We start from the raw sequence: 45324 nt of genomic DNA, 5'->3' as shown, positions 1-45324 counted from the left end.
ATCTCGAGAGCCGTTTGTTCGGGAGCGGGTTTCTTCAACATGTCCCAGTGAATCACAAACCCCTGGATGTGGCCAGGGGTTTGTCAGCAGTCTGAGTAATGCATCTGCATTACCTTTTTGCCATCCCCATTGCGAGGCGAGAGATGAGCGCTGTTGTCGACGAGCTTTCCAGACTGACCGAACGCTATCAGACCACCGTGCCGAGCGGCGTGCGCCGGCATCTCCGGCTCGGCAAGGGCGACCAGATCCGCTACAGCACCGACGCCAGCGGTCGCGTCTATATCGAGGCCGTGCGCGAGGAGGCCGATCCGGCGCTCGGGCCGTTCCTCGATCTGCTGGAAAAGGATCTTGCGGATCGTCCCGAGCGGCTGAGGGCCGTCGATGCGGCGCTGGTCGAGCGCATTGGCGCGCTTGTGGGCGGTGTCGACGTCGATCTCGACGCGCCGCTGTCGCCCGATGACGAGTAGCGCGCCGCTCACGGTCAATGGCTGGTCGATCTACGCCCATCCGCTGTTTCTCGACGCCGTCGCGGCGCTGATCGCCGAGGTCGAACAGAGGAAGGCGGGCGACCCCAAGGGCTATCGCGACAAGAACGGCGCCAAACGCCTCGCCGCCATCCTGAAACTGATCACCGAGGTCATTCCCGCCGATCCCGCCCATCCCGCCTTCCGCCGGGGCGATACGCTCGGCGCAGACCGCAAGCGCTGGTTCCGCGCCACATTCTTCCAGCAATATCGCCTGTTCTTCCGCTTCGACAGCGAAAGCCGCGTCATCGTGCTCGCCTGGGTCAATGACAACAGGACCCTCAAAGCCTATGGCTCGAAGACCGACGCTTATGCCGTGTTCCGCTCGAAGCTGGACAACGGCAATCCGCCTGATGATGTCGACGCCTTGATCAAGGCCGCGCGGGCGGCCAGCGGTTCGTTCGGGGCGATGATCGAGGCGGCGCGGGACGTGTGATTGACCAAACCGGAGTGACGCGCGCGCATCGCGTCGCCGACACGATCGCTTTGAAGCGACTTTACGCCGCCCGGCCCGCCTTGCAGAGATGCGCCCGCCGGCTTTCCGTCTTTACCAGCGCATGCGCGCCTTTGCTGAGGATGTCGACATTCCAATTTGCGGCGCACACTATTCCTTATCGGACTTGGACACCGCCGATGCGGAAACGCTACGAAGGCGAGAGCCAACCGAGAGACTTCGATGAAAAAACTGATAGCGACCGTTTTCACCGTGATGTTCTTCACGGCGCAGCCCTGCTGGGCGGACACCAAAATCATCTGCACGCTGGTCGTTTCGGCGCAGACGGGCAAAAGTCTTGTCGAGGACGGCGCCTGCGACGCGCGGATGTCGCCGGCATCGACATTCAAGATCGCCATCAGCCTGATGGGCTTCGACGCCGGCATTCTCCAGACTGCGCAACAGCCTGTCTGGCCGTTCAAGGAAGGCTATCTGGACGGGCGGCCGGAATGGCGGCGCTCGCAAACGCCGCAAAGCTGGATGCGCGAGTCCGTCATCTGGTATTCGCAGCAGATAACCCTCAGGCTGGGCGCGGAAAAATTCGACGCCTATGTCCGCGCCTTCGAATACGGCAATCAGGATGCGTCCGGCCAGCCCGGCAAGCGTGACGGTCTCACCCATGCCTGGCTGAGTTCCTCTCTGCAGATCTCTCCCCGAGAGCAGGTCGGGTTCCTTGGAAAACTGCTGCGCCATGAGCTTCCGGTCAGTCAAGGAGCCGTATCGAACACCCGCGCTATCCTCGATCAGGGCCTCAAAGGCCAGTGGCGCGTGTTCGGCAAAACCGGCGCTGGCGGCGCAAGAGGAAAAGACGGCAAACTCAAGCCGCCCTTGTTCGGCTGGTTTGTCGGTTGGGCGGAAAAGGGAAATGAAACGGTCCTGTTCGCCCGGCTGATCGAGGATTCGGAACGCCAGCCGACGCCCTCGGGTTTCCGGGCGCGTGACGGATTGATGCAAGATCTGTTTTCAACCAACGGCGCTCTGGAATAGGGTCGGCGGGCGCGATCCTGCGCCCCCTGGGACGAAAGATGAATATCAAGCTGCTTCACGATTTCCTCTGCGTCGCCGACACCATGAATCTGACCGCGTCCGCCGAGGCGCGAAACACCACCCAGCCCAATCTCAGCAAGCGCATTCGGCAGCTGGAGGCGTGGCTGGGACGCGACCTGATCGATCGCCGCACCCGTCCATTCGCCCTGACCAAGGCGGGCGAAGACCTCGTGCCGATCGCAAGAAGCATCGTCACCCAGCTCGAGGACTACCGGGCGGCCGATACGCCGCACGGCGCCATGAGCAGGCTGGTCAGCATCGCCATGCCGCACAGCGCGACATTCAGCATTTTTCCGGCGTTCAAGCAGCGGATCGCCAGGCAGGTTCCAAAGGCCAGCTTCGCCACGCGTCTGGCCAATCATGATGTGGTGGCGCGGATGCTGGCGCGCTCCGAATGCGATCTCGCTCTGGCGGCCTTCCACCCCGCCACGCCGCAGGCGGAAGAATTTTCCGTCCTCAAATCCGCCGAAGTCGCCCGCGAGCGACTGGTCATCGTCGCGTCTCCGGACGCCCGCGACGAGCAGGCGCTGCCTTTGCACATTTCGCATCGCCAGACCTATATCGGCCAGATCTGGCAGAACTGCAAAATAGCCCTGCCGGTCACCCGGGAGATCGAGCATGGAATGGCGGCCGACATCAGGGCCTATTGCTTGAGCGGCGACGGACGCGGCGTGGCGCCGGAGACGCTGGTGGAGGCCGATATTGCCTCCGGCAAGCTGAAAATATGCGTTCCTGACGCCGATCTTGCCTATTCCTATTCGCTCTATTGCGCGCCCGAGGCCGGCGCCGAGGCGAGGACGATCTGGAAGGCTGCGCGGGCGGCGGGCGGGGCGCTGGGGGCGATGGTGGGGGCGGTGCGGGATGTGTGATGGGATTGATGCTCCTGTGGCCCGGCCATGACCGCGTTGTCACGTGTCCCTCTATGCGCAGGCCAGATTTCGTGTCGCTCTAATCCGGAAACATCGTCTCCCAAACAACCTCGATATCGCGATGGCCTTCGACGACCGCCACGACCTCGAGCAGCGCGTCGCGATATCGAAACAGGATCACATATCCTTTGAAAGCCATGCAGCGGACATCAGGATGCAATTCGGGTCGCGCGCGACCGATCATGCCCGGCTGGCTCGCCGCATGTCGGGATTTTCTGCGCAATTGCTCGATGAAATCACGGGAGACGTTGACGCTGCCGCTACGGGGCGCGCGAAAATCGAAAAGTGCGACGAGGTCTGCGGCGGCGCTCGGAAGATAGACCAGCCGCCGCAATCACATGCCTTCGCGCAACAGCGCTTCGGCTCGATCGGTCAAAAGAGCGTCCAGTTCCGGCTCGGACACCGCGCCGCCTTCGGCAATGGCGCCGGTCACCTTGGCCCTGAGCGCCTGCAGCCTGCCGTCCCGCTCCTCGATCAGCCGGAGACCTGCCGTCACCACGTCCTCGGCAGAGCGGAAGCGGCCGTCCTCGACCGCGTCCTCCACGAATTTCGTCCAGTGCTCGTCCAGAGAAATTCTCTTTATGGCGCTCTCCATCCGGGAAAATATAGTCGATCCCCTTCAGGCGCGCAATCAAGCCTTACAGCCGCCTTACGCCGTCGGGCGGTTTTGCGGCGGGTGGTGCAGGCAATGCGGGGTCATCCCTTTTCCGCTTGACTATGAAGATGTCCTCAAGCGCCCGGGTCTGCTTGGGCAATATCCGTGGATCAGCGCTGAGGACATCGACATCGTTCTCGATGCGGTTTTTGGATGCGCGACCCTCACCAGCCCGTGGTTCCGGTTTCGTCCTTTTCTCGATGACCCCAAGGATGATCTTTACGTCGAATGCGCGCTGGCGGCGGGCGCCGCCGTCATCGTCAGCCAGGACAAGCATTTCGACCATCCGAGTCTGCGCGCCTTCGGACTTGTCGCAATGAACGCGCGGGACTACCTTGTTCGACATCACGACAGGAGCAATCCCGAATGAACACCACCTATCCGCTGCCGCTCGACGAACGCCTGATGGAGGAGGCGAAGCGCGCCGCAAACGAAGACGGCGTCACGCTCGACGCGCTTTTGTCTGGCTTGATCTCCGACGGCATGGCGCGGCGCGATGCGCTGCAAGCGTTGAAAATGCGAGCCAGGCGAGGCGACCCCGCTCTGGCGCTCGCCATTCTCGACCGCGTCCCTGATGTCGCCCCAAACGAAAACGACGCGCTGATCGCGCGTCGCTGATTTCGTCACTTATGGGCGCGCCTTACGCCGCCCGGCCCCAGCCGAAGAAGGTCTTGCGGCGGGTGGTGCGGATGACGCGGGCCGGGAGAAGCCGCATGATTTCGGCGGCGAATTCGCGGGCGTTGGCCTGGGCGCGGTCGAGATTGGAGGTTTTCGCCGGGTCGAGATCGTAGATGGTCACGCCATGATCGAACATTTCGCGATAGGCGCCGCGTTCGACGATCGGCGTGGCCAGCACATTGACGTTGCGCTGGGCGAGCATGCCCTTGATGACCAGAAGCGAATGCGTGGTCACCATCGGGTTGACGCGCGAGAGCAGCACCGAATGCGGAATGTCGAAGCCGGTCTCTGTCTTGATCTGCTTGATCAGGTCGAGGATCTTCATCGCGCCCTTGGCGTCCATCGCCGAACCCTGCACCGGGATCAGCACATGATTGGCGAAGGCCAGCGCGGTGGCGGTCAGCTGGTTGCGCTCGCCGGCCAGATCGATGATGAAATATTCGTCGGACTCCATGTCCCGGATCTGACATTCCAGCGAGGCCGGCGTCACGCGGGTGACGAGCGACAGCAGGCCTGCAGGCCGGGCGACATTGTACCATTCCGAAAACCAGGCCTGGGCGTCGCTGTCGAACACGGTGACCTTGTGGCCGCAATGGGCGAGTTCGACCGCCAGCAGCACCGCCGCCGTTGTCTTGCCTGCTCCGCCTTTGGTGTTCGCGATTGTAATGACTGGCATATTAGAGACCCCTTAGAATGCGATGCCCATGCCCCCATGGTTTATAAATGGTTGCATTTCAGAGTTAACGAAGAGTTACCGCGAACGAATGGGAATTAAGCATTAACAAATGAGGGGCCGATAGCCCGGGGCAAGCGCAACTGTCGCTACGTCAGGCTTGCCGGTCCTTGGGGCGAAAAACCGCCTTGAGATCCTCCAGGATCGGCGCGATCGCCAGCGCCGCCACCAGCGCGGCCAGCGCATAGGCCGCCGTGAACCCTGTGGTCATGAAGGCTTTTGCGCCCAGCACGCCGCCTGCAAAGAACAGGCCGATCAGGCTGGCGAGCAGGCCGAGCTTGTCGCGGTCGGCCCGGACCGGCGGCAGCGTCGAGCCGGCTCCGTTTACGTAAAGCGCCTTGCCGATCTCGATGCCCATGTCGGTGACAAGGCCGGTGATATGGGTGGTGCGGATGCGCGCCTGCGACAATTTGGTGATGATGGCGTTCTGCAGGCCCATGATGAAGCACAGCAGCATCACGGTCAGGGGAACCAGCGCCCAGGCCCAGCTCTGCAGCCTCGGGCCGATCAGCGCAAACAGCGCCAGAAGCACGGCCTCCAGCATCAGCGGCAAGGCGTATTCGCTGCGCAGGCCGCGCCGCCGCGCCCAGTTCACCAGAATGGCCGATGTCGCCGCCCCCGCCACGAAAGCGAGAAACGCCGACAGACCGGCCCCGACCAACGCCGCCTGTCCCAGCGTCAGATGATCGGCCATGGCCGAGACGATGCCGGACATATGCGAAGTATATTGCCCCACCGCCATGAAGCCGCCGGCATTGGCGGCGCCAGCGGCGAAAGTCAGGCAATAGGCCAGATGCCGGTCGGCGCGGGCCGAACGTTGGGGAGCTGAGAGAGCGCGAAAGGCGGCGAGCATGGGGGCGGCGCGGTGTTGAGAACTGTCAAGACGAGGATAGGCCCCGGCCGCCGCCCGACGCAAGGAAAAACGCGTTACGCGAACGACCGGTCCGACACGACCCGGTTGCGGCCGCCGCTTTTGGCCAGATAGAGCATCTGGTCGGCGGCGTTGAGCGCGTTGGACAATGTCTCGCCCGGATCGAGTTCGGCGAGCCCGATCGAGATCGTCGCGGCGATCGGTTGTTCGGCCCCGTCGAAGCGGCTGGCGGCGAAATGGGTGCGCAGCGCCTCCGCCGAGGCTTCGGCGCCGATATCGGTCAGCTCGGTGGAAAGCACCACGAATTCCTCGCCGCCGAAGCGGGCGCAGAGCGAGCCGGTCAGTTCGGCATGGGCGCGGATCAGCCGGGCGGCGCCGACGAGCACCTTGTCGCCCGCTTCATGGCCGTGGGTGTCGTTGATCTGCTTGAAATGGTCGACATCGACGATGAACACCGAGCCGCGCCGGCCCGACGCCTTGAGCTCGCGAAGTTTCTGACCGGCATGGTCGAAAAAGGCGCGGCGGTTGTACAGTCCGGTCAGCGGATCATGCTCGGCGAGATGCCGCAGACGCTTGATCTGGCTGAGCGTCTCCACATGCGCGTCGAGCCGGCATTGCAGCTCTTCGGTCACGAAAGGACGGTAGAGGAAATCCGAGGCGCCGGCCTTCAGAAAGGCGGCGGCCAGCATGCGGTCGGACGAGGCGGAAACGCCGATCAGCCGGATGCGGTCGGAAGGATGCGTCTCGCGGATCTTGCGGATCAGCTCATAGCCGTTCATGCCCGGCATGTAATAATCGACGATCACCAGTTCGATGCCGCCAGCGTCGATGCGGCGCATGGCGTCTTCGGCGCAACTGGTCTGCAGGACGGTGAAATTCTGTCGCGTGAGGATTTCGCTCAGCTTGCTTCGGCCGGAGGCGCTGTCGTCGACCACCAGAACCGTGACATCGCGATTGGCGATGAACTTGGCGATGGCCGCCGTCACCAATTGCGCGGCATGCGCATTGTCCTTGACGAAATAATCGACGAGATGCTGGCGCGCGAAGCGGCTGCGCAGCTTGGGATCGAATGTGGCGGTCAGCAGGATGAACGGCGTCTCGGCCTTTTCCGCCAGCGGTGCGATTTCGCCGTCCGGCGCGTCGGGCAGGGTGCGGGCGGCAACCACCAGAGTGAAACGCCGCGCCGTCAGCGCCGCGCGCGCCTCCGCGAGCGAATGACAACTGACGACATCGACGCCGGCCTCGGCCTCGATGCGCGTCTTGAGCAGCAAATTGAGCGATTCCGAGCCCTCGACGAGCAATATGGTCGGGCGCGCGTCCGCCGACTTCCGAGAGGCCGGCCCCTGATTTGCAGACATCAACACGCACGCACTCCTGACACGGTTCGGGCGTCGATCTGAGCCCCCAAGATCTGAGTTACATCGGCTTTCGGTTAGAGATCGGTGAACAATCGCCCCGCAGATTTAATGTAAATTGCTCATACTCCCGAAAATGATCAGTGATTTTCGCGGCCTGCGCGTGGAAATCTCTCACCACCGCAAGGCGCGGGCGCCGATCAGGCTGCCCGCGAGCGTGACGATCAGGATCGACAGCATGTACCAGCAGGCCACGAAAAGCGGGCTGTCGTCGGGGCAGTGCCAGGCATAGATCGCCGCCGCCGCAGCCCCGGCGGCCAGGCCTGCGCCGGCGCCGGCGAGGGCTGGATGGTCCGGCGCGCCGCGCTTGAGCGCCAGCATCAGGCCGGCAAGCGGCAGGAGCGACAGGCTGGGGATGGCGGCCATGCAGAAGCGGGCGTGTTGGCCGAGCAGGCTTTGCGTCCAGGATGCGCGGGGCAGGGCGGCCAGTTCCGCAGCCACGCCGCCGAGAAGAACGAGAACGGCCAGGCCGAGCAGAAGCAGCGCAGGCCGGAGTGCTGCGCCGGGTTCGCCGACGCGGCGCGCGAGCAGGATGGCGGCGGCGGCCAGGAGCAGCGTCACCGTGATCTTGAAGGCGACGCGCGGCGTGGCGATCATCACGGCGATGTCGGGCCTTAGCCCGACCAAGACGATCAGCAGCAACAGCGACGCCAAGGCGCCAAGCGCCAGCCATCCGGCAAAAGCGGGGCCGAGCGGCTTGGCGGTTCCGGCGTCTTTCGCCATCAGGGCGATCAGGTCTTCGGTCTTCATTCCATCGTGCTCCGATAAAGGGCGGCCAGCGTTTTCAGCGCCCTGTGCAGGGCCACGCGCACCGCGCCCTCCGTCATGTTCAATCGCGCCGCCGTCTCGCGCACGTCCCGCCCTTCGAGCGAAATGGAGCGCACGATGTCGCGCTGCGGATCCTTGAGCCGGTCCAGGAGACGGCTGGCGTCGCCCAGATCCCGCTCGGTGTCTGCGCCGTCGAGGGCGGCGAGCGTTTCCGCCACATCCTCGATCGGGATATCGACGCGCCGGCCTCTTCGGCGCATGGCGTCGATCAGTCTGTTGCGCGTGATCGCCGCAAGCCACGGGCCGATCGGCCGGGCGGGATCCCACGAGCCGCGCTTGAGATGCACGCTGAGCAGCACCTCCTGCACGATGTCCTCCGCCAGGCTCTTGTCGGCGCCGAACATGTCGCAACGCCGGCGCGCCAGCGCCCTGAGATGCGGGGCGACATCGTTGAGAAAGGCGTGATAGGCCCGCTCGTCGCCCGAAAGCGCCGCGCGCATCCACGCCGCCCATTGCTGCTCCCGCGCCGAAATCGTCACGCTTCAATCCCCCTACGCATGCGCCAGCGCCTTTATTACAGTCGAACCATGAAAAAATTCAAATTTAGCCAGTTCATGATCACGCTTGCGTGTCGTTTGCGTGAAACCGAAATTTTCCGAAAAAAATTCGCGAGCGCTGTAACGAAGCCGCCCATGGCGCCGTACTCCCTCATGCAGGCCGATGATTGGCCGCCAAATCGGAGACAGATCGATGAACAAGACCATGCTGACTTTGACCCTCGCCGGCTCTCTCGCCTCCGCGCTCGCCGCCGCTGTTCCGGCCGCCGCCGCCGACACCGAAAAGTGCTACGGCGTTGCGCTGAAGGGTCAGAACGATTGCGCCGCCGGCAAGCATGACTGCGCCGGCCATTCCAAGGTCGATTACGACAAGGCCTCCTTCAAGCTGGTGCCTGCCGGCACCTGCGCCAAGATGGAGACGCCCAATGGCATGGGCTCGCTGACCCCGGCCTGATCCTGTTTCCGACACTCCGCTCACCGAAACCCACCTTAGCTTGACTGGGAGACCCACATGAACTTCGTCAACACCGCCGTCCTCGCCGCTTCCGTCGCCGCCGCTCTCACGGCCGCCGTCACCACTCCCGCCGCTGCCGCCGACAAGGAAAAATGCTACGGCGTCGCGCTCAAGGGCCAGAATGACTGCGCCGCCGGCGCCGGCACCACCTGCGCCGGAACCTCCAAGGTCGACTATCAGAAAAACGCCTGGAAACTGGTTCCGGCCGGCACCTGCGCCACGATGAAAACGCCTGACGGCATGGGCATGCTGGAGCAGGGCCCGGCGCCGATGTGATCGCGCTTTGACGGCGTGCGCGGCGACCCCCTCTGCCCTGCCGGGCATCTCCCCCTCAAGGGGGGAGATTGGCTGTGGCGAGGGCGTGCTCCGCCCCTCATCCCCCTGCCGGGACCTTCTCCCCGCGCATGCGGGGAGAAGGAGGATGGAGCGCCGACATTGCCACGATCGTCCTTCTCCCCGCAGGCGCGGGGAGAAGGTGGCGGCAGCCGGATGAGGGGCTGTGCACGCAGTCAACCCCTGGACTACACCCTCGACACCTCATAAGGAGACCCGATCATGCGACAGACGCTGCTTCCCGCCCGGCCGGGCGTCGGCTTCAAGCCGGAGCATTTTTCCGAGATCGACCGGGAGCGCCAGCCGCTCGGTTTCTTCGAGGTGCATGCGGAAAACTATATGGGCGCGGGCGGGCCGCCGCATGCGCGGTTGACGAAGCTCAGGCAGGATTACGCGCTGTCGGTGCATGGCGTCGGCCTGTCGATCGGCGGCGCTGACCCGCTCGACCGGGAGCATCTGGCGCGGCTTAAGACCGTCTGCGACCGCTACCAGCCGGAGAGCTTTTCCGAACATCTGGCCTGGTCGAGCCATGGCGAGAATTTCTACAACGATCTTCTGCCCTTGCCCTATAACCAGTCGACGCTCGACAGCGTCATCCGCCATGTCGACCAGGTGCAGGAGGTGCTCGGCCGGCGGATGCTGCTCGAAAATCCCGCCACTTATCTGTTGTTCGAAGCCAGCGACATCGAGGAAACCGAGTTTCTCAGTGAGATCGCCCGGCGCACCGGCTGCGGGCTGCTGCTCGACATCAACAATGTCTTTGTCGCCGCCGCCAATCACAATCTCGATCCGCGCGCCTATCTCGCCCGCTTTCCGCTCGCCCATGTCGGCGAGATCCATCTGTCGGGCCATTCCGAGACCGAGGACGAGCATGGCGCAGCCCTGCTGATCGACAGCCACGACACGCCGGTGAAAGATCCGGTCTGGACGCTCTACAGGGAAACCATCGCGAAGACCGGGCCGCTGCCGACGCTGATCGAATGGGACAATGACGTGCCTGATTGGGCGACCTTGCGCGCCGAAGCGATGGCCGCCGGCGCGATCCTCGACCGCGCCCGCGCTTTGGCCGCGTGAGGCGACGATGCAGATCCACCAACAATTCGCCGCAGCGCTGCTGACCCCCGAGGAAACGCCGCCCGAGGGCCTCACCGCCTGGAGCGGGCCGGTGGGCCGGCGCTTCCGCGTCTATCGCGACAATGTCGCAATCGGGCTCAGGAATGCGCTCGCCAGCCGTTTTCCGGTGGTCGAGAAACTGGTCGGCGACGCCTTCTTCGCCGCCATGGCCGAGATCTTCGTCGCTGCCCATCCGCCGCGCTCGCCGCTGCTGCTGAATTACGGCGACGAGCTGCCGGAGTTTCTTGAAGGTTCCGAACCGGTGGCGGAACTGCCTTATCTTGCCGACGTCGCGCGGCTGGAGATCGCCCGCTCGCGCGCCTATCACGCCGAGGACGCCGATCCCCTTGATCCGCAAACGCTCGCCGCTGTCCCGCCTGAACGGCTGGCGGAGATCCGCTTTCGCGCCCATCCGTCGCTCGCCGTGATCAGTTCCCCGCATCCGATTGGCGCGATCTGGGCGATGAATTCGGGCGAGGCCGAACCCGGCCCGATCGCCGATTGGCGAGCGGAGGAGGTGCTGGTCTGCCGCCCGCATATGCTGGTGGAAATCCGCGTGCTGCCGGCGGGCGGAGCGTTGTTTGTCGGCGCACTCGCCAAGGGCGCGACGCTTGGCGAGGCCTATGCGACGGCCGCTGCAAGCGTCGCCGATTTCGACCTGACCCTGCATCTGACCGGCCTGATCCAGGCCGGATGTTTCACCGCGCTCGAACCTTTGGAGCCTCTGTCATGAGCCTGACCGCATCCGCACTGTCTCTCTATGATCGCGCTTTGCGGCTGGCGGAGGCCGCGCCGCTCTGGCCGGTGTCGCTGATTGCGCGGCTGTCGATCGCCGCGGTGTTCTGGCAATCCGGCCAGACCAAGGTCGACGGCTTCATGGTCAATGACAGCGCCATCTTCCTGTTTGAAAACGAATACAAATTGCCGCTGCTCGATCCCTTGCTGGCCGCCCATCTGGCTGCTTTCGCCGAACACTTCTTTCCCATCCTGCTGGTGCTGGGGCTGGGCACGCGGTTTGCGGCGCTGGCGCTTCTCGGCATGACGCTGGTGATCCAGATCTTCGTCTATCCCGGCGCCTGGCCGACGCATGGAACCTGGGCCGCTTGCCTGCTGCTGATTGCGCTGCGCGGTCCGGGACCGGTGTCGCTCGATCACTGGCTGTTTGCCCGCCGGCGACCGGCTGCCGCGATGTGAGCGGGTTCAGGCGCGGCTGCTGGTCAGGATGAACCAGACGGCGACGCCGAACAGGCCGACAGACAGGATCTTGCGGGCGATCTCGGCCCGGCGCGGCTGCATCAGCAGCGGCGCGAGCGTGGCGGCGAGCAGCACGATACCCGCATGCACCGAGGTGGCCACCACGACATAGGCCGCTGTCAGCGTCCAGGTCTGGGCGGCGACGGCGTGATCGGGGGTGATGAAGCCCGGCAGAACGGCGATATAGAAGACGGCGGCCTTGGGATTGAGGAGATTGGCGATGAAGCCGCGCGCGAACGCCCGCCGCTCGCCGCCGCCGTCCTCCCTTTCGCCGCCGCGCCAGCCTTCCCAGGCGAGATAGACCAGAAACGCCGCGCCGGCCCAGCGCAGGATCTCGTAGGCCAGCCGCGAGGATTGCACGATTTCCGAGACGCCGAGCGCGCCAAGCGCGCCGAGAAGCGCAAGCCCGAGCCCGACGCCGGCCACCGCCATCAGCCCGCGCGCCCGTCCTTCCGCCAATGTCAGGATGGCGAGCCAGGTCATGTTCGGTCCGGGCGTCAGCTCGATCAGCAGGCTGGCGAGCAGGAAGGGCAAGAGGCCATGCGGCAGGTCCGGCAAGAGGCGCAACTCCTGAAACGACATCGGGGCCTCCCATAGGAAGGCCCCGACGCGGCAAATGCAATGTGCTGGATCAAATCAGGCTGAAGCCGCGCCCACCAGCGGCGTCAGGTCGACATCGTCGCGATAATCGTCGATCGTGGCGAGGATGAAGTCGCGCGCCGCGGAAGGCAGGTCGGCGCCGCGGCCGGCAAGGTCTGTCTTGAGGCGGACGGCGGCGGCGTTGTCGGCGGCGGCGAAGACGCGGGCGACCTTTTCGATGTCGGCGACGTCATAGCCGACGAAATCGGCGATGCGGGCGGCCAGCAGATCGAGATCGCCGAGCATGTCTTCTTCATAGCCGAGGAACAGCGGCTGCGCCAAACCTTCGCGGGCGCAGATCCGCCAGCTAACATAGAATTGCACCAGCCAGGGCGTCCAGCGATAGGCGAGCAGCGTCAGCCGCTCGTCGCGCGACAGCATGTGGAAGCCGGTCGGCAGGCCGTCGGTGAAATAGGCTGGATAAAGGCCGTTCTGGGCGGCGCGAGCGGCGAGCGCCGCGTCATCCAGCGCTATGATCGTATCGGCGATCGACCTGATGGTGACGATGGGCTGTATGCCATAGGTGGACATCAGCCTGGACATGAAGGGCGTGCAGCGCACCGCATGCGCCGCACAGTAGCCATGCATGTTCAGCCCGTTCTGGATCAGCGCCAGTTCGTCGAGTTCCTGCTCGCGCAGTTCCGCTCCCTGCAGCGTGGCGGCGGCGCCGTCGAGCGTGGTGGCGTAGAGGCAGGCCTCGGGGAGGCCCGCAGCGCGCACCAGCGCGCTCTGAATGAGATCGGCGCCGGAATGCGGCGCGCAGGCGATCAGCACATTGCTCTGCTTGGCCTTTTTGGCGGTGAGCTTGGCGCGCATGATGATTTCGGCGAAATCCTCGAGCGGCACGGCGAGATCATTGGCGGCCTGATCCGGCACTTTCGGCAGGAAGAACGGATTGGCCAGGCTCATGGCGGTGGCGACGGCGAGCGCCCGCTGCGGCGGAAAGCGCAGGATGAAGGCGTTGCCGACATCGAGCATTTCCCGGCCATCGGGATTGCGCGACATCCAGGTCATCATCGGCCGGATCTGGCCTTCGAGATCATTGGCGGCGTTTGCGTGCATGATGGGTCCTTAAATCGGATTGCGCTCAGCCGCCAATCAGCGGCGTGAGATCGACATCGTCGGCATAGGCGGAGGCGACCGCCAGAACATGGGCGCGCACCGCTTCGGGAAGATCGCGGCCGCGACCCGCGACACCCTTGTTGAGGCGCTTGGCGGAGGCGTCGGAACGATCCTCGAAGGCTGCGGCCAGCCTGAGCGCGGCGTCGCCGGAAGCGCCGACATAGTCGACGATGCGCGCGGCGAGCGCTGACTTTTCGCCGAGGAAATCGGCGTCATAGCTGATCCACAGCGGCTGTACGAAGCCCATCGCCTCGCATTGGCGCCAGCTGACATAGAATTGCGTCAGCCAGGGCGCCCAACGCCGCGCCAGCATCATCAGCCGCGCCTCGCGGTCCTTCAGATGATAGGATCGCGGCATGGCGTCGTTGAAATAATTGCTGACCGTGCCGGGCAGGCCCTTGCGCCATTCCACCACCATGTCGTCCATCGACACCAGCGTGTCGAAGATGTTGCGATAGGTGACGATCGGGCGGATGCGATAGATTTCGACCAGCCGGGCAAGATAGGGCGAGCAGCGGGCGTGGTGCTGGGTGACGTAACCGCGGCCATTGAGGCCGGCGCGCAGAAGCGCCAGTTCGTCCGGCTCCTGCTCGCGCAGATTGGCGCCCAGCGCCGAGCCCGACATCGGGTCGGTGGTGGCGGTGAACAGGCTGGCGGTCGGCAGATCGAGCGCCGCGCGCAGCGCGCCCTGAATGAACGTGGACGCCGATTTCGGCGCGCAGGCGAGCAGGATATTGCTCTTGCCGGCGCGATTGGCCGTCAGCTTGGCGCGCATCGCATATTCCGCCAGCGTGCCGATATGGACGGCGATGCGTGCGGCGGCCTCATCCGGCATCTCGGGCAGGTAGAAGGGATTGGCGTAGCTCATCAGGCCGGCCATTTCCACGCCGCGCTCCGGCGGCATGGAATAGACCAGGCTGTCGGCGACTTCCATCATCCGCTTGGGCTCGCCGATGCGGGCGATATCCGCCATTGTCTGGCGGATCCGCTGATCCACGTCTTCCTTGCGCGCCAGATTATCCATGCAGAATCCCCACTGAGCAAACCTTCGTCCCAGCCTATGGGGGCAAACTTTCGCGAAACTGTCGCTGGGGCTGGCGCGGCGGGCTCCGGGGACCGGCCTGCGAGGGTTTGCCATAGTTTTCCGCGCCTGTGCGGCATTGACGGCGCCGAAAGGGGCGACATAGTGTCGGCCCAAATCGCCGCGCCCAGCCGGGCCGCCATCGGGAGCAGCCGCCATGTCCTTGAAGTCAGTCCTCGCCGCCGTCAACATCGACAAGGACTTTTCCGACGCCGATGAAAAGGCCATTCTCGCCGTGATCCGCGAAGCCTATAAGGAATCCTCGATCGGCCGGGAGATGCTGGAGGACTGGGTGACCGGCGCGGGCCAGGAGATCACGGTGAATTATGAGAAGGGCGCTTTCTACGCCTATCTCAATTCCGGCGACATCTATATCGACCTCGACGAACTCGACAACGCCCATTACATCGACCGGCATGGCAATGCGGTGAAAGACACGCCGTTCACCGCCATCATCCATGAACTCGGCCATGCGCTCGAGGGCTATGAGGACAACTGGACGATCCGCAATCCGGCCGGCGACAACCAGGCTTTCGTCAACACGATCTACGCCCAGGCGGGCTATACCCGGCAACTTGCCTATATGGCCTATGACGCCTCGGGCGAGGTGATCCAGGCCGGCGTCAGCTATACCGACGGCAAGCGCATCGACAATGCCTGGGCGCATAAATGGAGCAGCCTGCCGGACAATTACGACACGACCAATGGCGGCAAGATCACCGAGGCTTACCGCGATCTCGTCATCGGCAGCAACGGCGCCAATGTGCTGAAGACAGGCGCGGGCGCTGACTTCATCTATGGCCTTGAGGGCGCGGACCGTCTGCTGGGCGGCGACGGCGGCGATGTGCTGGCCGGCGGGCAGGGCGCCGACAGGCTCTCGGGCGCCGGCGGCGTCGACTTTGCCAGCTACAAGCTGGCCGCCAAAGCCGTGACCGCCGATCTCTCCGACGCCTCCGACAATTCCGGCGAGGCCAAGGGCGACGTCTACAATGCGATCGAAGGCCTGATCGGCTCGGTTTTCGCCGATTTTCTCTCCGGCGACGACGGCCGCAATACACTCGAAGGCCGTAGCGGCGCCGACCGTCTCGACGGCGGCAAAGGCAACGACACGCTGATCGGCGGCGCCGGCCGCGACCGGGCGATCTTCTCCGGCGACCATGACGACTATGTGATCGACCTCGACACTCTCGTGATCTCCGGCGGCGGCGAGGGACGGGATACGCTCAAAGGCGTGGAACTGGCGGTGTTCGACGACGGCGTGGTGGATCTGGCGACGGGGGATTTTATGGTGTGAGGGGCAAAGGAGGTTTTGGAGTGATCGGACGGGTGATTTGTAAGTCCAGTTGCGTCTCCTACTGGGTGACGGTCGGAAAATCTTGAATCATGTGGATTACGGCTTTTGCAAGTCGCTCGTAAACCTTGTCAGCTTCCTCGATGTTGACCTTGATGCCGTACTCTTTTCCGTTTTGATCGTTCCGCATCCAGCGAGCGCCGCTCCAATGACCGTCGGATGCATTTAACTCAAAGATCGGTTTCGATAATTTTTGAGACACTGGAATAAGGCCGCTAAAATTCTGTACACCCGCCAGATGATATGGCTTGTCATAATCAGCAGCATCTAAGAAGATTTTTTCGTCGATTATCATGTCCTTGCTTTTAAGTATTGGGACAAGTCGATCTGAAACAATATATTTTATTCTGTCAAGCCATTCGGCGTATGCTTTTGACATTGTTTTTTGATCTGCTGGTTCTGACCCGTTATCAACGGTGTAGACGCGGTAATTTTGAGAAATATATCCAAGCATCTTCGGGTTGTTCACAGGAAGAGAATCTTGCCCTCCGTCTTTAAATTTAGCGATCTCGTCAACCCATCGTGGAAAAACATTGCTCAGTGAATCGATGGCCTGATAGCAATAGAAATCAGGGGAGACAGGGATGATAAAGTAATCAGAGCTCATAAGTACGCAGTGGTTGGTAGCCGATACGCTTGGGCTCATGTCAATTAGAACTATATCAATCGAGTTTTCTTTCGAAATCCGCCGAATTAATTCATTGAATGCGCTTACAAATCTGCGGAGGATGGGAATGGTCGAGCTGCTGGTGAGTGCCGTTGCTATCTGGGTGTCAATTTCAGAGAATCTTATGTTGCCAGCTAGTATAAACAAGTTTGGATTATTTGTTTTGGTAATCGGTGTTTTTTCACCTTGAGAAGACACAGTATCCCCATCAAGCGCAAAGACCGGTGCTAGACTACTGAATATATCAGTATTCTGTTTGTTGTGGTAAAAAGCAAAAAGTGAATCATAATCTTCAATGCCCAGAGTGAGGCCGGTTAGGTTACATTGCGGGTCTGCGTCCACAACAAGAACGCGTTTGCCCAAGCTAGCTAACTTCCAACCAAGATGAAAAGTTGTGGTTGTCTTGCTTACGCCGCCTTTGTGATTAAAGAGTGAAACTACTTTGGTCACCGGAATCTCCCCAAAAAAAATGACAGTGAACGAATCTTATAATAGCTATCCTGCCATGGAAGGCACCCAGATTGCTATATTGAGTTTTCAACATCATGAGTTGCGCGCAGCTGAATTCGTAGGCGCGCTTGCGTCACTCTGTTCATGTTCAATGTCGGGGCGAGCTAAAGATGGTCTAAGTAGTGAGCTTGCCGCGGTCACAGAGATGACTTGAGGATTTGGTTAGCTCTTGCTTTGCAGGCTCAATTTACACTCACTACCCGTCCGGATCCTGCATCGGCCAGTCCACTTCGTGCTCCTCGTAATCCTCCCAGTCGACATCCTCCTCGTTGATCGTGCGGTCGCGGACGGAGATGCCGGCGGCATGCACCGTGTCGGGGTCGCCGGAGATGAGGGGGTGCCACCAGGCGAGATCGCGGCCTTCCTTGACGATGCGGTAGCCGCAGGTGGGGGGCAGCCAGGTGAGGGTTTCGACTTCCTCGATGGTGAGCCGGATGCAATCGGGCACATGTTGCTGGCGATTGACGTAATCCATGCAGCGACAGCTATGCGGATCGAGCATCTTGCAGCGGATATTGGTGAAGACGATCTCGCCGGTGTCTTCGAACTCCACCTTGTTGAGACAGCAGCGGCCGCAGCCGTCGCACAGGCTTTCCCATTCCGTATCGGTCATTTGGCGCAGCGTCTTGGTCTTCCAAAATGGCGCCGTATTTTCCAGTTCTGTGTCGGTCATCGCGGTGGTATAGAGAAAGCCGCCCGGTTTAGAAATATCCTAAAGAACCAGAAGCCCGATTTTCCATTGCTTTGACGGACGCGTGAATTTCCATGGCCGACGACCCGCAGAAAGAACGAGAACCGCGCCTGAAGAAGCATATCCTGCTGCGCATCGACGCCTGGATCGATTCGACCTTGTGGAACGCCTCGTTCCATTTCGTCGACTGGTGGGAAGACGTCACGATTTTCTTCCGCAAATTCAAGGTGAAAGGCTGGAAACGGCTGCCGGTGGAACTGGCCGGCGAGGCGCTCACCTGGGGGGCGGTCGGCATGGTGGCGATGCTGGCGCTGGCCAAGCCCGCCTTCGAGATCGCCAAGAGCGACTGGCGCAAGAAGCAGGATTTCGCCGTCACCTTTCTCGATCGCTACGGCAATGTGATCGGCCATCGCGGCATTATCCATGAAGACTCGGTGCCGATCGACGAATTGCCGGACGCGCTGGTCAAAGCGGTGCTGGCGACCGAGGACCGGCGGTTTTTCGACCATTTCGGCATCGATTTTCTCGGCCTGATCCGCGCCATGAGCGAAAACGCCCGCGCCGGCGGCGTGGTGCAGGGCGGCTCGACGCTGACCCAGCAGCTGGCGAAAAACCTGTTTCTCTCCAACGAGCGGACCTTCGACCGCAAGATCAAGGAAGCCTTCCTGTCGCTGTGGCTCGAGGCCAATTATTCCAAGAAGGAAATCCTGTCGCTCTATCTCGACCGCGCTTATATGGGCGGCGGCACATTTGGCGCGGCGGCGGCGGCGCGCTTCTATTTCGGCAAGGAAATCACCGATTTGACGCTGGCCGAAAGCGCGATGCTGGCCGGCCTGTTCAAGGCGCCGGCCAAATATGCGCCGCATGTGAACCTGCCGGCCGCCCGCGCCCGCGCCAATGAAGTGCTGACCAATCTCGTCCAGGGCGGGCTGATGACCGAAGGCGAGGTGATCGAGGCGCGGCGCAACCCGGCGACGGTGGTGGATCGCGGCGCCCAGGAAGCGCCCGACTTCTTTCTGGACTGGGCCTATGAGGAAGTGCTGAAACAGGCGCGCGATTACACCGACCATTCGCTGGTGGTGCGCACCACCATCGACATGGGCCTGCAGCACGCCGCCGAACAGGCTGTCGAAACCGGGCTGCGCCAATATGGCGAGAGCTATCGCGTCAGCCAGGGCGCGCTGGTGATGATCGAAAATGGCGGCGCCGTGCGCGCCATGGTCGGCGGCCGCGATTATGGCGAGACGCAGTTCAACCGCGCCACCCGCGCGCTGCGCCAGCCGGGCTCGTCCTTCAAGATCTACACCTATTCGCTGGCCATGGAGAAGGGGCTGACGCCGACCACGGCGATCACCGATGCGCCGATCTGCTGGGGCAACTGGTGCCCAGGCAATTACGGCAATTCCTATGCCGGCCGCATCGATGTGCAGACGGCGATCGCCAAATCGATCAACACCATTCCGGTGCGCTTCGCCAAGGAGAAGTTCGGCAAGGACGGCATCCAGCAGATCATGGACGAGGCGAAGAAATTCGGCGTCGAAACCCCGATCCGCAAGGATGTGACCATTCCGCTCGGCAGTTCCGAAGTCACCGTGATGGATCAGGCCACGGCTTACGCGGTGTTTCCGACCGGCGGCTTCGAGTCGCGCCGCCATGGCGTCGAGCAGATCATGGATTACGACGGCAAGGTGCTCTACGACTTCAGCCGTGATGCGCCGCCGGCCAAACGCGTCCTGTCCGAAACCGCCGCCGCCTATATGAACCAGATGCTGACCCGCATCCCTTACGTCGGCACGGCGCGGAAGGCGGCCGTCGACGGCGTGCTGACCGCCGGCAAGACCGGCACGACGCAAGCCTATCGCGACGCCTGGTTCTGCGGCTATACCGGCAATTACGCCGCCGCCATCTGGTTCGGCAATGACGACTACACCTCCACCAACAACATGACCGGCGGCTCGCTGCCCGCCATGACCTTCAAGATGCTGATGGATTACGCCCATCAGGGCGTGGAGCTCCGCGCCATTCCCGGCGTCGAAAACCCGTTCCCCGAAGCCGAAAAGCGCGACCCGGCGGTGGTGGCCGAGGAAGCCCGCAAAAAGGCCGAAGACGCCGCCCAGGCCGGCCTGCCGGTGTTCGAGCGCCCGCGGTTGCTGTCGACGGCGACCAGCCGGTTGTTGAGGGAGTTGGGCGAGAAGATGAAGACGGCGCCGGAGTTGAAAGCGCCGGAGACGGTGGCGGAGGCGGGGTGAGGGGGAGCTTCTAGTTTTCGCCCTAAACGTCTCTGGAAGCGTCCTTTACAAGATCAATTTTAGCGTGTATTTTTGACGCTAGAGAGGTGACCCAGATGAGGCCGGAGCTCGGCAAGATTTGGTTTAAAATGTATGGACTTGCTCATGAGCGGAACGGGCAGGTGAGAGCTGATGTATTTGCAAAAAAGCTTGCTCTGTTAGCAAAGGGCCTGCGCGCTGCGGATCAATATGTCAATGGCGGCAAAAGCGTAAACTATTTGATTTCCGATTTGCAGTACGGAAGCGCCGTCGCTCATATAGTTGAAGTCGAATGTAATATTAATCGCCGCGCTCAGGAATCCAGTATCCGGGAATGGCATTCTGTTGTCAGAAATGTGAATCAAGGATGGGGAATTTCCAGAGAGCTTCCGAGAAGCTTGGTAAAAACTATAGCTGATTTGGGTAATGGATCCGGAAAGACGTTTTCGCATGCTGAGCTAGGAGCTAGCGACGATGCGCAAAATGTAATCCGTATTGATCAGTTTTTCGATAAAAAGGCTGATCGTGCCTTAGAAGATCTGAATCGAAATTCTGCGTCCGCGGGCATTTTTCGTGGAACTGCGCTTGGCACCTTTGATGGAACACTAAAAGAGGTCGATCTAAGAGGGACGGTCGCCAGCGCCAAACTCATCCTGAACCTAGGCGACAAAGAGATTGACTGCACTTGCAACTCCGTAACAGTCCAGAACCTCAAAGAGGCGCTTGATAATCGCGTTACTGTTTCTGCCTTAGCTTACTATAATGGCAATGATCGGCTTCCTGAGCAAATTGAGATAAAGAAGATCAAGCTGCTGGGTAGTGGCTCTGGTTTGCGGAGATGGCGTGGACAGTTCAATTTGAACTATGCTGGTGCGGAGGATGTATGGTAACCGCAGGGCAGAGTTATTTTTGGGATTCATGTGTTTTTATTGCCTTTCTCAATAATGATCGATCCTCGTATGATGTAGAAAGCCTTGAGGCGTTCCTCAAAGACTCTGAAGCGAGTGGAGGGCCCAGGATATTTACATCCAGTATAGCTTTGGCAGAAGTCTCACCTGGTAAGCTAAAGAATTCCGCCCATTCTTCATTTTCATCGTTCCTGAATGATTTCAGGAATTCTATTTCCGTCGTCGACACCTCGCCGTTTATAAATATTAACGCCGGCCTCCTTAAAGACGTAAGATATAAAAAGGGAGCTTCCGATAAGCGAATATTGACCACCGGCGATGCAATAATGTTGGCTACAGCTTTAGAGATTGAGGAAACATACGGAATAAAATTAGACGCCTTCCATACATATGATAATGGTCGCGGCAAAGGAAATCCGGAAGGTAGAGGCGTGCCTATCCTGGGATTCCATGAGTGGTTGGACGATGTTCCAGAAACAGATCTGATTAAACGGGTGGTTGCCTTAAATCGGGTAAAGCCAATTCATCCCGAGCCAAGTCTGATTTAACTGTAATGTACGCTTGGAATTCAGCAAGCATTTTGCCGATAATAAAGATCGCACCTTCTATGCTTGAAAAAGTCACATAAGAGAAAATAGGAAAAAAGTCCTTTACGGCGTGACGGTGATTTGGTAGGGTTATGACATGATCCGGTATTTGCGGCTCGGGACAGGCTCCTGGGGGCGGCGAGGGCCGGGAAATGGTGGATAGGACAAGGCGTGAGCGCGAGGCTCGCGCCTTTTTTGTTGGGAAAATATTCCATGATGGGTGATCTGGATGACGGGGTCGAGGGTTTTGAGGCGGAGTTTCTGATCGGGCGGGCGCTGTTGGGCGATCAGGATCCGGAGATGGCGCCGGAGATCAAGGCGGCTGGGGACGAGGCGCGGGAGCTCGCGCGGATGCTGTCGGAGATCGTGACCGAACTCGGCGAGGAGCTCAAAATGTTCCGCGCCATGCGGGCCCGCGCGCAACAGCTGATGGAGACCGAGGGCGAGGACCACAAGACCGCCAAGGCCGACGCCAAGGCGGCGAGCGAAGCGATCCAGCAGATTGTCCGCACCATCGAGAAGCTCGACAGCCTGCAACGGGCGCTCGCCGAAGAACGGGCGGCGCGCGAGGAGGCGAGTTTCGGCGCCGAGGCGCACAAGGCGCTGGCCGCGCGGGTGGAGCTGTTGATCGAGGCCCGCGCCCGCGAACTGGCGGCGGAGATGCGTAAGCGGCATGAGCCGGGCGAGGCGCGGGATGGGCCTGAGCGTGCGGGGATGGCTGACGACTCTCTGCGGGCCCGGGAAACCGCCGGCCCCGACCTGTGTGGCCGATCCGGGGAGCCAGACGGCGCGGCGGCGTCGCCGCGCGATGGCGGGCCTTGGGCTGCGGCGCCGGTCGAGGCGGCGCGATTGGCATGACGCCGGGTCGGGACCATCACGGACGGTTGGACCGGGGGGCCTCCCAGCGGACGCTGCGGCTGAAAAATGAAGCGATCGACGCAGAGGCCGGCCGAGCGCTCGATGATAATGCGAAGGTGCTCGAACGGGTGAAAGACGAGCTGATGGCGGCGAAGGGGTTGCACGCATCCATGGATCGTCTTCGGGATGTTGCACAAGGATTGCGTGAGGCCGCAGGCGGATCGGCCCGGGATGGATCGGTCCCGGTTCCACAGGCGGCGGATGGCGCTGGCGCCGCTGGCGCGGTGGCGACGAGCGAAACCGATGCGGAGATGGATGCCGGATGTCCGGTCACGGCAGGCGCAGGCCCCGAGCCGCATCCGGGCGCGCGACAGGACGACGGCGGGGCTGAGACGGGTCCGGCGGACGCCGGGTCCGACGCGGGCGCTGATGCGGATACGGCTTCGGATCGGGCTTTCGCCTACGGGGCTCCTGAGAGGGATGGCCATGCGGGCGGCGAGAGCATGGCCGCACACGCCGCCTTGCCGCCTTTGACCGCCGAGGGGCTTTTGGCTCTGCCGGTTCCGGCGCTGCTCAGGCTCGAAGCGCGGCATGCGCTGAGGCGCGACCAGCGGCCGCCTGGAGGCGATTGGCGGAGCTGGCTGATCCTCGGCGGGCGCGGCTCGGGCAAGACGCGGGCCGGGGCCGAATGGGTGCAGGCGCTGGCCACAGGCGATAGCCCGGTGCGGATTGCGCTGATCGGCGAAACGCTGGGCGACGCCCGCGAGGTGATGGTGGATGGCGCCTCCGGGATCTGGCGCATCGCCCGGGTCGACAGGCCGGCTTTCGAGGTCAGCCGACGGCGGCTGGTCTGGCCGAACGGCTCGACGGCGCAGCTGTTTTCCTCGGAAGATCCGGAAAGCCTGCGCGGGCCGCAATTTGATTTTGCCTGGGCCGACGAGATCGGCAAATGGAAACATGCCGAGGAAACCTGGGACATGCTGCAATTCGGCCTCCGGCTGGGCGCCTTGCCCCGGCAGGCGGCGACGACCACGCCGCGCGCGACGCCGCTCTTGAAGCGGCTGATCGCCGAACCCGGCGCGGTCCTCACCCGGCTTGCGACGCGCGACAATGCCGACAATCTCGCGCCGGGCTTCATCGCGGCGCTCGAGCAGCGCTATGGCGGCACGCGGCTGGGCCGGCAGGAACTCGACGGCGAGATGATCGAGGATCGCGACGACGCGCTGTGGAGCCGCGCGCTGATCGAACGGAGCCGCATCCGCGCGCCGGGGCCGATGCGCCGCATCGTGGTGGCGGTCGATCCGCCGGCGTCGGAAGTCGCGCGCGACAGTTGCTGCGGCGTCGTGGTCGCCGGGCTCGGAGAGGATGGCCGCGCGGTGGTGCTGGCCGATTGTTCGGTGGAGCGGGCCTCGCCGGCGCGCTGGGCGGACGCCGTGGCGCGCGCCTATCGACGCTTTCAGGCCGACCGGGTGATCGCGGAGATCAACCAGGGCGGCGACATGGTGACGGCGATCTTACGCGCCGCCGACGCCAATCTGCCTGTCACCACCGTCTCGGCCCGCCGCGGCAAACGGGCCCGCGCCGAACCGGTGGCGGCACTCTATGAGCAGGGCCGGGTTGCCCATGCCGGGGCTTTTCCGGCGCTCGAAGACCAGATGTGCGACTTCGGCCCCGACGGGCTGTCGACCGGCGCCTCTCCCGACCGGCTCGACGCGCTGGTCTGGGCGCTGACGGCGCTGATGCTGACGGGGGCGGGCGAGCCGAGGGTGCGGGGCGTGTGAGGTTTTCCGACCCGCAGGCCTGGAATTTTGAACACAGGAGCAAAACACGATGAGCATCAACAGGGCGTTCTTTTTCGAGGTCATCCGCGAAAGCCTGTTTCCGAACGGCTTGAAGCAGAGCCAGGTCGATGGCGCCGAGGCGATCCTCGACGCCTGGGAGAGCGACCATGCGGCCAAGGACGACCGCTGGCTGGCCTATATCCTCGCCACCGCCTATCACGAAAGCGCCCATACGCTGCAGGCGGTGCGCGAGACGCTGGCCAACACCGACGACCAGGCGATCAAGCGGCTGGAGACTGCCTGGAATGCGGGGAAATTGCCCTGGGTGAAGACGCCCTATTGGCGCAGGGACGCGGACGGCAAGAGCTGGTATGGCCGCGGGCTGGTGCAGCTGACGCATAAGCGCAACTATGAGGCGCTGGGAACGCGGCTCGGCGTCGATCTCGTCACTGACCCCGATGCGGCGCTCGATCTCGATATTGCGGTCAAAATCATCATCGCCGGCATGATCGAGGGCCTGTTCACGAAGCGCAAACTCAAGGACTTTTTCGACGGCGACAGCGACGACTGGGCCGGCGCCCGCCGCATCATCAACGGACTGGAAAGCGCCGACCGGTTGGCTGGCCATGGCCGGGCGTTTTACCGGGCAATATCCTATAAGTGATAGATTTTCACAGCGTCTGGACGTCTGAATAATGCGCGCGAATGCCGGCCAGCGCCTTGGCGTCGTCTGTTTCGATCCCGCACCAGCTGCTGTCGATAAAACGGATCGTCAGCCAGGGTGAGGCGGCTTGGCCTTCATAGGCGGCGAAGCCGCCCCAGATGATCTGGCGCGTGGATCTGGCGAGCGCGAGCAACTGTTCGCCCGCAATCGGCGCGCCGGATTGCGCCAGCGCTTCTAGGTCTCCGGCGCTGTCGCCGATCACGTCGAACCAGTCGTAAGGCGCGCTCGGCGCGCGAACTGGCGCGGCGATCCAGCTCGACATGCGCGTGCGCGGCCCCAAAAGCGCGATGAGATCGGCCAGCGTGACGGCGAGGACGCCGCCCGAAACGTCATGGATTGCAAGCGTGGTCATGACGAGGATTGAGCCGTTTTCTGTCCGCTGCGTCAACCGTCTTCTGACGGTTGCGGGCGGCGCGGGGGCCGTGCTAAGCGCGGCCAGCATCGCCGGAGGCCCGCATGATCCGCCATATCGTCTTCTTCTCCGCCCGTAACAGCGCCGATCTCGACCGCATCCGGGCGGGACTGTCCATCCTCACCGAGATCCCCGACAAGATCCTGCTCGAAATCGGGACCAACCTGAAGACCGACCAGCTGGGCGGCGAGGCGGACCTGATCGTCTATGGCGAATTCGAAAGCGAAGCCCAACTCGCCGCCTATAAGGCGCATCCCAACTATCAGCGCTCGATCGAGATCGTCAGGCCGCTCAGGGAGATGCGGATTGCGGCGGATTATCGGGTGGAGGAGGCGGTGAGGGGGAGTTTGGTGTGAGGGGGGCGGGTGCTTTGCGCCATTAGCGGTCAATGGAGGATAGCCTATTACCGTTGACACAAGAGCCTTTTTCGCTAGCAATCAGACAGTTGTTTGTTCATAGGTGCCGCGAATGGGAGCTTTCTTGAAGAGACTCACTGGGCTTGCTCTGTTTCTGCTGATCTCCTCTCCTGCTGGCGCTTTTAAGGATCCCGGACCTCCCCCTTGGTCCTGCCATGCATACCAGGCGTGCAACGGTGAAAAAAACTGCGTGGCGATCATCGGCGTTCCACTAGGGATCGGACTGCGGGCTGTCGAGGCCCACAAGAAGCGCTTCATCCTCGTCGGGTACGACGGCAAAGAACGAATTGCCATGGTCTACGATACGTTGGAAAAAGCTCGCCAATATATTGAAGCCGCTCGTAATGAAGAGAGGGTGTCGGTTGTATTGATATCCAACGATGAGGTTGCCGATGCCCACGGCTTCTGGGCTCATAGCGTCTATTGGCGTGGCGACAGGAAATTCATAAGTGCAGAGTATCTCGGCATTGCTTGCGGTTGAACCGGCGGGGTCAGAGCAAGGCCTTTAATCTAATTACCCCGTCACAGGTTGGACGGGCCTGGCTCCAACCCGAACCATTAGGCAGCTTTGGGCCAATGGCGGCCAGCCAGCATCGGCGGAGGCCCGCATGATCTGTCCTATCGTGTGTTCTTCTCCGCCCGCGACCAACCTGAAGACCGACCAGCTGGGCGGCGAGGCGGACCTGATCGTCTATGGCGAATTCGAAAGCGAAGCCCAACTCGCCGCCTATAAGGCGCATCCCAACTATCAGCGCTCGATCGAGATCGTCAGGCCGCTCAGGGAGATGCGGATTGCGGCGGATTATCGGGTGGAGGAGGCGGTCAGGGGGAGCTTGGTGTGAAGGTGGGGCTGCTTTGCGCCAAGAGCGGACATCGTGCTAAATAGAGATCGCGACTGCTTGGCGGCCTCATAGAGGCGCACCATTTCCCCGCGACGCTGGGAGAGGCAAGCCCAGCGGCGAGTTCTGGCTCTGCTCACGACATGCCCAGAGTACTCTTCGACATGCGGGGTTCTTCGAGGGCGCGACTGCTTGGCAACAACTCGACAAATATGTTGTGTTCAGACGCATGCCGGAGCGCAACACCCCCTTCTATTGACTTCAGGGCTCCACCTATGCCTGCTTGCTGTGCACTTTATGCGTTTACCCATTGCATCTACGCGCGGATTCAAGCATTTGACATCTTGATCCTAAATATCAGGCGACGATCACGGGAGCCAAATTCCCCTTGACAAATTCGCCTTAGTATCATTTGATACTTTCGAAGGGCTGATCGGTGGTTGGAGAGTCAAAGGTCAATGATGCCGTCAGGCAAATGCTCGCTAACAGATGCAAGTCACGACGGACGCGGCAAAACCGGTTTAGTTTTGACCAGCCGACCGACTGGAGACCTGGATCGCTTTATGACCCTCGCGATCCCGCTAGCCGCTTCACCGAAGACTCCGCTTGGGAGTTCATAGCGCACATGCTGGAGAGCGGATGCGACATCGAGATAGTGGTCCTCGACAAACCCCCGGGCAAGACAGCCTACGTTATAAAGGTTGCGGGCCATCCTCCCGTATCCCACATTTATATCAAGCTCCAGCTGGGCTCAGACTTTGTTCAGGGGCGCAGCTTCCATGAGAGCTACATCTAGCAAAAAGCGAACAGATCAAATGATACATCGATGTGATGCTTGCGAGATTGGTACCGTTACGGTCCGCCACTTCGAGGAAAAATTTGTTTATGGGTCTGGCGACGAAGAAGTTCTTCTGTCTGCCGTCGTTCCTGTCTATCAATGCGATCATTGCGATGAGATGTACACGGGTGAGGAGGCTGAAGTCCTCCGCCACGAAGCTGTGTGCAGGCATCTCGGTCGCTTGACTCCGCGTGATATCAAGTCAATCCGCGAAGGCCATGGCCTTACACAGGATAAGTTCGCAGATATCAGCGGATTTGGTGTAGCCTCGATTAAGCGTTGGGAGCTCGGCAACCAGATACAAGGTGAATCCGCCAACAATCTCTTACTTCTGCTTCGGTTGCCATCTAACTTTCGCCTTGTCCGTGAAGCCAATTCAAAACAGGCGTTCAATCCGGTCTTTAGAACCTCAATATCGGACGCTACCCGTCGACACTCGAGAGAGTTCAGGCTTCGGCCGGCATTGGACAAAGTTGCCTAATGTTTGCCATTACGTTTTATTCGTACAAGGGCGGAGTCGGGCGGACTATGAGTCTCGTAAACGTCGCTGCCGAACTGTCTCAACGCGGACGTCGGGTTCTGATAATCGACTTCGATCTTGAAGCGCCAGGCATCCCAAGCTTTCAGCAATTTTCCGCTAGCGAGAGCCGTGAAGGTATCGTGGATTTTGTCAACCGGTATGTCACGACGCTGGTCGCGCCCAACATCTCAGACTTCATTGTGGAAACTCATCTCGAAGTGCCGTCTGGTCAGATACCTCTTTGGGTTCTTCCAGCAGGCCGTCGCGACCAAAGCTACGGCTCAAAGCTTTCGTCCATCGACTGGCTGGACCTTTACGAGAATAAGAGCGGTTACCTGCTCTTCGAAGACATGAAGCAACAGATAGCCAACGATCCCCGTAAATTCGACTACGTTTTGATCGACAGCAGGACCGGCTACACAGATGTTGGAGGGATTTGCACGCGCCAGCTTGCGGACGCGATCACCTTCATGTTTTTCCCCAACAAACAGAACATCTCCGGTCTCAAAACCATCGTCGATGAGATCAGGGCCGACCGCCATGTCGACTCCAAGCGGACGAAGATGCTGTTCTGCCCTTCGAATGTGCCCGACCTCGACGATGAGGACGCCATATTGAGGTCAATGCTCGATGATGCGGGCCAACAACTGCAATATGAGACGCCAGCCGCCACAATCCGCCACTACAACAGCATGTCGCTCGTCGATCAGAAAATTTTCGTCATCGATCGGCCAAAAACGAAGCTTTCGGCTGAGTATAGACAGCTCACCGAAGCACTCATGGAACTCAACATTGAAGACCGTGACGGCGTTCTGCTGTATTTGCAGCGCGTCATGACCGAGTTCCGTGCCAAAGCGCGGCGCGGTAGCAAAACGCCGCCTACGCGGTCATTGCCTTTGAATGAGATCAAGGTCCAGTTAGAACGAATAAGCTCGCGACACATCCGGGATGGCGAGATTTGCTGGATGATGGCGGCTATCTACCATGACTTGGGTGACTTCGCTAACGAGTTGGAAGCGCTGGAGTGCGCGATTAAGGCCGGTTTCAATGCACAGAAGTCATACCTCAAACGCGCGTTCATCCTCCTAAGTCAGTCCCGTCGTGATGAAGCGAAGAGCGACCTTCTGGAGGTTCTGGGCTCCCCCGATACGACACCAACGGACTTGAGATCGGTGATCGAAGCGTTGAAATCTTTCGACCCGGATTGGCTGGCGCTGGTCGAAAGATCGCCAATATTGGATAAGCTCCTTCCGGAAAACGTGACGGTTGTAACGGACGCACTCCAGTCGGATCGTCGTGCTGTGGGCATTAGTTCGAGGCTGTTGCAGAAAGCTTTTTTCGTTGCCCAGAATGATGGAGACGAGGACGAGGTTCTCAGATCAAGTCTATTGCTTACTTTGATCTCTAACCGGGAATTCCGCAAAGCTATGGACATTATCGCCGCTGATGCTTCCGCGATTCTGGCCAGTAGCGACATCCGGGATGTCTTCAACTACGCCATCGCAGAGTGGGGCGAAGAGGGAGCTCCGCGACAAGAACTATTCGCTCGTGTCCTCGAGCTTGCGTCGCTATCAGATGAAGACGAGGATACAAACTTCTACCAATGCCTTGCGTTGGCACATGCAGTGGTGGGAGATACTGCTAGCGCTCTAGCCCTCATCGGAAAGGCCAAGGAGATGGTGCCCATGCAGGGAACGACATTTAGTTGCTGGACCTATCTCACTGGACGCCGCCCCGTCACGCTAGCTGACCTTGATGCTATGGCGACCGCATTTTCAGCGGGGCGGATCGAGCCTCCCGTTGTTTCGCAGGGAAGTAAGTCGGCAGACAAGTTGCACTGAGATTGCTGATAGGCGATGACGGCCGCTTTGGGCCAATAGCGCCCAGCCGGCATCGCCGGAGGCCCGCATGATCCGTCCTGTCGTGTGTTCTTCTCCGCCCGCGACCAATTTGACGAGAGACCAGCTGGGCGGCGAGGCGGACCTGATCGTCTATGGCGAATTCGAAAGCGAAGCCCAGCTCGCCGCCTATAAGGCGCATCCCAACCACCCGCGCGTGGTCGCGATAGCCCGACTGCCTGGCGAGCTGCGGTTCGCGGCGGTTGATCGGGCGGCGGCGCGGGGGAGTTTGGTGTGCGGGGAGGCCAATTGCGGTCTTGGAAGGAGGGGCGCGGCGCTCTATCCTCGCCGGAGGTTGCAAGGGAGGAACGGCCATGCCGGCAGTCACGCGGCGCCTTATCGATCGGGGGGATGGCGCTTGCGCCGAACTGTTTTGCGCGTCTTCGCCAGATCCATGGAATGGAGCGATCCTGTTTGTTCATGGCAATCAGGGAGGGCGTCTTTTGGGAGGGCGGGAAGCGGTCGATGATGGAACGCTTGCAAGGTTTTCCGCTCGCCTTGGCGTCACAGCGGCTTCGGTTTCGCAGCCGGGCTTCGGCGCATCGGACGGACCCGCAGATTTCTGTGGACCCAGGACCCAGCAAGCGATTGTGGCGGCCCTGGATTTTCTCAAGCGGCAGCCATCGGTCGATCCGACGCGCATCATTCTTTATGGACATAGCCGGGGGGCTGTGGCGTCCGCCATGGTCGCCAGCAAGGCGGCCGATCTCAAGGCGATCATTTTGACAGGCGGCGTCTACGACCTGAGAGACGCCTATGAACACAGTTCGCGCGGTTTGCAGCACGCGATCCAGACAGAAGCCGGCCTTTCGGATGACAGTTTTCTGGACCGCTCGGCGCTGTTTCATGCACAGACGATCCGGTCGGAGATCCTGCTTGTTCACGGCAAATATGATGATCGCGCATCGGTCGATCAGGCCATGCGGTTTTCGCAAGCCCTGGCGCTGGCCGGCGCGCCGGTGAGCCTGCACACGCTGGAAGGCGGTCATCGCCTTCCCCGCGAACAGGTCACGCCCATTGTTCGTGATTTCCTCACCCGCATTCTTGCGCCGGTCGCCACGCGACATTGATCCCGATCCGCGATGGGCCGGCTGTCGATGTTCCCCGCGTTCCCTGACGAGATCGGGGCCGCCGCGGCGGTGGATCAAGTCAGCTCAACCGCCCTGGAGATGATGGCGTGGCGCTGCTGAGACACGCTTTAGTTGCCCTCATAGGCCTTCAGCATCGCGTCGAAATTCGTGCGGTCGTCAGAGCCTTCGGTGCAGTCGGCGTTGGCTTTGAACTCCTCGACCATTTGCCCCTGGATCTCGACGCCCTTTTCCTCCGACACCCCGGCCGCGTTCATCTTGCTGACCACCTCGGCGTTGATCGCGTCCATCACGGCCTTGTCCATCATGATCCCGCAGCTATGCGCGTAGACCGGAATCGCCAGCACCTGCACGAAAGCATTGAAATCTTCAGCCTGATCGGCATGCGCCGTCGAAGCTGCCCCAACAACCATGCAAGCTGCCAGAAACGCGCCTAGTCTCATTGTAAACCCCTAAAACCGCTCTATCGATCTGCTGATCGGGGCTACGGCTGACCCCGCTCGCCGCGTTCCCGCGTCGGGCGAGAGACTGGTGTCCGCCCGGTCGCCTGTCAAGCCTGTCCAAGCCGAATGATGGCGGTCGTTGTTTGCTGCGCCTTCAGAGAGGCCGGTCTGGCCTGCTGGAAAGAGGATTTTGGCGCGCGGCCTATGTCGGTATACCGGAGGCAAGCCGGCTGCGGTTATGACAGGACGCCGATCGAATGGGGAGCGTTGCGGCTTTGCGGGAACGCCCGCCATGGGCGGCGCATTCTTGCGTGGTTGCAGGCGCCGCAAATCTTGCGTCACGATGCGGGGACTCCTCTCGATCGCCGGGGTGGCGTGGGGCGCCGCGCCAGCCGCCATTCAGGGCGGTCTCATCAGGGTCGATCATCGACACGCGGGATGAGCCCTCGCCACATTCGCCTTTGACGGCGACAAAGATCCCGCAAGACCGGCTCCGGGCAGGGTCCGCATGCTCCTCTCCCGGCAGGGATTCGCCGGGGTGAGCGCATGGAAACCGACTATAAGTTTCGCATCAGGGGATTGGATCGGCCGCCGACCGAGGTGTTTTTTCGGCATGACGACCAGAACGCCAATGAGAACCATATTCTGGGGTTCCTGCGCGTGGGCGGCGCCTATGAGCCCGATGTGACCAATCTGTTGCGCCTGGCGCTGAGGCCGGGCGACGTGTTTGTCGATATCGGCGCCAATGTCGGCTATTTCTCGGTGCTCGGCGGATTGCTGGTCGGACCAGAGGGGCGGGTCGTGTCGGTAGAGCCGGACCCCAAGAATATCGATCGCATCCGGCTGCAGGCGCGGCTGAACGGCCTGGCCAATATCGAGATCATCGACCGGCCGATGGCGGAAGCCGAGCGCGCGGCGGAATTCTTCTTCAACGCCCAGAGTTCGGGCGGCAATGCGCTGTGGGACCCGGTGCGCTTCAATGGCGACGCCGGCATGAATGGCGGGGCGCAGACGATGCGGACGACGACGCTGGACGCGGCGATGGCCGAGCGCGGGCTTGAGCGGGCGCGGCTGGTGAAGATCGACACCGAAGGCGCCGAACAACTGATCCTCAAGGGGGCAGGCGGCCTGCTCGACCGCAAGGTGATCCGCTTCATCGTCGCCGAAATGCACCAGAAGGGGCTTGCGCAACTGGGCGGCGGGCTCGACCAACTGCTCGCCTATATGGCGGGCAAAGGCTATCTCTGCTTCCTGCTCTATTACGACGGTCGCCCGCCGCAATTTCTCGCGCCGGGCATGGCCTATGCGGCCGAGGTGATGTGCAACGCGCTGTTTGCGACCGCGGACGGCTTTGCCGAACTCTGGCCGGCCATCAGCCATAATCCCGGCGTGGAGCGCGACGCCACGACCGGGAGACTGCGCCTGCATACATGACGCAGGCAGGCCCTCACGCCTGGGCGGCGGCGGGCTGCGGCTGGCGGATATAGCTGATCTGGTGCTTGATTTCGGCCTGTTTGCCGCCGAGATCGATCACCACGTTCCAAAAGCCCGAGGCGGGCGCCGGCAGCTTGACCGGGAACAGCTTGGCGTGGCCGCCGAAGAAGGTGAACTTGGCCCGTTTCTTGTAGGCCTCGAAATTCTGATCGTCCATCAGGAAGACATTGCATTGATGCGAACACTGGACGACGACGATGTCGCCCTTGTTGAGCCCCTGACGCGCGTGGATGAAATTTGCCATGGCCGGTGGACCTCCTTTCCCTTCGGCGAAGCTGCCATGACGCATTGAACATAAGGTAAATCTCATGGGAAAAAATGCATCTTTCTTGCCCTGGCGGCGACGCCGGGAAGAGACCGCGCCGGCGGAACGCAAGGGGCTCGAAAGCCTGATCGCCTTTGCCGGCGAGGGCAGGCTGGTATGGCGGGAGAAATCCTACGCCGCGCTCGCTCGCGAGGGTTTCATGAAGAACCCGATCGCCCATCGCGGCGTGCGGCTGATCGCCGAAGCCGCAGCCTCGCTCGCCTGGCTCTGCCATGTCGGGGGGCGGGAAACGGCGGAGCATCCGGCGCTGTCGCTGATTTCGGCGCCCAATCCGCGCCAGTCCGGGGCGGAGTTTTTCGAGGCGCTCTACGGGCATCTGCTGATCTCCGGCAATGGCTATGCGCTGCCGGTGAAGGCCGGGATGCGGCTCGCCGAACTGCATCTGCTGAGGCCCGATCGCATCAGGGTGATCGAGGGCGCCGACGGCTGGGCGGAGGCCTATGACTACACCGCCGGCGGCCGGGCCCGGCGCTATCCCGCCACGGGCGAGGGGCGGCTGCTGCATCTCAAACTCTTTCATCCGCTCGACGATCACCTGGGCTTTGCGCCGCTGTCGGCGGCGCTGACCGCGCTCGACCTCTCCAACCGCGCCGGCGAATGGAATGCGGCGCTGATCGAAAATTCCGCCCGGCCCTCGGGCGCGCTGGTTTATCAGCCGCGCGAGGGCGGCAATCTCAGCCCCGACCAATATGAGCGTCTCAAGGCGGAGCTCGCCGAGGGCTATTCGGGACCGGCGCGGGCGGGGCGGCCGATGCTGCTCGAAGGCGGGCTCGACTGGAAATCCATGGCGCTGACGCCGCGCGAGATGGATTTCTTCGAGGCCAAGAACGGCGCGGCCCGCGACATCGCGCTGGCGCTCGGCGTGCCGCCGCTGCTGCTCGGCCTGCCCGGCGACAACACCTACGCCAATTACGCCGAAGCCAACCGCGCCTTCTGGCGGCTGACCGTGCTGCCGCTCGCCGCCCGCACGGCCTCGGCCTTCTCAGGGTTTTTGTCGGAGATCTATGGCGAGGAGATCAGGCTGAGCCACGATCTCGACCAGGCCTCGGGGCTGGCGGCGGAGCGGGATGCGCTGTGGGCGAGGCTGGGGGCGGCGGGGTTTTTGACGGATGCGGAGAAGCGGGAGGCGGTGGGGTATTGAGGGGGGGGAAGGGACGGTCCTCGCCAACACTTAGCCAACTGGCAAGGTTTTCCTTGCAGGCGTCGCCGCTTCTGATAACTTAGCCATATGGCTAAGCATGATCCTGCTCTCTCGCTCTTGTTTCACGCGCTGGCAGACCCGACGCGTCGATCGATGTTGACGGCGCTCGCCGAGGGGCCAGTCAGCGTGACTGATCTCGCAGAACCAACGGGACTGCGGTTGCCAACCGTGATGCGGCATCTGTCGGTGCTGGAGGAGGCCGGGCTCATCACCACGGCGAAGGATGGACGGGTTCGCACCTGCGCCATCGTGCCCGAGGCTTTTGAGCCCGCCAGAACCTGGCTCAAGCAGCAAGAAGCGCTTTGGGGCGCTCGGCTGGATCGGCTGGACGCGTTTGTGATGCAGACAATGAAAGGGCGTGAAAAATGACGGACGATATCGAAAGCGCTGCGGACCGGACCATGGTGCTGCAGCGGATCATCAAGGCGCCGCGATCCGTTGTTTGGAGCGTGTGGATGAGCCCGGAAACGCTGCCGCTCTGGTGGGGGCCGGAAGGCTTTTCCTGCCGAACAAGCAGGATCGACCTGCGCAGCGGCGGCGATTGGGTCTTCGACATGATCGCGCCGGACGGAACGATTTTCCCGAACCACCACCTCTACCACGAGGTGCAGCCTGAAGAGCGGATAGACTACGCGCTGCTTTGGGGCGAGAACGGCCCAAAGCATGCCGACGCCGTCGTGACGATGGAGGAACAGGATGGCGCAACCAAGGTGACGCTGACGATGATCTTCAGCACGGCTGCAGAATACCAGACGGCCAAGGGATTTGGAGCGGAAGAACTCGGGCAGCAAACGCTGGCCAAACTGGAACGTTTTGCGGTGTCGGGGTGAGGCGGTTTGAGCGCTGAGCGGGATGAGCGGGTGAAGTTGGGGCTTGCCGAGGGCTGCTGATTGTGCTGCCGCTCGCCGCCCGCACCGCCTCGGTCTTTCGAGTGGTCTCTTGATGATCTATGGCGAGGATATCGGGCTGAGCCCTGATCTAGACCAGGCCTCGGGGCTGGCGGTGGCGCGGGATGCGCTGAGGGCGCGGGTGGGGGCGAGGAGGTTTTTAACGGATCCGGAGAAGAGGGAGGCGGTGGGGTATTAAGGAGGAGTGGGGTTGGGTGGCGGCTGTGGCCATGATCGAAATTGACCCTTTGAGGTCATAGGCCGCCCGGTTATTTTCTAATTTATCCAGTGGCGCAACGGTCAGTTCTCGTCATTAGGCTTGAACGCGCTACCGCTTTAGCTATTAACGCAGTTTCAAAGTTGAAATCGTGAGGTCGGCGACGAGATAAACGTCTTGAAAACTGTGCACTGGCCTATGATTCCAGTATCGACCGTGCGCCATCCAATGCCTGAATTTCAACATCCCGCGAAGTCTGCTGACCACTACCCGTTCAGAATTTCCCAGATTGTCGTACCAAGTCTTTAATATGTCGTCGTCGAGACGGGCATGGTTGCCCCTGGCTTTGTGAATCTTTCTGAAGGCTATCGAGACATCGTCTGCCAGCTTGTCCTTGCATCGACGCAAATAATCTCGACGCAAGGCCGCCTCGACACGAGCCAATATCGTGAGCGCTGACTGCATTTCTGTTTCATTAATTCTGTCTGATAATTCGTCGGTGATCTCGGTCAGAGTATAACTAAAGAAACGCTGCGGGAATGTCGGATTTGCATTCGAGAAATAAAGTCTGAGCGAAGCTTCCACGTCAACATGGTGATTAGCTATCTCAGTCAGCGAAAAGAGACTAGGCATCGGCGACCATCAAGATCATGTCAAAAAAGGTCGCTTCATCTAAATCAATAAAGCGAATATTTGGCGCGGGCGTAACAATTTTCCATGCCCACTCGATGTGATCATCATTCTGCAAGCTAACGGGAGCCTCTGGCCGCCCATTCATCGATATCGATACCCGGATCAGTTGGCGGGGTTCACTTATCTTCCGATTCACAAGAACAAGACGCGCAGTGCTGTGTGGCCCTTCTACATCGACACGTCCCTTTGAGCCGATCAGCATGGTTCCGATTGGCTTAAAGCGGATCACCGACGGGCCTATGGTCAAGAACATCTCATTGACTTCATATGGGCCACTGAACTCTTCGTTGATCTCAAGCGGAGTATATTCGATCGTGGCCGCACCGGTATCAATATAGGTTTGCATGTTAACTTCGACCATGCGGTAAAGCTCTGAAAGATGCACGCGCCATTCGTCCAACTGCCGCTTTGCATCGAACTCGTTGGAATCCCGCTTCTTAGCCTGTTGTCGTTGAACAAACGCGTCGAACTCTGACGTTGCCATCGCCTGATCCTCATTTAGCTCTAAAAATTCACTAACATGAATTTTCTGATATGCGGCCATTCCAACAGCGACACAGCCCCATTCATTTACTCTAGCGGCATTATATCGTGAAACGCAATCTTTCGAAAAGGGAGCGCTATAGCACCTTTCACTACCGCTTCTAACGTGCTCCCCATCTTCGCCTCCCAACCCCATAGCGCCCCCACACCCGCCTTCACACCACCGTCTTCCTAAACTTCCCCATCAAATACGGCCCCGACAGCACCGGCTCATAGGTCGGCGTCTCACCCGCCGCCAGGCAGGAGGGCAGGGTTTCGATTGCGGCGAACCAGTCGGGCTGGTGGAAGAAGGCGAGCGATTGGCGGCGGTCGAGGCCGCCTTGGTCGGGGGGGACGTTGACGACGCGGTGCAGCGTGGAGACCCAGCGGTCATTGGTCCAGCGGGCCATGAGATCGCCGATATTGATGACGAAGGCGCCGTCTACGGGGGGCACTTCGCGCCATGCGCCTTCGGGCGTGAGGATTTCGAGACCGCGCGAGCCGGGCTGCGGCAGAAGGATGGTCAGGCTGCCGTAATCGGTATGCGCGCCGGCGCGCAATTGGCCCTCGGGCGGCGGGGCGGCGAGTTCGGGATAATTGAGCGCCCGGAGCGCCGAGATGGGATTGGCGATGAAGGGTTCGAAATAGGCTTCATCGAGATCGAGCGCCACGGCGAAGACGCGCATGATGCGGGCGGCGAGATCGGTGACGGCTGTGTAATAGGCCTCCCAATCACCTCGAAAACCCTGGGGATCGCGCGGCCAGATGGTCGGCGCATAGCAGAAATTCAGCGCCTCTTCATCCGTGAGCCCTTCGGGCGCCGAGAGCGGCCCGCCATTGAAACTCTCCTTGAGATCGGGCGGGCTTTCCACGCCCTTGGAGCGGGCGAGCGCCTCGGCGCCCGGGCCGAGATAGCCGTAGGGGTAGCCGGGATAGGGCGCGCGCGCCTGATCCTTGAGATCATAGGGCAGATCGAAAAAGGCGCGGGCGGCGGCCCAGACATTGGCAATGGTTTCGTCCGAAATCCCGTGGTTGACGACCGCGAGGAAGCCGGACGCGCGGCAGATGCGGTCCACCTCCCGCCCCATCTGCCGCTTTTTATCAGGATCGGCGGCCTCGAAACCGGCGAGATCGATGACGGGAAAATCGGACATGGGCGGCTCCTTGATGCTTCAAGCCTAAAGCTAAGCGTTTTGAGAGGCTTGTCCAGAGCGATTGACTCAAAATGATAGAGCCCTCAGCGGAGGGAAAACTGGCGGCGAGAAAGACGCGGCGGGCGAAGAATGCAGTGAAATCAGGATGTTCCGGAGGGTGCCGTTCTCGCTCCGGCAGGCGGTTCATGAGGCGCGTGAAGGCTCGGTCTTTTTGGGCGCAGTGAAACGGATTCGGCGTCTCAACGATGTGCGGCAAGCGATTCAGAAGACTCGGCTTTTTGCCGTTGCGGACCCGCCCGGGACAGGGAGGAGAGGCCGATGACCGGCCTGGACAATTGGAGGGATGATACCGTGAAACTGTTAACGATGGCTGACCTGACCCAGGACCCCGGCTTCTGGATGGAGCGCGCCGCCGGCGCTTCTGCCGGAGCGGCGCTGTCGCTCGTCTATATGCTGCCGCGCGGCATGCGCGAGGCCGCCGCCCGCTTCGCCACCGGCCTGATCGCCGGCGTCATCTTCGGCGGCCCGGCCGGGGTGTGGCTGGCCCAGCGCCTGGGCGTGACCGCCGCGCTCTCGCCCTCGGAGGTGATGCTGACGGGGGCGGCCAGCGTGAGCGTGACCGCCTGGTGGGGGCTGGGGCTGATCGAGCGGCTGGCGAGACGGTGGGGGCGGGAGAAGGGGTGAGGGGGGCGACTTGGTCAGGTTTACAGACCCAGCTCTGAATGGGATCCAAGGCGAACCAATTGTAAGATGTCGGGGGTCGGCTTGCGGTAGATAAGGACGAGGTCGGGACGTATGTGGCAGTCGCGGTGGCCAATCCAATCGCCTGTGAGACCATGGTCGCGGGCTTTTGCCGGAAGCGGATCGTCATGCGCAAGCGCGCGCAGAATGACCACGAGATCGCTCTCCAAGCGATCGGCGTTTCGGCCCTTCATTTCTCGCTTGAAATCCCGTTTGAACTGCGATGTTCGCTCAATCGTCCTCATGAAGATCGGCCATCAGATCTTCGATGGAATGAAACGACTTCAGGCCTCCGGCCTGGGCTTCAGCCATGGCCTCGGTCGTTGTTTCCCGTGGCGACAATGGCTCGAATGGAAGGACCTTGTCGCGAGCCACGCGCGTCAACATCAGGCGCACAGCGTCGGACACGGATAAACCCATGGCCGCGAGAACAGCCGAAGCCTCATTCTCTACGGTAGCATCGATATCCGTCTTGACGATTGTTCGAGCGCCCATCGCGGTTCTCCTGACGAACCCAATCTAATGCATCGCGGCTGGCCGATCAATGTTCGGATCTTGGCCGCCTCCATCTCATCCTCCTTGGGAGAATGAGATGGCGCAGAGCATACTTGCCCGCAGCGCGTGACGGCCATTAATGGCAAGATGCTCAACGGCTCCTGGTCATTTCGCCGCCTCACAGCGCAATCGACGCGCGGATTTCGCCATAGGTGGCGCTGAGGCCGAAATCGTCTCGGTCGATCAGCCCCGCAGCCATGAGCGCCGCGACATCGTCATTGACGCTTTTATCGTCGCGTTCCAGGCCGCGCGCCAAATCCGCGACGTTTGATCGGGGATGCGCATGAAGATGGCGCAAGAGCGCCAGACGGCTTGGCGTCATGACCGAGGCCAGCGTGGTCCAGTCCGGAAACACGATGTGGAATTCACTGACGGTTTCGCCGGCGTCCGACTTTGCCAGCGCATCGAGAATTCGACGGCGGGATGCGGAGAACGGTTCGGCGACATGGACATCCACCTTGGTCAAATGGGCTCTCCCCTCAGGTTCGAAACCGCCTCGGCGAAATCGTCGAGCAGCTTTTCGATGCTGGTGAATTCGTAGCGCTCTTCCACGCCCAAATAATGACGGTGATCTCCCTTGCCGCGTTCGTTGTCGTAGCCGATCAGCCGTTCTCCGGGACGACCATAGAAGAAGCGGTACTTGAAACCATGCCATACAGGCGGAACGGGTTTTGGCACGCGCCAGATCACCATTTCCATGATGAAACCGTCGGCGAACAGTCTCCGTTCTCGGATGATCAAAGCCGCCTTCATTCCAATATTCCACCATAGGCTTCGGGGGCTGTCAATTCGGCGCTCCCCTCCCACAATCCAGGAGTTTGTCATGATCAGCACCGCGATCGGCGGACGCGCCGGGCGACGCTTCGCTTTGCCCGAATTGAAGATGCTGGACGCAGGCGGCGCGTTTTCCGGTTACGCCAGTCTGTTCGGCGAAACGGATCTCGGCCGCGACAGCGTCGAGCGCGGGGCGTTTCTGAAATCGCTGGCGCGGCGCGGTGCCGACGGTGTGCGGATGCTCTATCAGCATGATCCGGCCGAGCCGATCGGCGTGTGGCGGACGATCCGGGAGGATGCGCGCGGGCTTTATGTCGAGGGATTGTTGTCGGACGGCGTGGCGCGGGCGCGGGAGGTGCGCGAATTGATGCGCGCAAAAGCGCTCGACGGGCTGTCGATCGGTTTCGAGACGGTGCGGGCCAAAGCGGATGCGAAAAGCGGCGTGCGGCGGATCCTCGAGGCGGATCTCTGGGAGATTTCGATCGTCACCTTTCCCATGCTGCCGGGCGCGCGGGTGAGTGCGGTCAAGGCGCTGGGGCTTGCCGGACGCATTCGCGCGGCGACGCGGCGGCTTGAAACACTCGCACAATGAACTATAGTTTGCCAATCGGCGGAGGTCGGCATGCGCGTCTTCATGACCCGGTGGATGGCGAAATTCGTTCGGCGCGCCGGGATTGCGGAGGCGGCGCTGATCGAGGCGATCACCCGCGCCGAACGCGGGCTTGTTGACGCCGATCTCGGCGGCGGTGTGATCAAGCAACGGGTCGGACGGGTCGGTCAGGGGCGCTCTGGCGGTTACCGACGCTGATCGCCATCCGGCGCGGCGACCGGGCGGTGTTTGTGTATGGCTTTGAGAAGAGCGATCGGGGCAATATCGGGGTGGATGAGCTGGAGACCCTTCGCGACCTCGCCCGCAACCTGCTGGCGCTGGATGCGGCTGGGCTTGAATGCGCGGTGGCGGAAGAACGCCTCAAGGAGATCGATCATGCGTAACGACGAGAGAAGGCGACTGCGCGAGGCCATTCTGGAAACCGCCCCGGATTTTCACCGCGGCGGGATCATCGACGACGAGACGCTGGCGCAGATCACGCTGCGCCATCTGCCGGAGGAGGAGCGGGAGATCCGCATCGATATTCCCTCCGGACCCGACATCCGGGCGATGCGCGAGAAGGCGCGGCTCAGCCAGGCGGTGTTTGCGCGGCGGCTCAATGTCAGCGCCGGCTATGTGTCGCAGCTCGAACGCGGCGTAAAGACGCCGTCCGGGCCGGTGCTGGTGCTGCTCGATCTCATCCGGCGCAAGGGGATCGAGGCGCTGAGCTAGGTTCTTGAGATCGCGTTGACGCGTCGTGCACGGCCCCTCATCCCCCTGCCGGGACCTTCTCCCCGCGCCTGCGGGGAGAAGGGCGATGGAGCGCCGTCCTTGCCACATCCTCCTTCTCCCCGTTCTACGGGGAGAAGGTCCCGGCAGGGGGATGAGGGGCTGTGCAGGCCGTTGCCCGTGGAAAGGCCATATTTGCCGCCGCCGTCATGATCGGGCCTGTCCCGCGCATCTGCAACGTCTTGATTTTGTTCGATGGCTCAGATCCTCGGTACAAGGCCGAGGATGACGGAAGAGAGGGGTGTGGCCCCCCGCCCGCGAACCCCATTCTCAAATTCATCTTCACCAAGGGGCCTTCGGGGCCCTTTTTTCATGGAAAGGACTTGGAATGACCCATGCCCAGACAGCGCCCAAAATGACGGCGCCCGAGATCAAGGCGGCGCCGGATGCGATTGCGGATGCCTTTGACGGCTTCATGCATGCGTTCGACGCCTTCAAGGAGGCCAATGATGTCAGGCTCGACGAGATCGAGCGCAAGCTGAGCGCCGATGTCGTGACCCGCGACAAGGTGGAGCGCATCAACAAGGCCGTCGACGAGCAGAAATCCATGCTCGACCAGCTGACGCTGAAACAGGCGCGGCCGCGTCTTTCGGGCGGGCGCGACGGGGCTGAGCGCGGCGAGCATAAGAGCGCGTTTGAGGCCTATATCCGTCGCGGCGACGAGGCGGGACTGCGGTCGCTGGAACAGAAGGCGATGTCGGCGGGATCGAATGCCGATGGCGGCTATCTCGTGCCCGAGGAGACCGATGGCGAGATCGGCCGCCGGCTGGCTGTGGTCTCGCCGATCCGGGCGCTGGCCACGGTGCGGCAGGTCTCCACCCATGTGCTGAAAAAGCCGTTCTCGACCTCGGGCATGACCACCGGTTGGGCGGCGGAGACGGCGGCGCGGACGGAGACGGCGGCGGCCGCGCTGACCGAACTCTCCTTCGAGACGATGGAGCTCTACGCCATGCCGGCGGCCACCCAGACCCTGCTCGACGACGCCGCCGTCGACATCGAAAACTGGATCGCGTCCGAAGTGGAAATCGCCTTTGCCGAACAGGAAAGCGCCGCCTTCGTGACCGGCAACGGCGTCTCCAAGCCCAAGGGCGTGCTCGCCTACACGTCGGTCGCCAATGCGGGCTGGAGCTGGGGCAATCTCGGCTATGTCGCCACCGGCGCGGTAGGCGCCTTCTCCTCCGCCGGCCCGGCCGATGTGCTGATCGACGCGGCCTATGCGCTGAAGGCCGGCCATCGCCAGAACGCCACCTATCTGATGAACCGTACGACCCAGGCGGCGATCCGCAAATTCAAGGACGCCGACGGCAATTATCTCTGGCGCCCGCCGGCGGCGGTGGGCGAGCCGGCCTCGCTGATGGGCTTCCCGGTGGCGGAGGCCGAGCATATGCCCGACATTGCGGCCAATGCGCTGGCGATCGCCATCGGCGATTTCCGCGCCGGCTATCTGGTCGTCGACCGTCTCGGCGTGCGGGTGCTGCGCGATCCCTATTCGGCCAAACCCTATGTGCTGTTCTACACCACCAAGCGGGTGGGCGGCGGCGTGCAGAATTTCGAGGCGATCAAGCTGGTGAAGTTTTCGGCGAGCTGAGCCGGCGCCACTCTTTGGCGCCGCTACGCGCGGCTCTTTCCGCTGACGGCGTGCACAGCCCCTCATCCGGCTGCCGCCACCTTCTCCCCGCGCGAGCGGGGAGAAGGGCGATTGTGGCAATGTCGGCGCTCCATCCTCCTTCTCCCCGCCGGCGCGGGGAGAAGGTCCCGGCAGGGGGATGAGGGGCGGAGCACAGCTTTGTCTCACCTCGCTACCCAGACATTCTCCCTTTCCAAGGACCTCCCATGACCATCATCAACCTCGCGCCGCCCGGCGCCGAGCCGCTGACGCTCGCCCAGGCCAAGACGCATCTGAAGATCGACCATGCCGACGAGGACGGGCTGATCGCGAGCCTGATCGTGACCGCGCGCGAACATCTCGAACAGGTGAGCGGGCTTGCGCTGATCCGCCGGCCGATGCGGCTTTATCTCGACCGCTGGCCGCTGACAGGACCGATCGAGATTGCGCGCGGACCGGTGACGGCCGTGGACGCGGTCAGGATCTTCGACGCCGACGGCGCCGAGGGGCTCGCCGATCTCACTGGGCATGTGCTCGACGGAGAGGCGCGGCCGGCGCGGCTGTGGCTGAAGCGGCGGCCGGAGACGCGGGGCGCGATGAACGGCGTCGAGGTGGATTTCACCGCCGGCTTCGGCGACACCGGCGCGGATATTCCCGACACGCTGAAACGGGCGATGCTGACGCATGTGGCGCTGATGCACGGCTTTCGCGCCGTCGTTTCCACTGAAATGCAGCCGGCGGGCGTGCCTGATGGTTACGACCGATTGATCGCGCCCTATCGGATGATGAGGCTCTGACATGCTGACGCGATTTTTCGATGCGGGCCAGTTGACGGCGCGGCTTGACCTGGAGTCACCAGTGGAAACGCCGGACGGGCAGGGCGGGGTGACGCGGAGTCACGCCGTTGCGGCCAGCCTTTGGGCGAGGATCGAGCCGGTGGCCGATACGGTGGCGGAAACCGGCGGCGTCGAGCGCCAGACGATCACCCATCGCATCTGGATCCGCTGGAGCGGCGTCGTCCAACCCGGCATGCGCTTTCGCAAGGGCGGACGGCTGTTCGTGATCCGCACGCTGCATGATCCCGACGAGACGGGCCGCTTTCTGGTCTGCCGCGTGACGGAGGGCGAGACATGAGCGCGCTCCTGAATGCTCTGCAAAAGACTGTTTTCGCGAGGCTCACCGCCGACGCTGAACTCATGGCGCTGGTGGGCGCCGACGGCGTGTTCGACCATCACCGCAGCGCGCGCGCCATGCCCTATCTGCTGCTGTCGAAAAGCGAGGCGAAAGTGCTGGCCGAGGGGGTGGAGGAGCATCTGCTGAGCTTCGAGGCCTGGTCGCGGGCGATGGGACGGGCCGAGGCGCAGGCAATCGCCGCCTGCGCAGCCCGGGCGCTCGACGGCGCCGATCTGGCGCTCGAGAGCGGCGGGCTGGCGCGGCTGGCGCTCCGGACATCCGCCGCACGGCGAAAGGAGGGGAGCGGGGCTGTTCTGGTCGAGCTCGGGGTCAGGGCGGTGGTGAGTGTATTGACAATGTCATGACACCATGGTTGGTTTTTGCCCTGATGAGCAGGAGCTTTTCGATGGGCGCGATCCGCAAGACCGAGACGGTGACATTTCGCATGGAGGCTTCGGCGCTGAAGACCATTCAGCAGGCGGCGGCGCTGAAGGGCAAGACGATGACCGCCTTCGTGACCGAAGTTGCGCAGGCGGCGGCCGAACAGGCGTTGATGGAGCGGACGCGGCTGACGCTATCGGACGAGGTGTTCGACGAGATCGACGCGCTTCTGGCCGAACCCGCAAGGATGAATGACGGGCTCAAGCGTCTGATGCGCCGGACGCGGGAGTGGCTTGATTGACGCTCTATCGGCGCCCGACGAAACTGTCTGCGCGCCATCAGGTCGCCGAGTTTCACTGCGGGCAGCCGTCGCTGGATGACTATCTGCAAAAATTGGGGCTGGCCAGCGAGAGCGAAGGCTTTGCCCGCACCTATGTGATCGCCGACGAGCGAGAGCGCGTCGTCGCCTATTGTTCGCTGGCCGCCGGAGATATCGAGCGGGCGAGTGTGGACAGGGCGATCGGCGGCCATGGCGCGCCGCGATTGATCCCGGTGATCGTGCTCGGGCGTCTGGCCGTCGATCAGCGATGCCAGGGCCAGGGGCTGGGCGGGGCCATGATGGCTCATGCCCTGACGGTGGCGGCGCTTGCCGCCGATCACGTTGGCGCGCGGGCGGTGCTGGTGCATGCTCTCGATGAG

At 62.0% G+C, this 45324-nt stretch carries 58 protein-coding genes and 3 pseudogenes (1 of these 61 only partly in view); 38 read left to right on the top strand and 23 right to left on the bottom strand.

Translation table 11 applies throughout. From position 1 onward, the window contains the following. The first annotated feature begins 143 nt into the window (after positions 1-143). The 4 genes from M2360_RS19170 (at position 144) to M2360_RS19155 (ending at position 2933) form a co-directional block, all read left to right on the top strand. Positions 144-467, top strand: a complete 324-nt coding sequence (locus M2360_RS19170; RefSeq protein WP_280776864.1) for a type II toxin-antitoxin system PrlF family antitoxin — start codon at positions 144-146, stop codon at positions 465-467. After that, positions 457-960: a type II toxin-antitoxin system YhaV family toxin gene (locus M2360_RS19165; RefSeq protein WP_280776863.1), complete on the top strand. Its 504-nt coding sequence runs from the start codon at positions 457-459 to the stop codon at positions 958-960. Before M2360_RS19170 ends, M2360_RS19165 begins: the two co-directional genes overlap by 11 nt. Before the next feature lie 240 nt (positions 961-1200). Further along, positions 1201-2004 (top strand): class D beta-lactamase, encoded by an 804-nt coding sequence (blaOXA, locus tag M2360_RS19160; RefSeq protein ID WP_280776861.1) that lies wholly within the window; start codon positions 1201-1203, stop codon positions 2002-2004. Between the two features lie 38 nt (positions 2005-2042). Continuing rightward, positions 2043-2933 carry a LysR family transcriptional regulator gene (locus M2360_RS19155; protein WP_280776859.1) on the top strand — a complete coding sequence of 297 codons (891 nt, stop codon included), beginning with the start codon at positions 2043-2045 and terminating at the stop codon, positions 2931-2933. Between the two features lie 79 nt (positions 2934-3012). On the opposite strand, the gene M2360_RS19150 is transcribed toward M2360_RS19155, so the two are convergent. Genes M2360_RS19150 through M2360_RS19140 form a run of 3 tightly spaced genes read right to left on the bottom strand, consistent with a single transcriptional unit; the run spans position 3013 to position 3994 of the window. Then, on the bottom strand, positions 3013-3327 hold the full coding sequence (locus M2360_RS19150) for a type II toxin-antitoxin system RelE/ParE family toxin (RefSeq protein WP_280776857.1): 315 nt from the start codon (positions 3325-3327) through the stop codon (positions 3013-3015). After that, on the bottom strand, positions 3328-3588 hold the full coding sequence (locus tag M2360_RS19145; RefSeq protein WP_280776856.1) for a type II toxin-antitoxin system ParD family antitoxin: 261 nt from the start codon (positions 3586-3588) through the stop codon (positions 3328-3330). It abuts the gene before it with no gap. A gap of 43 nt (positions 3589-3631) precedes the next feature. Then, a complete protein-coding gene (locus M2360_RS19140; RefSeq protein ID WP_280776854.1) occupies positions 3632-3994 on the bottom strand; it encodes a hypothetical protein in 363 nt (120 codons plus the stop codon). Between the two features lie 20 nt (positions 3995-4014). On the opposite strand from M2360_RS19140, the gene M2360_RS19135 reads away from it, so the two are divergent. Beyond that, on the top strand, positions 4015-4266 hold the full coding sequence (locus M2360_RS19135) for a hypothetical protein (protein WP_280776853.1): 252 nt from the start codon (positions 4015-4017) through the stop codon (positions 4264-4266). 22 nt (positions 4267-4288) lie between these two features. Here the strand turns inward: M2360_RS19135 and M2360_RS19130 are convergent, their stop codons facing one another. The 5 genes from M2360_RS19130 to M2360_RS19110 all read right to left on the bottom strand — a co-directional run bounded on the left by M2360_RS19130 (position 4289) and on the right by M2360_RS19110 (position 8652). Continuing rightward, positions 4289-5002 carry a ParA family protein gene (locus M2360_RS19130; protein ID WP_280776852.1) on the bottom strand — a complete coding sequence of 238 codons (714 nt, stop codon included), beginning with the start codon at positions 5000-5002 and terminating at the stop codon, positions 4289-4291. A gap of 151 nt (positions 5003-5153) precedes the next feature. Continuing rightward, complete coding sequence (locus M2360_RS19125) at positions 5154-5912, bottom strand: YoaK family protein (RefSeq protein WP_280776851.1); 759 nt, start codon at positions 5910-5912, stop codon at positions 5154-5156. Positions 5913-5986: 74 nt separating this feature from the next. Continuing rightward, positions 5987-7288 (bottom strand): diguanylate cyclase, encoded by a 1302-nt coding sequence (locus tag M2360_RS19120; protein WP_280776883.1) that lies wholly within the window; start codon positions 7286-7288, stop codon positions 5987-5989. A gap of 171 nt (positions 7289-7459) precedes the next feature. Then, complete coding sequence (locus tag M2360_RS19115) at positions 7460-8095, bottom strand: DUF1109 domain-containing protein (protein WP_280776849.1); 636 nt, start codon at positions 8093-8095, stop codon at positions 7460-7462. Further along, the gene (locus tag M2360_RS19110; protein WP_280776848.1) at positions 8092-8652 is read right to left on the bottom strand and encodes a sigma-70 family RNA polymerase sigma factor; all 561 of its coding nucleotides are present in this window, start codon (positions 8650-8652) and stop codon (positions 8092-8094) included. Before M2360_RS19110 ends, M2360_RS19115 begins: the two co-directional genes overlap by 4 nt. A gap of 211 nt (positions 8653-8863) precedes the next feature. Here M2360_RS19110 and M2360_RS19105 point away from each other — a divergent pair, with 211 nt between their 5' ends. The 5 genes from M2360_RS19105 (at position 8864) to M2360_RS19085 (ending at position 11824) form a co-directional block, all read left to right on the top strand. Next, complete coding sequence (locus M2360_RS19105) at positions 8864-9124, top strand: DUF2282 domain-containing protein (RefSeq protein ID WP_280776847.1); 261 nt, start codon at positions 8864-8866, stop codon at positions 9122-9124. A gap of 57 nt (positions 9125-9181) precedes the next feature. Beyond that, positions 9182-9460, top strand: a complete 279-nt coding sequence (locus M2360_RS19100) for a DUF2282 domain-containing protein (protein ID WP_280776846.1) — start codon at positions 9182-9184, stop codon at positions 9458-9460. 279 nt (positions 9461-9739) lie between these two features. Further along, positions 9740-10591: a DUF692 domain-containing protein gene (locus M2360_RS19095; protein ID WP_280776845.1), complete on the top strand. Its 852-nt coding sequence runs from the start codon at positions 9740-9742 to the stop codon at positions 10589-10591. A 7-nt stretch (positions 10592-10598) separates the two neighbouring features. Then, positions 10599-11363, top strand: a complete 765-nt coding sequence (locus M2360_RS19090) for a DNA-binding domain-containing protein (protein WP_280776843.1) — start codon at positions 10599-10601, stop codon at positions 11361-11363. Then, positions 11360-11824, top strand: coding sequence for a DoxX family protein (locus M2360_RS19085; protein ID WP_280776842.1), 465 nt, complete (start codon positions 11360-11362; stop codon positions 11822-11824). Before M2360_RS19090 ends, M2360_RS19085 begins: the two co-directional genes overlap by 4 nt. A 6-nt stretch (positions 11825-11830) precedes the next feature. Here M2360_RS19085 and M2360_RS19080 read toward each other — a convergent pair whose 3' ends face one another. The 3 genes from M2360_RS19080 to M2360_RS19070 are packed head-to-tail and all read right to left on the bottom strand — an operon-like array spanning position 11831 to position 14669. Beyond that, positions 11831-12466, bottom strand: coding sequence for a LysE family translocator (locus M2360_RS19080; RefSeq protein ID WP_280776840.1), 636 nt, complete (start codon positions 12464-12466; stop codon positions 11831-11833). 54 nt (positions 12467-12520) lie between these two features. After that, on the bottom strand, positions 12521-13585 hold the full coding sequence (locus tag M2360_RS19075; protein WP_280776839.1) for a hypothetical protein: 1065 nt from the start codon (positions 13583-13585) through the stop codon (positions 12521-12523). A 25-nt stretch (positions 13586-13610) separates the two neighbouring features. Beyond that, a complete protein-coding gene (locus M2360_RS19070; protein ID WP_280776837.1) occupies positions 13611-14669 on the bottom strand; it encodes a hypothetical protein in 1059 nt (352 codons plus the stop codon). A 214-nt stretch (positions 14670-14883) separates the two neighbouring features. On the opposite strand from M2360_RS19070, the gene M2360_RS19065 reads away from it, so the two are divergent. After that, entirely contained in the window at positions 14884-16020 is a 1137-nt protein-coding gene (locus M2360_RS19065) for a calcium-binding protein (RefSeq protein ID WP_280776835.1), read from the top strand. Positions 16021-16078: 58 nt separating this feature from the next. On the opposite strand, the gene M2360_RS19060 is transcribed toward M2360_RS19065, so the two are convergent. Continuing rightward, positions 16079-17194 carry an AAA family ATPase gene (locus tag M2360_RS19060; protein WP_280776833.1) on the bottom strand — a complete coding sequence of 372 codons (1116 nt, stop codon included), beginning with the start codon at positions 17192-17194 and terminating at the stop codon, positions 16079-16081. A 256-nt stretch (positions 17195-17450) separates the two neighbouring features. Beyond that, positions 17451-17927 (bottom strand): YcgN family cysteine cluster protein, encoded by a 477-nt coding sequence (locus M2360_RS19055; RefSeq protein ID WP_280776832.1) that lies wholly within the window; start codon positions 17925-17927, stop codon positions 17451-17453. A gap of 92 nt (positions 17928-18019) precedes the next feature. On the opposite strand from M2360_RS19055, the gene M2360_RS19050 reads away from it, so the two are divergent. The 6 genes from M2360_RS19050 (at position 18020) to M2360_RS19025 (ending at position 25010) form a co-directional block, all read left to right on the top strand. Further along, positions 18020-20194 carry a PBP1A family penicillin-binding protein gene (locus tag M2360_RS19050; protein WP_280776831.1) on the top strand — a complete coding sequence of 725 codons (2175 nt, stop codon included), beginning with the start codon at positions 18020-18022 and terminating at the stop codon, positions 20192-20194. Between the two features lie 95 nt (positions 20195-20289). Then, on the top strand, positions 20290-21102 hold the full coding sequence (locus tag M2360_RS19045) for a hypothetical protein (protein ID WP_280776830.1): 813 nt from the start codon (positions 20290-20292) through the stop codon (positions 21100-21102). Next, entirely contained in the window at positions 21096-21668 is a 573-nt protein-coding gene (locus M2360_RS19040; RefSeq protein WP_280776828.1) for a type II toxin-antitoxin system VapC family toxin, read from the top strand. The genes M2360_RS19045 and M2360_RS19040 overlap by 7 nt, the downstream gene beginning before the upstream one ends. A gap of 252 nt (positions 21669-21920) precedes the next feature. Then, positions 21921-22565 (top strand): hypothetical protein, encoded by a 645-nt coding sequence (locus M2360_RS19035; protein WP_280776827.1) that lies wholly within the window; start codon positions 21921-21923, stop codon positions 22563-22565. 569 nt (positions 22566-23134) lie between these two features. Next, positions 23135-24346 (top strand): terminase family protein, encoded by a 1212-nt coding sequence (locus tag M2360_RS19030; RefSeq protein ID WP_280776882.1) that lies wholly within the window; start codon positions 23135-23137, stop codon positions 24344-24346. A 49-nt stretch (positions 24347-24395) separates the two neighbouring features. After that, entirely contained in the window at positions 24396-25010 is a 615-nt protein-coding gene (locus tag M2360_RS19025) for a glycoside hydrolase family 19 protein (protein WP_280776826.1), read from the top strand. A gap of 7 nt (positions 25011-25017) precedes the next feature. Here M2360_RS19025 and M2360_RS19020 read toward each other — a convergent pair whose 3' ends face one another. Further along, positions 25018-25422, bottom strand: a complete 405-nt coding sequence (locus M2360_RS19020) for a hypothetical protein (RefSeq protein WP_280776824.1) — start codon at positions 25420-25422, stop codon at positions 25018-25020. A 104-nt stretch (positions 25423-25526) separates the two neighbouring features. Between M2360_RS19020 and M2360_RS19015 the strand changes: the two genes are divergently transcribed. From M2360_RS19015 to M2360_RS18990, 6 genes and pseudogenes are all read left to right on the top strand, one after another. Beyond that, positions 25527-25838 carry a Dabb family protein gene (locus M2360_RS19015; protein ID WP_280776823.1) on the top strand — a complete coding sequence of 104 codons (312 nt, stop codon included), beginning with the start codon at positions 25527-25529 and terminating at the stop codon, positions 25836-25838. Positions 25839-25962: 124 nt separating this feature from the next. Then, positions 25963-26379, top strand: coding sequence for a hypothetical protein (locus M2360_RS19010; protein ID WP_280776822.1), 417 nt, complete (start codon positions 25963-25965; stop codon positions 26377-26379). A gap of 163 nt (positions 26380-26542) precedes the next feature. Beyond that, positions 26543-26740, top strand: a pseudogene (locus M2360_RS19005) (Dabb family protein); the annotation flags it as partial. Positions 26741-28055: 1315 nt separating this feature from the next. Beyond that, positions 28056-29936, top strand: a complete 1881-nt coding sequence (locus M2360_RS19000; RefSeq protein WP_280776821.1) for an AAA family ATPase — start codon at positions 28056-28058, stop codon at positions 29934-29936. Between the two features lie 103 nt (positions 29937-30039). Further along, positions 30040-30144, top strand: a pseudogene (locus tag M2360_RS18995) (Dabb family protein); the annotation flags it as partial. A 163-nt stretch (positions 30145-30307) separates the two neighbouring features. Further along, positions 30308-31063 (top strand): alpha/beta fold hydrolase, encoded by a 756-nt coding sequence (locus M2360_RS18990; RefSeq protein WP_280776819.1) that lies wholly within the window; start codon positions 30308-30310, stop codon positions 31061-31063. Between the two features lie 128 nt (positions 31064-31191). Here the strand turns inward: M2360_RS18990 and M2360_RS18985 are convergent, their stop codons facing one another. Beyond that, positions 31192-31494: a hypothetical protein gene (locus M2360_RS18985; RefSeq protein ID WP_280776818.1), complete on the bottom strand. Its 303-nt coding sequence runs from the start codon at positions 31492-31494 to the stop codon at positions 31192-31194. 576 nt (positions 31495-32070) lie between these two features. On the opposite strand from M2360_RS18985, the gene M2360_RS18980 reads away from it, so the two are divergent. Further along, complete coding sequence (locus M2360_RS18980) at positions 32071-32958, top strand: FkbM family methyltransferase (RefSeq protein WP_280776817.1); 888 nt, start codon at positions 32071-32073, stop codon at positions 32956-32958. Positions 32959-32971: 13 nt separating this feature from the next. Here M2360_RS18980 and M2360_RS18975 read toward each other — a convergent pair whose 3' ends face one another. Then, positions 32972-33262 carry a DUF1883 domain-containing protein gene (locus tag M2360_RS18975; RefSeq protein WP_280776816.1) on the bottom strand — a complete coding sequence of 97 codons (291 nt, stop codon included), beginning with the start codon at positions 33260-33262 and terminating at the stop codon, positions 32972-32974. A 64-nt stretch (positions 33263-33326) separates the two neighbouring features. Between M2360_RS18975 and M2360_RS18970 the strand changes: the two genes are divergently transcribed. The 3 genes and pseudogenes from M2360_RS18970 to M2360_RS18960 all read left to right on the top strand — a co-directional run. Continuing rightward, positions 33327-34484: a phage portal protein gene (locus M2360_RS18970; protein ID WP_280776815.1), complete on the top strand. Its 1158-nt coding sequence runs from the start codon at positions 33327-33329 to the stop codon at positions 34482-34484. Between the two features lie 87 nt (positions 34485-34571). Beyond that, a complete protein-coding gene (locus tag M2360_RS18965; RefSeq protein WP_280776814.1) occupies positions 34572-34913 on the top strand; it encodes a metalloregulator ArsR/SmtB family transcription factor in 342 nt (113 codons plus the stop codon). Between the two features lie 2 nt (positions 34914-34915). Next, positions 34916-35374 (top strand): annotated as a pseudogene (locus M2360_RS18960) (SRPBCC domain-containing protein); the annotation flags it as partial. Positions 35375-35774: 400 nt separating this feature from the next. Here M2360_RS18960 and M2360_RS18955 read toward each other — a convergent pair. From M2360_RS18955 to M2360_RS18945, 3 genes are all read right to left on the bottom strand, one after another. Next, a complete protein-coding gene (locus M2360_RS18955; protein WP_280776813.1) occupies positions 35775-36281 on the bottom strand; it encodes a hypothetical protein in 507 nt (168 codons plus the stop codon). Next, positions 36274-36885 carry a hypothetical protein gene (locus M2360_RS18950; RefSeq protein WP_280776812.1) on the bottom strand — a complete coding sequence of 204 codons (612 nt, stop codon included), beginning with the start codon at positions 36883-36885 and terminating at the stop codon, positions 36274-36276. Before M2360_RS18950 ends, M2360_RS18955 begins: the two co-directional genes overlap by 8 nt. Positions 36886-37039: 154 nt before the next feature. Continuing rightward, on the bottom strand, positions 37040-38017 hold the full coding sequence (locus tag M2360_RS18945) for a 2-oxoglutarate and iron-dependent oxygenase domain-containing protein (protein ID WP_280776811.1): 978 nt from the start codon (positions 38015-38017) through the stop codon (positions 37040-37042). A gap of 366 nt (positions 38018-38383) precedes the next feature. On the opposite strand from M2360_RS18945, the gene M2360_RS18940 reads away from it, so the two are divergent. After that, positions 38384-38701, top strand: a complete 318-nt coding sequence (locus tag M2360_RS18940; protein WP_280776880.1) for a DUF6107 family protein — start codon at positions 38384-38386, stop codon at positions 38699-38701. 20 nt (positions 38702-38721) lie between these two features. On the opposite strand, the gene M2360_RS18935 is transcribed toward M2360_RS18940, so the two are convergent. From M2360_RS18935 to M2360_RS18920, 4 genes are all read right to left on the bottom strand, one after another. Continuing rightward, entirely contained in the window at positions 38722-39003 is a 282-nt protein-coding gene (locus M2360_RS18935; protein ID WP_280776810.1) for a type II toxin-antitoxin system YafQ family toxin, read from the bottom strand. Further along, entirely contained in the window at positions 38990-39253 is a 264-nt protein-coding gene (locus M2360_RS18930; RefSeq protein ID WP_280776809.1) for a type II toxin-antitoxin system RelB/DinJ family antitoxin, read from the bottom strand. Before M2360_RS18930 ends, M2360_RS18935 begins: the two co-directional genes overlap by 14 nt. 178 nt (positions 39254-39431) lie before the next feature. Further along, complete coding sequence (locus tag M2360_RS18925) at positions 39432-39779, bottom strand: hypothetical protein (RefSeq protein ID WP_280776808.1); 348 nt, start codon at positions 39777-39779, stop codon at positions 39432-39434. Next, positions 39776-40066 (bottom strand): DUF6516 family protein, encoded by a 291-nt coding sequence (locus M2360_RS18920; RefSeq protein WP_280776807.1) that lies wholly within the window; start codon positions 40064-40066, stop codon positions 39776-39778. Before M2360_RS18920 ends, M2360_RS18925 begins: the two co-directional genes overlap by 4 nt. Positions 40067-40136: 70 nt before the next feature. Here M2360_RS18920 and M2360_RS18915 point away from each other — a divergent pair, with 70 nt between their 5' ends. The 10 genes from M2360_RS18915 to M2360_RS18870 all read left to right on the top strand — a co-directional run. Next, entirely contained in the window at positions 40137-40679 is a 543-nt protein-coding gene (locus tag M2360_RS18915) for an HK97 family phage prohead protease (RefSeq protein ID WP_280776806.1), read from the top strand. Between the two features lie 30 nt (positions 40680-40709). Beyond that, a complete protein-coding gene (locus tag M2360_RS18910; RefSeq protein ID WP_280776805.1) occupies positions 40710-40895 on the top strand; it encodes a type II toxin-antitoxin system RelE/ParE family toxin in 186 nt (61 codons plus the stop codon). After that, entirely contained in the window at positions 40892-41080 is a 189-nt protein-coding gene (locus tag M2360_RS18905; RefSeq protein WP_348529569.1) for a type II toxin-antitoxin system RelE/ParE family toxin, read from the top strand. Before M2360_RS18910 ends, M2360_RS18905 begins: the two co-directional genes overlap by 4 nt. Next, entirely contained in the window at positions 41073-41408 is a 336-nt protein-coding gene (locus tag M2360_RS18900; RefSeq protein WP_280776804.1) for a helix-turn-helix domain-containing protein, read from the top strand. The genes M2360_RS18905 and M2360_RS18900 overlap by 8 nt, the downstream gene beginning before the upstream one ends. Before the next feature lie 385 nt (positions 41409-41793). Beyond that, positions 41794-43053, top strand: a complete 1260-nt coding sequence (locus M2360_RS18895) for a phage major capsid protein (protein WP_280776803.1) — start codon at positions 41794-41796, stop codon at positions 43051-43053. 245 nt (positions 43054-43298) lie between these two features. Further along, on the top strand, positions 43299-43868 hold the full coding sequence (locus M2360_RS18890; protein ID WP_280776802.1) for a head-tail connector protein: 570 nt from the start codon (positions 43299-43301) through the stop codon (positions 43866-43868). 1 nt (position 43869) lies between these two features. Beyond that, positions 43870-44205 carry a phage head closure protein gene (locus M2360_RS18885; RefSeq protein ID WP_280776801.1) on the top strand — a complete coding sequence of 112 codons (336 nt, stop codon included), beginning with the start codon at positions 43870-43872 and terminating at the stop codon, positions 44203-44205. Then, positions 44202-44609, top strand: coding sequence for a DUF3168 domain-containing protein (locus M2360_RS18880; RefSeq protein ID WP_280776800.1), 408 nt, complete (start codon positions 44202-44204; stop codon positions 44607-44609). Before M2360_RS18885 ends, M2360_RS18880 begins: the two co-directional genes overlap by 4 nt. A 41-nt stretch (positions 44610-44650) precedes the next feature. Beyond that, positions 44651-44926, top strand: coding sequence for a DUF1778 domain-containing protein (locus M2360_RS18875; RefSeq protein WP_280776799.1), 276 nt, complete (start codon positions 44651-44653; stop codon positions 44924-44926). After that, positions 44923-45324 carry the 5' portion of a GNAT family N-acetyltransferase gene (locus M2360_RS18870; protein WP_280776798.1) on the top strand. 111 nt of this gene lie beyond the right edge of the window, so only the first 402 of its 513 coding nucleotides appear in the window; it begins with the start codon at positions 44923-44925; the stop codon falls past the right edge of the window. The genes M2360_RS18875 and M2360_RS18870 overlap by 4 nt, the downstream gene beginning before the upstream one ends.

This window comes from Rhizobium sp. SG_E_25_P2 (genome assembly GCF_029892285.1).
Lineage (GTDB): Bacteria > Pseudomonadota > Alphaproteobacteria > Rhizobiales > Rhizobiaceae > Rhizobium_E.
This window is presented reverse-complemented; position numbering and strand designations above follow the sequence as displayed.

Coding starts and splice junctions, on each gene's coding strand:
- M2360_RS19170 (WP_280776864.1), top strand. CDS start 144: ATGAGCGCTGTTGTCGACGAGCTTTCCAGACTGACCGAACGCTATCAG.
- M2360_RS18885 (WP_280776801.1), top strand. CDS start 43,870: ATGCTGACGCGATTTTTCGATGCGGGCCAGTTGACGGCGCGGCTTGAC.
- M2360_RS19080 (WP_280776840.1), bottom strand. CDS start 12,466: ATGTCGTTTCAGGAGTTGCGCCTCTTGCCGGACCTGCCGCATGGCCTC.
- M2360_RS19055 (WP_280776832.1), bottom strand. CDS start 17,927: ATGACCGACACAGAACTGGAAAATACGGCGCCATTTTGGAAGACCAAG.
- M2360_RS19050 (WP_280776831.1), top strand. CDS start 18,020: ATGGCCGACGACCCGCAGAAAGAACGAGAACCGCGCCTGAAGAAGCAT.
- M2360_RS18965 (WP_280776814.1), top strand. CDS start 34,572: ATGGCTAAGCATGATCCTGCTCTCTCGCTCTTGTTTCACGCGCTGGCA.
- M2360_RS18975 (WP_280776816.1), bottom strand. CDS start 33,262: ATGGCAAATTTCATCCACGCGCGTCAGGGGCTCAACAAGGGCGACATC.
- M2360_RS18990 (WP_280776819.1), top strand. CDS start 30,308: ATGCCGGCAGTCACGCGGCGCCTTATCGATCGGGGGGATGGCGCTTGC.
- M2360_RS18920 (WP_280776807.1), bottom strand. CDS start 40,066: ATGAAGGCGGCTTTGATCATCCGAGAACGGAGACTGTTCGCCGACGGT.
- M2360_RS19065 (WP_280776835.1), top strand. CDS start 14,884: ATGTCCTTGAAGTCAGTCCTCGCCGCCGTCAACATCGACAAGGACTTT.
- M2360_RS19000 (WP_280776821.1), top strand. CDS start 28,056: ATGTTTGCCATTACGTTTTATTCGTACAAGGGCGGAGTCGGGCGGACT.
- M2360_RS19040 (WP_280776828.1), top strand. CDS start 21,096: ATGGTAACCGCAGGGCAGAGTTATTTTTGGGATTCATGTGTTTTTATT.
- M2360_RS18945 (WP_280776811.1), bottom strand. CDS start 38,017: ATGTCCGATTTTCCCGTCATCGATCTCGCCGGTTTCGAGGCCGCCGAT.
- M2360_RS18915 (WP_280776806.1), top strand. CDS start 40,137: ATGATCAGCACCGCGATCGGCGGACGCGCCGGGCGACGCTTCGCTTTG.
- M2360_RS19015 (WP_280776823.1), top strand. CDS start 25,527: ATGATCCGCCATATCGTCTTCTTCTCCGCCCGTAACAGCGCCGATCTC.
- M2360_RS19115 (WP_280776849.1), bottom strand. CDS start 8,095: ATGAAGACCGAAGACCTGATCGCCCTGATGGCGAAAGACGCCGGAACC.
- M2360_RS19130 (WP_280776852.1), bottom strand. CDS start 5,002: ATGCCAGTCATTACAATCGCGAACACCAAAGGCGGAGCAGGCAAGACA.
- M2360_RS18895 (WP_280776803.1), top strand. CDS start 41,794: ATGACCCATGCCCAGACAGCGCCCAAAATGACGGCGCCCGAGATCAAG.
- M2360_RS19155 (WP_280776859.1), top strand. CDS start 2,043: ATGAATATCAAGCTGCTTCACGATTTCCTCTGCGTCGCCGACACCATG.
- M2360_RS19020 (WP_280776824.1), bottom strand. CDS start 25,422: ATGACCACGCTTGCAATCCATGACGTTTCGGGCGGCGTCCTCGCCGTC.
- M2360_RS19045 (WP_280776830.1), top strand. CDS start 20,290: ATGAGGCCGGAGCTCGGCAAGATTTGGTTTAAAATGTATGGACTTGCT.
- M2360_RS19025 (WP_280776826.1), top strand. CDS start 24,396: ATGAGCATCAACAGGGCGTTCTTTTTCGAGGTCATCCGCGAAAGCCTG.
- M2360_RS19135 (WP_280776853.1), top strand. CDS start 4,015: ATGAACACCACCTATCCGCTGCCGCTCGACGAACGCCTGATGGAGGAG.
- M2360_RS18980 (WP_280776817.1), top strand. CDS start 32,071: ATGGAAACCGACTATAAGTTTCGCATCAGGGGATTGGATCGGCCGCCG.
- M2360_RS18985 (WP_280776818.1), bottom strand. CDS start 31,494: ATGGTTGTTGGGGCAGCTTCGACGGCGCATGCCGATCAGGCTGAAGAT.
- M2360_RS18890 (WP_280776802.1), top strand. CDS start 43,299: ATGACCATCATCAACCTCGCGCCGCCCGGCGCCGAGCCGCTGACGCTC.
- M2360_RS18900 (WP_280776804.1), top strand. CDS start 41,073: ATGCGTAACGACGAGAGAAGGCGACTGCGCGAGGCCATTCTGGAAACC.
- blaOXA (WP_280776861.1), top strand. CDS start 1,201: ATGAAAAAACTGATAGCGACCGTTTTCACCGTGATGTTCTTCACGGCG.
- M2360_RS19075 (WP_280776839.1), bottom strand. CDS start 13,585: ATGCACGCAAACGCCGCCAATGATCTCGAAGGCCAGATCCGGCCGATG.
- M2360_RS19125 (WP_280776851.1), bottom strand. CDS start 5,912: ATGCTCGCCGCCTTTCGCGCTCTCTCAGCTCCCCAACGTTCGGCCCGC.
- M2360_RS18940 (WP_280776880.1), top strand. CDS start 38,384: ATGGCTGACCTGACCCAGGACCCCGGCTTCTGGATGGAGCGCGCCGCC.
- M2360_RS19085 (WP_280776842.1), top strand. CDS start 11,360: ATGAGCCTGACCGCATCCGCACTGTCTCTCTATGATCGCGCTTTGCGG.
- M2360_RS18930 (WP_280776809.1), bottom strand. CDS start 39,253: ATGGGCGCTCGAACAATCGTCAAGACGGATATCGATGCTACCGTAGAG.
- M2360_RS18935 (WP_280776810.1), bottom strand. CDS start 39,003: ATGAGGACGATTGAGCGAACATCGCAGTTCAAACGGGATTTCAAGCGA.
- M2360_RS18970 (WP_280776815.1), top strand. CDS start 33,327: ATGGGAAAAAATGCATCTTTCTTGCCCTGGCGGCGACGCCGGGAAGAG.
- M2360_RS18950 (WP_280776812.1), bottom strand. CDS start 36,885: ATGGCCGCATATCAGAAAATTCATGTTAGTGAATTTTTAGAGCTAAAT.
- M2360_RS18880 (WP_280776800.1), top strand. CDS start 44,202: ATGAGCGCGCTCCTGAATGCTCTGCAAAAGACTGTTTTCGCGAGGCTC.
- M2360_RS19070 (WP_280776837.1), bottom strand. CDS start 14,669: ATGGATAATCTGGCGCGCAAGGAAGACGTGGATCAGCGGATCCGCCAG.
- M2360_RS19095 (WP_280776845.1), top strand. CDS start 9,740: ATGCGACAGACGCTGCTTCCCGCCCGGCCGGGCGTCGGCTTCAAGCCG.
- M2360_RS19105 (WP_280776847.1), top strand. CDS start 8,864: ATGAACAAGACCATGCTGACTTTGACCCTCGCCGGCTCTCTCGCCTCC.
- M2360_RS18875 (WP_280776799.1), top strand. CDS start 44,651: ATGGGCGCGATCCGCAAGACCGAGACGGTGACATTTCGCATGGAGGCT.
- M2360_RS19165 (WP_280776863.1), top strand. CDS start 457: ATGACGAGTAGCGCGCCGCTCACGGTCAATGGCTGGTCGATCTACGCC.
- M2360_RS19100 (WP_280776846.1), top strand. CDS start 9,182: ATGAACTTCGTCAACACCGCCGTCCTCGCCGCTTCCGTCGCCGCCGCT.
- M2360_RS19090 (WP_280776843.1), top strand. CDS start 10,599: ATGCAGATCCACCAACAATTCGCCGCAGCGCTGCTGACCCCCGAGGAA.
- M2360_RS19120 (WP_280776883.1), bottom strand. CDS start 7,288: ATGTCTGCAAATCAGGGGCCGGCCTCTCGGAAGTCGGCGGACGCGCGC.
- M2360_RS19035 (WP_280776827.1), top strand. CDS start 21,921: ATGATGGGTGATCTGGATGACGGGGTCGAGGGTTTTGAGGCGGAGTTT.
- M2360_RS18910 (WP_280776805.1), top strand. CDS start 40,710: ATGCGCGTCTTCATGACCCGGTGGATGGCGAAATTCGTTCGGCGCGCC.
- M2360_RS19140 (WP_280776854.1), bottom strand. CDS start 3,994: ATGTCGAACAAGGTAGTCCCGCGCGTTCATTGCGACAAGTCCGAAGGC.
- M2360_RS18955 (WP_280776813.1), bottom strand. CDS start 36,281: ATGCCTAGTCTCTTTTCGCTGACTGAGATAGCTAATCACCATGTTGAC.
- M2360_RS19145 (WP_280776856.1), bottom strand. CDS start 3,588: ATGGAGAGCGCCATAAAGAGAATTTCTCTGGACGAGCACTGGACGAAA.